We start from the raw sequence: 55353 nt of genomic DNA on the forward strand, positions 1-55353 counted from the left end.
GTATTGGTATTGGTATTGGTATTAATTGTTAGACGTTAATAAGCATACCCGTCAAGTTATTTCACATATGGCTTATATCAAAATCCATAGCTTTGATGCTTTATCAGTGCTGTACCTTATATCAATATGGTTTAAAATATCCCTTGACCAATCAACCGCCTTAACCCACTCTTTGCATAATTATTTAACCCAGCATAGAGACTCAATTAGTGAGCCAAGAATTAATGTACGACAAAAATAGTTTTATAATTATTATCACACTCTTTATTTTGATGTTAATTATTAACCAAATAGCCTACAGCCTAGGGCGACGTAATAAAGATGTAGAAAACACTGAAATGAAAAGCCAATCAACGGCTATTCAAACTGGTATTATTGGTTTGTTGGCCCTATTACTAGGCTTTACCTTTAATATGTCACTTCACCGTTATGATGCTCGAAGCTTTGCAGTTATCGAAGAAGCAGGTGCTATTAACAGAGTAGCGATGCAAGCAAAGTTACTGCCTGTAGAAATACGCGAAGCTGTTTTTAATGAATTAGATACTTATTTAGCACTTCGTATTACCCTTAGCCAAGTTGACTTGTCAAACCCCAAACAGCGAAGTGTCATCAATAAAAAAGTGAGTGATTCACAAGCAAATCTTATCGAATTAGCACAAAAAGAATTGGTTAATCCAAAATCATTATTAATTGCCAATGGCTTTTATCAGGCTTTATCTTCAATGATCCAAATTGAAAATAAACGCACGGCTATGCTGAGGCTGCATGTACCAGAGCCCGTATTGTTTTTGTTATTTGGTGTGTTTGTTACCGTGGGTGGTATGTTGGGTTATAACAGTGGCTTAGGGAAAAAGCGCCCGGCCTTCCCAACCATTTTATTATTCACATTAATTGTATTGGTGGTCTTTATCATCATTGATTTAGACCGGCCTAAACGAGGCATAATTCAAGTAAACCAAGATAGTTTGCATGATGCCATAGTGACGCTTCAGGATTACAAAGCGGGGTAACAGAAGCACAATTAATCAACATATGTGTTTGTCAGATATTTATTAAGCGTTAAACAGTAAAAATCTACACTGGGTGCTTACTGTTTAACTTGTGATAAAGCTAGTGAGAAAACTAGTGCAAAAACTAATGTAAGCCATTAACTCTATGGCTTTGATGCGCAAAATACATTACTCATTAGCTGAAAACATTAACAATTTATATGTACTAGCCTGAATAAACATCAACAAAGAAATATAAGGTAATCACAATACTCGCTGCAATAACAAAGCCTCTAACATGCTTTTGGGGCAATTGTCGGGATACATTGGCTGCCATATACCCCCCGGCTAAAGTGCCAAATAATAAAATAGTCCCTTGGTACCAAACAATCATATCACTATAAATAAACAGTGCGATGGCAATCAAAGATACCGCAGATGAAACCAACAACTTTAAACCATTCATCGCATTAATATTGGTGTAGCCAGCTAAGGCTAAATAACTCAGCACTATAATACCTAACCCTGCGTTAAAAAAACCACCATAAATCGAAACACCCAAGAGAATAATTAACAGTAAAATTCCGCCGATAGTAGATGCGTGTTGGTTATTTGTGGCTGCTTTTTTAAGTGTTTTATTTATCTGAGCACCGAAGATAAACACTACCGTAGCAAATAATAATAACCAGGGAATAGCCGAGCGAAATACTACCTCAGAGGTTTGTAGCAATAACCAAGCCCCCGATATGCCCCCAAGCAAACTGATTAGTATGATTTTGGGCAGATCACTTTTATGTTCAGCTAGCTCTTTTCGAAAGGCATAAGTACCGCTTAAATAACCCGCGCATGACGCAAAAGTATTTGTCGCATTGGCCATAATAGGCGAAATGCCAACAAAGATTAGTGCAGGGAATGTAATAAAACTTCCTCCTCCGGCAATTGAGTTAAGCACACCGCCAAAAAAGCCGGCGAGAAACAAAAATATGAGTTCAAATAACATTGTTAATAATAAGCCCTTACACACGTAAATATCTTAAACGGTAGCACATTTATGCTAAGTCCAATATATAACAATAAAGCTATAAATTACTGGAAATCAAAAGAGATTATAAGTATTGCTAAGTGTAATCATACAGAGCCCTTATATTAGCTAAAGCGATAATCCCTAAATGAAAGCAATCGTATTATTTTTAGCTATAATCAAAATAAAATAGATCTAAGCACTTTTTATAACTTGATTAAGTTTTTTCTTGGTTTTTGGCGTAACATTCATTATTGTTCATTATTGTTCATTATGTAACCGTTTTAAGTGCTATTTATAATTTAAGGAAGAAATAAGTGCGTAAAATTTCATGAAATCAACATACCAGTTTTTATTATCTCGAATAATTCTGCTGCTCAGTCCGGCTATAGTGTTTAGTGCCTATAGTTTATCCGCTGAGAATAGTTTGCGGTTTGTGATTAATGCACCAGGATCGTCACCGTATATTTATTTCGATAATGAAGAATCTCGTTATCGGGGGGTTGTGGTAGATTTTTTTGAAAGTTTCGACAAGAGCAACGCGTTTAATGTGCAATATGTTGATTCCAGCAGAGCCCGTAATGAAAAACTGGTATTTACAAAAGTAGCTGACTTATTTTTTGGAAGCTCAGTTTGGGTGGATAATCCACAACGGTTTATATATTCTGACACTATAATGCCTCATGTAAGCTTCATATATGCTGCGCAAAAATTCGAAAATCCATTTTCACTAGAAACTCACAACCGAGCGCTAATCTGTACTCGACATGACTTTACTTATCCTTATTTGCAACCCTATTTTAACGAACATAAACTGGTGCGTGTTGATTCAAGTAGCCAAACAACAATGGCAAACATGTTGAGCAAAGGTCGATGTGATTTTGCTATTATGAGTAAAGAGAATGCTCGGGCAGTAATGTTTGATAAAGAGTTTTGTGCCAACGAATTTTACCAATCTCCAATGCCCGTTACTATTGATGAACTTTCATTTATTATGGGAAAAAATTTGACAGAGGCAAGAGATAAAATCAATCAGCAAATAGCAGTTTTCATTAGTTCTGGTGACAGAGATAAATCAATTCAAAAACATATCAGGCCACACACATTTCCCAAACGAGTATGTGAAAAAACTGCAGATACCGGCTTGCCAACTGAAGATTAACCAAAGCTCAAAACCCCAAGGTTCAAACTCGCAATATTTAATCGTTTTATATCGCGGATAAGCGAGCTAAACCCAAACTTTAAAATAAAGATACTGCCATTAAACGCTCAGCAATATAGCTTTTTATTGTCGTTTTAATCGCCTTATGATTATCGAATAACACATCATCAAAACATAATTTTAAAGCGATACTATTAAATGAAGTAACGCAGAAAAAATTATACTTATCCTTTGCCATAAGCTTTATTTATTTTATCAATTTTTAAGATTATTACAGCATTAACGACTTAAATAATGTTTGTCATGAGTTGCGTGCCCGCCCAATATATCTACGATTTGTCATTAACTAAAATAAACTCTGCATTTAGTCCGCGATTACCCTATAAAGCTTACCTATAACAGCGTAGGATGAACTTACTTTAGACAAAAATTTAGGTTTGCACTTCAAGTGCACTTATATAAAAAATTATGCAACTAACAGCAAAAGCATCACTTAATAACGCATTACTCATCTCAATTTGCACACCGCAGTTTAAAGGTGATGAAGCCACAGAGTCACTTGCAGAACTGGCACGTTTAGTAACAACTTTAGGTTTTAAAGTCGTTGGCACACAGTCGCAAAAATTGAGTTCAACTAATAAAGTTAACGTGCTTGGTTTAGGTAAGCTGGCTGAAATAGCGCACCTTACCGGTAATAAAGGTGAAGTTGAAGAAAGTGAAGAAGTAGATGACTTATCTAATGACTTACCTAAAGAAGTAGTCGATGAAACACTACTTACCGCTATACCTTCAGATATTCCGTCAGAAAACCTGCCGTTTGCCTGTGCAGATGTAGTGGTATTTGATTGCGATTTAAGCCCATCTCAACTACGTAATGTCGAGAATCAATTAGGCGTAGAGGTATTTGATCGTACGGGTATTATTATTGAAATATTTAGTCGCCATGCTCGTACCAAAACGGCGAAATTACAAGTTGAAATTGCTCGTCTTAATTATGTAGCACCGCGCCTTCGTGAAACATCGTCTGGCGATAGAGATCGTCAAATGGGTAAAGGTGCAGGCGAAACGAACCTAGAGCTAAACCGCCGAGCTGTTCGTGATCAACTTGCAGACCTTAAGCGCGAATTAGTCAGTGTTCAACATGAAATGAAAGGCCGACGCACTCAACGTTCAGAGCTTTTTTGTGTCGCTCTAGTCGGTTATACCAATGCAGGTAAGTCATCAATGATGCGAGCGATTACTGGCAGTGATGTAGAAGGTGAAAACAAACTATTCGCTACACTTGATACTACAGTTCGTGCGTTGTACCCAACGGTTCAACCTAGAATATTAGTGTCAGATACCGTAGGTTTTATCAAAAAATTACCGCACGACTTAGTTGCGTCATTCCATTCAACCCTAGCCGAAGCGCATGATGCTTCATTATTATTGTATGTGGTTGATGCTTCAGATCCTGGTTTTCGTTCGCAGCTTGATGTTGTGCATGAAGTACTTGAAGAAGTAGGTGTTGAAGATAGTAAGAAATTATTGGTACTGAATAAATCTGATCAACTAAGCGCTGAACAAAAACAAGCCTTAATGGCAGAATTTCCTGATGCCATGATGACATCTACTCGTAATCCCGCTGATATTAGTAAGTTACATCAATACATTGTTAATACGGCACAGGAAGAGATGATTGAAGATGAAATCATTATTCCCTACACCGCTAAAGGTATTATAGGTGAAATTAGATCAAGCATGAGTGTTACCAAAGAAGAATATGAATATAGCCATATTAAGCTCACCGTGCGCTCAAACGCGATTGATTTAGAAAGATTGAAAAAGCGCATGTTAAGCTTAGAAGCTGATAAGTAGTTTACAACGACTTTGATGTAATTAACTGCAGCATATATTTACCAGTAAAGGTTCGCGCTGTGTAAAGTGGATCACTAAGCCAGTGTGCCCCTATACCCTACTAATTAGCCTAGCCAAAATAAAACCTTGCTTTATTTTGGCTACTAATCATCTTATTTTAGATTGAACCTATTAAAAATTTAGCCGTAACTATTACGCTGTTTTTTTTCTGCGAATATATAATGTTCTATTCAGTTTAGCGACAACCTCGCCTTGAGCGTCTTTAACGTAAACTGGAATTTCAGGTAGGTATTTCTCACCTTGAGCTGTGTGCGACAAAATATCTTCAATAAACGCATCGGTAATTATAAATTCAGCAGTCACTGTGCCCTTACCAGGTTTAATGTAGTCAATATCGGCTGACTTATCCCAAACCACATAATCTTTACCCAATCGTGACATGACCAATAACATGCAAAATGGATCTGTCATCGCATATAATGAACCACCAAAATGTACACCAACAGCATTTTTATTAAATATACTCAATTTTAAACGCACTTTGGCTTTGCGAAAATCGTCTGCAACATCGACAACACGGATACCGGTAAATAGAAACGGTGGCCAAATATTTAATAATAATTTCATTTGCCAAGCTTTTTTAAACATATCATTTCCTTTTAAAACGACATAAAAATATGAGTACTTATTTAAACCGTATGGTTTATAACATCAAACTCATCAGACCAGTAAAGTATTATGACGTTTTAAGCCAGTAAAACCAACAAAAGAGATAATCATTTACAACTACCCCTTTCAACCAAGCGCATAACCCCCTATAATTTTCCATAAATTGAAAGCCCGATGTAGAGATTAAAATTAATGCCTGAACAAAATGAAGAACTGAAAAGAGCTGGACTAAAAATTACTCTACCACGCATTAAAATTTTGGGCATTTTACAAAATCCAAATAACCAACACATCAGTGCTGAAGACGTATACAAACTTTTGCTTGAGCATAATGAAGAAATTGGTTTAGCCACCGTATACCGGGTATTAAACCAATTTGATGATGCAGGTATTGTAACTCGTCATCATTTTGAAGGTGGTAAGTCAGTATTCGAGCTTAGCCATAAGAAGCATCATGATCATCTAGTTTGCCTAAACTGCGGTAAAGTTATTGAATTTGAAGACGATGTTATTGAACAACGCCAAGAAGATGTAGCGAAATTTCATAAAGTAAAACTGACCAATCACAGTTTATACTTGTACGGTGAATGTGAAGACGAAGTCGCTTGTGAAGAATACCGTAAAGCTCAGTTTTAAAGCGCTGACAAAATACAATATATAAAGCTCTAGTTATACAATTAACTAGGGCTTTTTATTCTTAGGAAGAATAACTTACCAATCAATCAGACTAATCTATTTACCCAGAGCTTAACCCTAAGTTGCGCTAAATAACCCAGACAACGGTCATCTGACTCACCAACGTTCGATACTCCATTGCACTGCCATAATGGCAATTAATAAAGAGCCCACGGGCATAATGCCTTTGCTGTAGAGTTTGGTGTTACGCAGTAAAATTAATAGCGGCAGTAAAATGGCGAGTATCGCTAACTGCCCTATTTCCACCCCAAGGTTAAAGGCTAAAATACTTAAGAGTTGTTGATCAGCCGGTAAACCTAGCTCACCTAATACGCCAGCAAACCCCATACCGTGTAACAAACCAAAGGCAAAGGTTAACCAAGCTAAACGCAAAACCACAGGCCAAATATTATTTAATGCAGCAAACAAAACAGACACTGCAATACCTAGTTCCACCCAGCGACTACTTGGCGTTAACCAACCTATAGCGGTTGCGGTTAACGTCAACGAATGAGCTAAAGTGAATGCGCTGATGATCCAAACCGTATTGGTTAATATGGTTTTAACACTAGTAATGGCTTGCCATTGATTGTTTTTACGCTGTAACACCGCCGGCAACAATAATGCTAGCAAGAACAGGATATGATCTATTCCTATCCAAATATGGATCACCCCTTGATAAACAAATTGCTTGAAGGTGGTCTGCCAACTACCTTCTTTTAGATCTAGGTCTATTTGACGAGTGTTATCGTCTAATACAAAACTGTGCATATTGCTGCCATCGCCAATATTTAGCACCATTTCATGGCTGCTATCTAAGGAAAATATTGCATTGTATTTTACATTTAATGACCCACTAATAGCACATTGCCCTGAAAAGTCAGTCACAGCGAACGCTTCGTTGGCATGGTCCTGTAAACGGTCTACAACTTCAAAGCGCAGGTTACATGATAGGTTGTCACGGCTCAGTAATAAGTTTTCTGCCAAGTAGCTAGCAATCTCAGCTTGGCGACTTTTTACTTCTCCCCAAGTTAACTCGCCGTTTGAATTTAAGTCTAAACCCACGGCTAACTCCAAATCAGTTAAGCTTAATTGCCATTCACCATTAATGCGACCCGTGTCGTCCATTTCGGCAATAATATAACTGGTGCTCAATTGATGAGCGACGACGGTATTAGCCAATAATAAAGACAGTACGACTAAGCCTATTTTTAACCACTGCTGCATATCTGATCTCACTACTCTAATTATTCAATTGATAAAGTGTTTATGGCTTATGCCTTTGTTATACCTTTAGGGGAAGTCTGTGCTGCCATTGCGCGTTCGAGTATACGTTTATCTGGACCTAGCTTAGCTTGTTGCCAATTAATTTTTGCCCAGTGCAGTGCCTTAATGGCATCAGGTGCAATATCTAAATAATAACGGGCAATGTCGGCGGCATGTGCGGTGTCATTGCGTTGTAAGCGAATTTCAATACGCTGTGTTAAACGCTGCTGCCATGCTTTACTTATTGCATTGTTGGCTGAATTGCTAACTAAGGTACTATCAGAATAGCTGACTAAATTGCTAGTTTGCTCTGCCAAAGCTAATCGTAATAATAATGCATCATCAAAGCTATCACTGGCCAATACAATCGGTCCTAACTTATCTAATACTATTTTACCTTGTTGCTGATCTAAATGAATATCGGCCCACAACGCCAAATAACTTACTGGCATCTGTTCCAAAGGATAACCTGACAAATGCTCGATAGCCTGTTCAGCCAATTGTTGGCGCTGCGCAAGATCAGCCAAAATTTGCTTCAGCCAGATATTTTGTTCACGCTCAATATCACCTGCAACGCTAACCACATGTTGCAACTGCTGGTAACTTTGCTCTACTTGCCCTTGTTCAGCATTAACTTCCAGTACGCAGGCTGTGCTGAGAAAAAGGCTACCCTGCCCCAATACTTGTAAACATGCGCGTTTGGCTGCGACTAAATCACCTTGTACCATGTGAATATTCGCTTTCATTAACCAAGCAGCAACATTAGCTGGTTGGTGCTTAAGTATTTGGCTGAGTAGTTGTTGTGCTTGCTCAAATTGATGATAATGTTGCAAAACGGTTGCAGAATAAAACTGTAGATCTAGATCATCAGGTTCTGCTGCTAGTAAGGGCTTGAGTAACGCGCTTGCTCGACCATAATAACGACTGGCTAAGCCCGGTTTACTGGCATCACTGATAAGTTGAGCGATAAAAATTTTCGGTTGTTTTGCGGGTTTAGGTACCGTCCAACTGGCAACGATACTTTGGTCTGATTTAGGGATATAACTTTCTGCATATGCGGGATTTACGATGGAAATAAAAACCAATAATAATGAGCAGTTGGTATAACGTTTCTCGTGACGCTTTATGAAATTTATCATCAAGCTTTTCATGAAATTTTTAACGAAATAAGACATGTAAATTATTATTGGCATATTATCATCCATAAAAGGGCGCCTTCCATGGCGCAGTCAAGCTCGATATTACTGTGGAAGTAAGTCGTCGTATGCTGTTGGGTCTTCAACATCTTGAATAAACGCACGACCATTTGTGGACAGTGGTTTATCAGTTGATTGCTGACTAAAGGCTGCTCGACTATAGCTGGCAAAAGACACTTCCAGCGCTTCAATAGTAATGTTAACCGTCCCCGTAACTGGACCATTTACGCCATCAGTCACCGAAAAAGTAAAGCTGTCACTACCGGTTACTTCGTCATTAGGCTGGTAGGTAAACCCACCTTTGCCAGCAACAGTAACTACACCTAACATTGCCTGTTGACTTAGGCTAAAGCTCAAACCATCGCCATCGGCGTCAGTTGCACTTAACATATCGGTGATTGGCGTTTCTGTTTGAGTAATCAAATCAACCGTTATAGTCGTTGGCGCCACGTTAGGTGCCTCGCTTCTCTCTTTATAACCATCATTACAGCCGGTAAGCACTAGTGTTGCACCCAAACTTAGGGTTAACAACTTAAGTGGACGACGTGCATTGGTTTTCAAAGCAGTATTTAGTTTACTAAAATTCATCATGGTGATCCTTATTCAGAACCTGGTAACGGCATGGCTAAGTAAGGAAAACTAGTTCCTATCATAGATGCATTACTAGGGGCTCCATCAGTAAAAGGTACATTACCAACACTAGCGTCTTCAGGCGCACATAAGCCTAAATCAGTATCCGTGCCGTTAACAGGGATCGGGTAACACAAGCGACCCATAACGACGCGAAGTGCGATATCTACCACATCATCACCAGGACGACGACCATTTGGAAAACCAGCTAAATCATCACCAGCGACACCAAACGAAGATTGCATATCAGCTGAAACCGCGGCAATACCCGTATTTAAGCGCAACATTTCAGAGGCAGTAACTGTCGACATTTGATTAACGCCTGGGAAACCAGTCAAAAATGCCGTAACTAAATCAACTCGTGGGAAGTTAGTCGGTGCTAAAGTTTCTATATTGGCATTAAGCGTCGTATTCACTGCATCTTTAAACAGAATATTTAACAGTTCAGGTAGTGTTGGATGCGTAACATAATCAGCGAACTGCCCATCATTACTTGGGTGTGACGTTGAAAACTTATCTTTATCCGCTAAACCTATTACTAGCTCGTTTACTAAAGGAGAACCTAGACGTGAAACCTGTGTCATTGCGCCACCGTTTACTTCAGTATTATCGAAACTAGCATTTGGATTTAAAATTCTAGCTTGCGGCAAACTTGCACTAGTCCAACTACCAATAACACCATTACCTTCACCTATTAAACAAGCGGTAGGTACTTCGATAGCAATACTGGTTACATTTTTATCAGCTAAATCATCATTCATTGCTGATTGTGTAATACCACCGGGGAAACCACCTGCATCGCCTGCGCCAGGAGCACTATCGCCTTCAACAGGAACAAAGTTAACTAAATCAAATACTTTACCTAAGTTAACAGTAAATGCGTCTTTACGCTGACCAACAAACACTTTTGCTGGTGCATCACAGCCAGGAATAGCCGCTGAGTAAATATGACTGTTCGCGTAAGCCGCGTACTGTGCCGCATTACTGAATGTTTTGTTACCGATATAATCTAACGGCTTAGAAAAACTTGCACCACCAGAGGTAGTATTCGTAACAGCAACACTGGTGCCGGTACTCATAGCGCCAGCAGTCATTTTAACCGTATAGCTTTCAGAAAAGTTAGCAGCCGCTTGATCCGCCATGCTAATACCACCAACATTTTTAAGTGGTACACCTACAGATTTCTGTGCGCCCTCTGGGCCTACCATCAAGGCGATGCCAGCATTATTGTTGCCTAACATTTGGCTGAAGTTGAAACTAAAGGTAATATCTTCAACTGCATCACCATCGCTATCGATATGAATATCATAAGATGCTGCAGGATCCATGGCAAAATAGTTTGGTCCACCATAAGCGTCTTGCAGAGGAATGTAGTTTGCAATGAGTGTGACGTAATCGCCACGACCTTCTTCATAACTATTGAATGCGTAAAAATCTGTGGAATCTACTGTTGGCATACGCGTAAGGTTTGGTGCTTCACGATGGCTTGATGCTGAAACAGCTTGAGACAAAGTGGCACTCATTATTACCGAAGCAATAAGCGTTATTTTAAATTTTTGCATGACGTTTCCTTTTAATTTTATACTGCTTAATGGTTACTTTCTTGAATACTCATATAGTTAAACGCTTGAAATTAAGTATTGGATGCAAAAAAAGTAAATTATTTTCTAATTAATTAATTCCACCTAACGACCTAACACATTAAGCCCCTGTTAATTAAAAGTTTTATATGTGATTTTTTTGATGATTTAATGAAAAAACTTTCATTTTTTCCATGTTTACCTGACCAGATAATTGAAATGCAATAACCTTGGGCACAGACTTACTGTTATGCCTGCTGGTTTAATTAGGTATTTTTTAATGTACACAATCACTCAACAACAGCTAATTTACAGCTTAGGTTATAAGTGCAATAAGCATTGTGTAATTTGGATTAGGGGTACTGAGATGAGGTTTATTTCTAGGTTATAAAAAAAGTAAAAAAAAGCGAAACTTTCGTTTCGCTTGTTTATTCGTTCGTTACTGTTGTGCTTTAAAGTTAAATACTAATTTAGTATTACTAAAGCGTAACTAATTTAGAAGTATACAATACTGTAGTTGGTGAGCCATTAGGCGAGCCACCAAGTGGTTCTAAGCTTACGGCTAAAGCGGCAATCTCAATTTGATCAAACAACTCTGGTTTGCTTAAAGTCAACTTGCCAGTTTTAGGCAGTAAACCTAACGATATTGGCGCTCTGCCATCTGCCGGCACTATCCATAACTCATAATCCGCATTGGCTTGCGCCACTAAACTTTTAGTTGCTTGTATATCAATAGTGTCTGTGCCAATTTCTAACGCCCATAATAATTCGGTTTGTTCGTTATTGACCAAAGCGAGTTGTTGAGCATCAGGTGCTGTTGTCGGTTCAACGTTCACTAACAACACAGCAAGTACCAGTGCAGCAGCCGACGCTAAACCAGCAATACCTTGCCAAACTTTAGGTTTAGCTTTCGTTATTGGCACTACGTTACTTTTTGCTGGCTCGTCAACAAAACCTAGCTGCTGTTCAATACGCTGCCATACCGATTCGTCAGGTGTTACTGGTGAAATTTTTTGTCCTAAAGCGTTTAAGTGCTGCTCCCAAGTAGTAGTTGCCTCACTGATCGGTGGATATTGCATCATCAATTTTTGAAAGCGCTGACGTGCAGGTCCGCGCAATGTGCCTAGCACGTATTCAGCTGCTAGGGCGTTTTTGAGGTTTTCCGATTGATAATTCATGACGTTAAACAACTTTGTAGGCTTGTAAGACCACGTCTTATCCAGCTTTTGATGGTACCCAATGGGTTATTTAGGTGCTTGACCACCTCTTGGTGAGAACAACCATTAAAGTAAGCTAAATATATTGCCTGGCGTTGTTGAAGGTCGAGCTGCTGCAAGCATTTATCTAATAACAGTTGCTCTGAATCACCTATTTGATCAGGGGCATCGAGATCAAAACTTTCTTTCTCGTCTAATTCATCTTCTTTTCTAATTTTGTTATATCGTAAAATATCCAGCGCTCGATAACGTACAATACTTATCATCCATGTCAGCACTGTCCCTTTACCTACGCGATACTCAGACGCGTTATGCCAAATGCGCACATAAGCCTCTTGCAGCGCTTCTTCAGCTAATTCTTTACGGGCTAACATTTTTAAACTCACCGCATAAAGCTGTTTACTGGTGTTTTGGTAAAGTTCTGAAAACGCCTTTTTATCACCTTGGGCTATAGCGCCAAGTAAGGCTAGGTGTTGTTCATGTTCCATTATTTATTGCTCTTTTTATGAAGAAATAATTTACTGAGTTCAAACGATAATATACTAAGTGCTTTGTATTTACCTAGTATTCAATACATCATTAACACAGAAATATCATGCTAATAAGTCTAACAGCACACACGCAACACCTAATTAATAAATAATTGAATACATTCAAATGGAGTGATGTTTTTTCTGTAACTGATGATATAAAGCTTTAGTGCTTACCCAAAGTAAATCTAGAAGAGAGTCATTGAAAATGATAAATTTATAGCAGATAAAATTGCTGTAATACCATAGGATTTTCACTGTGGCACTTACCCATAAAACGTCACAAACTCAACAGTTTAATTGTCACATACAGCAGTGTTAAACTAATAAAAACAAACACTATAACCACAAAAACAAAGATACTTTTTGCTAGTTTTTTTTTCATACGCCCAAACCAACCTTTTACTATTTTTTCAGTACTTGGGGTATTAACAAGCAAGCCTAATATCGCACTTAATAACAAACTCCATGCGGCTAATAATAAACTAGGCAAGGCATAGCTATTTTGCTCTTCAATTGAACTATTAAGAAATAAAACAACAATCGAAACAATGCAGGCAGCAAAAGTAAAATTTAATAACGGCTTAATGATAAATAAACGCTGCGCCAATTTTTTAAGTCTCATGCATTATGTCTCTTTAATGTTGGTAACAAACATGAATAGGATAGTAAGCTTGCCTTTACAGCTTAACGTTTGCCCAATAAATATCAAACAACTAGTTTTACCTTTTAAAATAATCATTTAACAATTGCTCTGGAACTAAAGTAGCATTCTATAAATTTGTTTTATACGCCATGCTGATAGACTGAAACTCCTTTTTATTGCCTTAACTTTTAGCTCAAAATTTTAGCTTCATATTTTAGCTTCATAACTACGGAAAATTATCATGTCTAGATATTTATCGATGTTTATTATTACTATCGCCCTTTTCAGTGCCAAAAGCTTTGCTAAACAATCGGCATTAATTGAGTTTGGTAATAACCCTGGCGAGCTAAGCGCCAGCTACTTTCAAGGGACTAAAAATAATAAAAACCTTATTATTTTACTGCATGGCTGTGTTCAACAAGGAGAAATTCTCGCCGAGCAAAGTGGTTTACTGGCGTTAGCAAACAAAAAGAAGTTTTCACTGCTTATTCCACAGCAAAGCCAAAACAATAACATTAAAGGTTGCTTCAATTGGTTTTCCACACAAGATATTGAAAAAAATCAAGGGGAGAGCTTGTCGATTAAAAACATGATAACCACGGTTAACGCCGAGCATAACTTTAGTAAGATTTATATTATAGGTTTATCTGCGGGTGGCGCTATGGCAAGCTCTATGGTGGTTAATTATCCTGAGCTATTTACCGCTGGCGCCATTATTGCTGGCATTCCCTATCCTTGCGCTGATAATTTAATTACCGCTATTGCCTGCATGCGCAGCGGTCCCTCGCAAGATGCTGAGCAATTAACCACATTAGTTAAGCAGATAAACAACACGCAACCTAATTGGCCGCCATTATCAATATTTACAGGCTCAAAAGACGCTGTGGTTAACCCTAAAAATTCACAACAACTTGCCATACATTGGGCACAATTAACGCAGTCATCAAATCAGCCAATTATTACAAAACATCAGGGCTATCAAGTTAGCCAATGGCAAGGACAAAACAAGCAAATAAATGTTGAGCTCGTTGAAATTGAAAATATGGGTCATGGCATTGCTGTAGCGCCACAAAAAAATGACGGCGGTAGCGCAGCCCCCTTTGTAATTAACACACCTATTAGTACGGTTTTGTACTTGCTCGAGGCTTGGGAAATATAAATTTACAGCTAATTTAGTAAAAAACACGATATAAAAATAAATAAAAACCAATATATAGTGTTTATATACAGCAACTTAACAATAAAAATAGACTACATACTACTATAGTACAAATTATCTTCTGGCAAATTTACTATAGAGTTTTATCCACACTAATAAAAAACAATAAAGTGCTCGAATCAGCGGTTTATTAGATTTAAAACACGGGGAAAAATTATGAAACGTTTTAACGGAAGGCTGAGTGTTCTAGCCATAACAATTTCAGCTGCACTGACTAGCCAAAACATTATGGCTGCCGAAACAGCTGAACAAATAAAGAATGATCCAACATTAGAGCGTATTGAAGTAACAGCGCGAAAAACTGCAGAAAGTTTGCAATCTGTACCTGTGGCTGTGACCTCTATTGGTGCCGAGCAATTAGCGCAAAACGGCATTAGTGTGATGTCAGAAGTTCAACAGTTTTCTCCAAATACTACTTTACAACCTAGTCGTGGCACAAACTCAACATTAACCGCTTTTATTCGTGGTGTGGGTCAAGATGATCCATTATGGGGTTATGAACCTGGTGTCGGCATTTATGTTGATGACGTTTATATTGCTCGCCCACAAGGCGCTGTATTAGATATTCTTGACGTTGAACGCATTGAAGTATTACGTGGTCCTCAAGGCAGTTTATATGGTAAAAATACCATTGGTGGCGCGATTAAATATGTCACTAAAAAAATGGCTGGTGATGTCGAGCTAGATCTTAAAGCGACCTTTGGCAATTATGGCCGCCAAGATTATAAAGTTGCAGGTAAAATTCCAGTCATAGACGACAAACTATATGTCGGCTTTGCATTAGCAAATTTAACCCGCGATGGTTACGGTGAATTTTTACAATCTGATTTACCAAATCAAGACTTAGAAAACTATAATAAAGATGTTTTTGCCGGTCGAATTACCGTCGAATTCCAACCGAATGACGATTTATTTTTCCGTTTTAACTATGACAAAACAACTGACGACTCCAATGCCAAAGGTGGCTATCGTTTACTACCAAGTATAGTCACTGATGCGCCAGTACCTGACAGCGTTTATGATTCGTACACCAGTATGCCTACATGGAATAGTGTTGAGTCTGAAGGTTTTAGCCTAACAGCTGAATACTATATCAATGAAACTTGGTCAGTTAAATCCGTTACGGCAAGTCGTGAGAATTACTCAAAAACAAATATTGATTTTGACAATACCGCAGAGCGTATTTTTGATGTACCAGCGATTTATGATGATGAACAATTCAGCCAAGAATTCCAACTTAACTATGACTCAGATAATTTAACTTTTGTCTCAGGCTTGTACTACTTTGATGGCGAATCTTGTGGTCACTTCGATGCTATATTAGAGAATTTCGGCAAATCTCTCACTTTACCTGGATTAACGCGAGAAGTATCGGGCTGTAACAACAGTGAAAGCTATGCTGTTTATGCACAAGGTTCGTATAACCTGACCGATAAATTATCCATGACCTTAGGTGCGCGTTATACCACAGAAGAAAAAACAGCTAACGTTAATAATGGCTTAGCATTTGAAACCGTTTACCCCGAAAGTGACTGGGTGCCCGGTTATGTAAGAGGTGATGTTACATTCCCTGAAGTACTCAATGATAAAGAAGATTGGTCACGCTTTACACCACGTGTCGGGGCAGAATATCAATACTCAAACGACATGATGTTCTTTGCTAGTTACTCACAAGGTTTTAAATCAGGTACATTTAACCCAAGAGCAAATGGTGCAGAACCCGCGGTAAATCCAGAAGTTGTTGATTCATTCGAGGTTGGTGTAAAAAGTGAGTGGAATAATAATTTAAGAGTTAATGCGACAGCTTTCTATCTTGATCATAAAGACAGACAATTTGTTACTGTATTACCCACAGAAGACAATAGTGCATTAAGCCAACGCTTAGGTAATATTGGTAAATCAACCGCATCGGGCTTAGAACTAGAAATTGAATTTGCCGCCACAGAGAACTTAAATGTCTTTGCAAGTTTAGGTTTAATTGACTCATCATTTTCAGAAGTAATATCATTTGATGCAGACCTTAACAAGATAGATATTAGCGATAACTTCACTATTACCAATACGCCTAAAACTACGGCTAATCTTGGCTTTGCTTATGATATTGAAACATCTGCAGGTGCTTTTGTCGTTAATGGTAACTACTATTATCGTAGTGACTACGACTTAAACGTTACCGACAACCTATTAACTCAAGATGGTTATGGGCTACTTAACTTTGGTGTTAATTGGTATAGCAATAACGGTGACTGGACTGCAGCACTTCATTGGAAAAACATTACCAATGAAGAATACTTAGTCGGTAACTATGCCTTCCTAGGCGCACAAAATGATGATGGCAGTTATGCCCCTGGTTTAGGTGGTGATACCACACTGATTGGCTATTACGGCGACCCTGAAACCATTTCATTAACCATAGGTTATAGTTTCTAAACGCTATTCAATATTTAAAATATAAAGAGCTGGTTTTTACCGGCTCTTTTTTTGATAATAAATATTGTATCATCATGAGTTATTATCATTCTCGCTTTGTAGTTTGAGAGTTTTTAGTTTTAATCATAAAAAGGCTGTTGTAATGAAACAAGCAAAAGTAATCATCGCCGACGATCACCCCTTATTTCGTACCGCATTAAAGCAAGCGATAGTAGAATGTATTGAAGATGATGAAACCCTAGAAGTAGACAATTTTCACGACTTACTTAAAGCCGTTAACGACAACGACAGTTTAGAAATTGTTTTTCTTGATTTACATATGCCGGGCAACGACGGTTTTACAGGTTTAACACAATTGCAAAATCATTTTCCCGATATTGTGGTGATCATGGTCTCATCAGACGACAACTCTGAAACCATGCAAAAAGCGATTAACTTTGGCGCTGCGGCCTTTATTCCTAAATCTGCTGATTTAGCCACTATAGCCAAAGCCATTGATACGGTTTTAGAAGGGGGTATTTGGCTACCAGAAAATATCGAGTTTAATACTGACCAACAAATTGATGTAGCTCACCAAAAACTCGCTAAACAACTAAGCCAACTGACACCGCAACAATACATAGTATTAACGCAAATTGCCGATGGTCAATTAAATAAGCAGATTGCATATTATCTCGACATAAAAGAAACCACGGTTAAAAAGCATGTTTCCGCTATATTATTAAAACTAGAAGTGAACAACCGAACATTAGCTGGGCTTGCTTATCAACAATTAATGCTTAGCCCTTCGCAGCACTTAAATGTATCTTAAAAACAAACGGTAATAGCCATAGTTTCAAAACCAAATGGCTTGATAAAATGTTCAACTTTGCCTATTAAGAGGATTGGAGATAAGCATAGATTAAAAAAGTTGATTTTACCGGCAACCACTGCTCGACTCCCTAATATTCAACTTTCGTTTGTCTGCTTCTAGCAATAAATAAAGCCGAATATAAACGTCTAAACTACCCTTGGGGAGTTTGCATCACGATTGACTGAAAATTTATTTTAAAAAACTTAGCAAACAAATACTAACCTTTAGATACAATACAGTTCCTGCCATTTTCTTTACCGATATAAAGTCTCTTATCAGCAATGAATATTAATTCTTCAGCGGTAACAGCTTCGTCAGATGCTACGGCAATGCCAATAGTAAGTGTTATTTTACGCGCTAAAGCAGGTTTATGTGAATCAGACAATACCGCTAATTTATCTCTAATCCTTTCGGCTAATTGTACGGCCAAATTTAGGTTGGTTTTGGGTAATATCAATGAAAACTCTTCACCACCATACCTGCAAGCCAAATCCATTTTTCTGATTGATGTTTCAATAACCATTGCCAAAAAAACCAGTATTCTATCGCCCTCTTGATGGCCAAAACTGTCATTAATCAGTTTGAAATTATCTATATCAATCATCAGAAAAGCGGTTTTGTCATTGCTTCGCTTTGCTATATCCAGTTCTCGAGATAAATTTGCATTTAAGAACCCTCTTGTATAAAGGCCTGTAAGAGGGTCTCTATAGCTTTCACGGCGAAGAATTTCATATTTTTGTCTGTAGGTGAGAAATGTAAAAATATCTTTTATATCAGTACCTTCATTTTCAACAATCAATCCTTTATCCTCATGATATTTAATATATAGCGTCAATATTAAAGAATAAACAAAAGCTAGAAGTAACTTACCTATTACTGATGATATGAGTAATCTTACATAATCAGATTGTTCTGAAATGATGCCTGAGCCAACAGTAAAAAAGAAAGTATCAAAAATTAATACCACAGCCATAGCACTGTAAATTTTAAAAAACACACTAGTAATATATTTTGAAAAAAACTCATATATGATAATGATTAACAATACATCTGCAGCTAATGTTAGTGTGCCCATAATCAACACCCTAGGCGTAAAGCTCAAAACTTGCTCTGGTATATATGATAATTGCGAGGCTGGTATACCTTCTAAATGAAGTCCAACCATAAAAAGAAATATTGTTAGGGTCACATTGGCGACAACCAACCCGTAGATAAGTTTTCGTGCTTCTCCTGCATCTTCTTTTATATAGATAAGTAGCACGGCAAATAAACTGGCATTAAAGAGCACCGCTGAACCTGGGCTAACGAAAACGTCTGGGAAAATTTCAAAATATAAAAAAGTTGCTAACACGGTTTGTAAATACTGGAATGTACCCAGCGTTATATAAAGTAATGCGATGCCAAATTTGTGCCTAATGCTAAAAAGATAAACAATAACCATTCCAACGAATAGCGCTTCCGTTAGCATGTACACAAGTTGCATGATATGGGAAATCCCCATAAAAAATTTTCCTTTCTCTGAAGCTAAACATTTAAAGTAGCTTAGATACTACTTATAATTACTTAAAAATATCGTTCAAAAATATTATAATGGTAGCTATACACTAAAAGTAAAAGACTGTTGTTTTTATTAATATCGTCTCAATTAAATAAGGATTAATGATTATAAAAATAGTTAATTTGATACTGGTAATATAGCTGAAAAAAGTGAGCTAAAACTTATTTAAATTTGTAAGAGCCAAAAAAGTACAGTGTTATTTTCATTAAAGGTATTAGTGAGTAAAATCAGGAGCCCTAAACCTGATTACAATTCCAAATAATTATCGTATATTTTCTGGAACTCACCACTGGTTTTCAATTTTTTGAGTCCCAGATTAAAGTCATCCCGTATTTTTTTATCTCTAAATACCGGCCGATAATTTTTTGGATCAGCCGTGGTAAACTTGTGTTCTTCAACGTCACTTGACTCTAACACATTCATTAATTTCATTTGTTTAACAAAATACCTAAAAATATAGCGATCGCTTAGCACTACATCATATCGGCCAAATTGCAATAATTTCACTTGTGTTAATTGGTCGCTAATACCATAAAACCTTTTTTCTTCATTGACTTTTTTTAACCATTTCGGGTAACGCTTTTCAGCACCTTGAAACGATACGACAGAAAGCGAATTCAAATCTTCAGGTGTTTTTATGGAAATAGCCCTGCTTTTCAGGGTAATAAAAACGTTGTCATAAATAACCGCAGGGTCCGCATAAAAACCTCCTGCGAGTGTCAGATCTTCGCCCATATCACCCATAGCTGCATCAACTAAACCTTGACTAAATACCAGTGGAATTCGACCCAAAGGAAAATATAAAGGGTTAAGTTTATGGCCTTTATAGGCCAATGCAGCAGAAATAATGTCTATTTCAATACCTTTATTATGCTTCTGAAAAATATACGGCGGAATGTCTTGACTAAATGCCATTAAAACGTCTTTAGCATTTGTTATATATGATATTGAACAGGCCAATAAGGTACTAAAAAATAGCAGGCTGGAATTGAGTGATACAAATTTCATTAGCAAATAATATAAAGTAAGACTAAAACCAGTATACCCAAATAAAAGCCCTTGTTAAGTGTTATTTTTTAGGCATTAATACCCAATAATACTTTTTTATTTGCACTTAAATTTAACGACAACACACATGCTTTATATTATTGAGTAATACGATACTAAGACACATTAATTCATCATAAAAACATGGTTTCTTTAAACTTTAAGACTTTCAATAAGCACAAAGTCAATTCTAGTAATATCGTAAATTATAAAAGCAATTGCCGCATTAAACGTTTGAGCGCTAACGACTTAATAGGTTTGCGCAAAAACAAGAACTCGGCATCATTGGTGTGTTGCCTAACACTTTCAGACGGGTCTGCAGAGCATATTATCGTTGGCAACTGCCATTGTTGTGCTTGCAGCATTGTTAAGACTAATTCAACTCCATTATTGCCATAATCAAGGTGATAATCGGCAATAATAATATCGGGTTTAATCTCGCCATTGGCAAGTTTTTGCTGACATGACGATTGATCATAAGCGGTTAACACACGACAACCCCAGTCAATAAGTTGTGAGGCCATCGCGGTTAGCATTAATTCGTCATTATCGATCAACAGCACTATTATGTTATTAAATGGCTTATCAGGAGAGACCTCAGCAATGGTGTCTAAGCTTTTGTTCAATTTATTACTTGTGTTGGTGTTTACTATTGCGGCTTCACTCGTGCTTACGCGAGGTATTTCAATACTGAAACACGTGCCTTGACCTACTTGAGATTTAACCGAAATTGATAAGCCCAGCAATTTAGCTATACGCTCTGATATTGCCAAGCCTAAACCTAGCCCCGGTATCTCACGGTTTTGCTCTAAGCGTTCAAACTCACGAAATATTGCTGTTTGCTGTGCTAACGCGATACCTGGGCCGTTATCCCAAACTTCAACGCGTATCATCGATTTTGTTCGACGTATGCCGAGTAAAATTCGATTGCTAATACCCGCTTTCTCGCCTTGTTTGTCATTACAATAATGTACGGCATTCGACAAAAAGTTTTGTATTATTCGCCTTAACATACGTTTATCAGAATGCACTACACACTGACTTAGTTGATAAGAAAACTTTATGTTGGCTTGCTCTGTTAAGGCCGCAAATTCATTTTTAAGTGGATTTAGCAAATCATCTAGCGCGAAATGGCTTTTTTCTATTTTTTCAGAGCTACTATCTAAGCGAGAAATTTCGACTAAATCAGACAGCAAGGCTTCTACTACATTCAATGAGTCATCAATGTGTTCAGCAAGCGCCGTTAACTCTTCTCCTTGTACTTTATTTTTTAACATAGAAGTAAATAAAGACAAGGCATTAAATGGCTGCATAAGGTCGTGACTTGCGGCGGCTAAAAATCGACTTTTACTGCTGTAAGCAGCTTCGGCTTCCGCTTTTGCTTTTTGTAATTCTTGAGTGCGACTTTCAACCCTTTTCTCAAGATTTTCGTTAGCTTTTTGTAACGCCTTCTCTGCTTCAATATGCGCCGTAATATCAGAAAAGGTACTAACAAAACCGCCAGCAGGCATCGACTGACCACGAATTTCTAAGACAATACCGTTGGGCATTTTTCGTTGAAAATGATGACTGTCACCTTTTTTCATATGAGCGATACGTTTTGCGATCATCTGATCATTATTAGCACCACCGGCAATAATACCTCTTGAGATATTAAAATTTAGCAAGGTTTGAATAGGTAAACCCGCTTGCACAAAGCCTTCAGGATAATCCAGCAATTGAATATAACGCTGATTCCACGCCACTAATCTCATGTCAGCATCTACAACACTGATACCTTGCTCGATATTTTCAACACCCGATTGTAATAACTCGCGGTTAAAACGAAACATTTCATTCGCTTCATCCACAATACTAACAACATCTTCAAGTGGCATTCTCTCAGAAGTTGAGGCCGCTTTCATTACCATACGCGTTGAGGCTGAGCCTAAAACACCAGAAAGTTGCAAACGGGTATATTCAATCAGGTTGACTGGTTCAACATCAAGGTGGTTTTGATTAGTTTGGTTAGATTTTGCAAGTTGTAAAAAAGCATCTGCAGCATTTTTATCAATAAAGCGCATTAATAAACTATATAGATCTTCTGTGCTTAAATTACGTTCAAATTTTCGCTGACTTTTACTGATAAAAATATCAGCTTGAAGTTTTTCACCCACACTGCGATGGGTCAGTAATGAAACAACAACAAAACAAACGATGTTGCTCACTAAACTATAGAACACGCCATGGCTGGTTAAATCTAAAAAGTCGACGCCAAACAAAGCGGTAGGCTTTAGCCAAGCAAGTCCAAAAATGCCATTTTGTACCCAAGAAAAACTGGGAGCAATAATCGGTAACAGTAAGGTAAAAAACCACATTACGCTGCCGACAATCAACCCCGTTAAAGCGCCTTTACCATTTGCTTTTCGCCAATACAATGCACCGATAATTGCGGGGGCAAATTGCGATAATAAAACGAATGAGAGCAAGCCAATACTGGCTAAATGGCTTTGCTGATTAATGCTACGTTCAAAGGCAAAAGCGAATAACAGTATCGCTGTAATCGCCAGCCGGCGTTGCTTTAACAACAAGCCAGAAAACTGCGGTGCACCTGCCTTGCTGAAATATTTAAACTTTAGTGTTAAAGGCGTTATCACCTCAGTAGAAATCATGGTACTTAGTACAATAGCTGAAACAATTACCATACTGGTTGCTGCCGCTAAACCGCCAATATAAACCACAACACCTAACCAAGCTTGTTGAAAAAACAATGGCAGCGTTAACACGTAAGTGTCGGCATCAACACTACCACCAGGAAAGGTAATTAAGCCTGCGATAGCAATAGGTAAAACAAAGATGTTAATTAAAATAAAATAAAGTGGAAACAACCAACGGGCAGTTTTTAACTCTTGCGGATGATGATTCTCTATCATCATCATATGAAATTGCTGCGGTAAAACAAAAATGGTAATCGCGCCCAATATAGCCTGTGCTAAAGCAAGGTAAATAGAATTATCGTCGGTAAATAACTCATGATTCTGCTGTTGTGCTGCTAAGTCAGCAAAACCATCAAAAACAAAAAATGTCGCGAAAATCCCCACTGCCGTTAACGCTAATAATTTAACTACTGAACTAAAGGCAATCGCCAATACTAAGCCTTGATTTTGTTTACTTGCGGCAATTTGCCGAGTACCAAAAAAAATACTAAAGACAATCAATACAACAGTAACTACAAATGCGGTACTAATGCCTGATTGAAAGGTGCCAGTGAGTAAATCAAAACTGGTGCTAATGGCACGTAATTGCAATGCAATGTAAGGAATGGTGCCAACCAAAGCAATTAACGTAACGGTAATGGCTATTTTAGGCGAACGGTCATAACGAAAGGCAATAAAATCAGCAATTGAGGTAAGGTTTTGTCGTTTGATGATTTTTAACATCTTCATCAGCATCGGCCAGGCAAGAACTAAGCAGAGTATTGTGCCAATATAAATGGGTGCGAGCCAAGCGCCAGTGGTAGCTGCTTGCCCTACTGTGCCGTAAAAAGCCCATGACGTGCAGCTCACGGCTAAAGATAAACTATAAACCCAAGGTTTGCAGCGCCATTGTTCAGGCGACTGATTTTGTCCTTTATAAGCAACTAAAAAGAGCAGGCAAAGGTAGCCAATAGAGAGTACGGTGATCAACCAAGTATCAATAGACAGCCAAGCTAACAAATTTATTCCTTTGTGTTAAAGATGCTATGCATAGCATAAAGCGATTTTTCAACTAGCATATCATCTGGGCCAGTCGATTATAGTGCACTAAGGTAGTACTTATTTCCCTAACATCCTAGGGTAACCTAACCATTCATTATTTATCCGTTTGAAAGTTATCATAGATGAAAATCACTAACAAATATTTAGTAGAAACCATTATTTTCTTTAGTTATGTATTATTCGCCATGGCCTGGGTCGGTGGCACAGCTAGTATGCAAAGCATTATGCTTTCTCTTGATGTGCACAGCTTAGCCTCAGCAAGTTTTATCAGTGGCGCGGTGACCTTAGCTAAAATTGTTGGCACCTTCATTGCGGCGTGGATAGCGATAAAACTCGGCATAAAATATGCGTTTTTTGTTTCCAGTTTGTTAATCACCATTGGCCTTCTCACGCCTTATGCGCCAAATTATGAATTACTGCTGCTAAGCCGTTTTTTAATGGGGCTAGGTGGTGCTTTTATGGTGGTATATTTTAATCCTATCGTTTTACAGTTTTTTAAAGCTGAAGAACGTTCAACTATTAATGGCATTAATGCTGTTGCTTTTAATATTGGTACTGCCATTATTTTGTGGCAAATGGGCAGTATAAATCAACTTACTGGCGGTTGGCAGAACAGTTTAACGCTGTTCTCAGTGCTCAGCTTAATTGTCGCTCTTCTTTGGCTTTTAGTTAAATTTGAAGAGCCTGATACATCAACAAAAAACATCAATGATCTACCGGAAATTTATAGTTACCGTGAGGGCTTAAAAGACCGTTTTAATTGGATTTACGGTTTAGCCTATTCTGGCATTTTAGCGTTTTACATATGTTTGTTCACCTTTTACCCTAAGGCTGGGATTGTGCAAAGTAAATGGGTGATTGGCTTTGGTATTATTGGCACAATATTCGGCATTATATACGCAAAAAAAATACCGCTACGTTTACCTGTTATTCGTTGGTCAGGCTTCGTGGTCATTATCAGCACAGGTGTATTTTCGTTTAGTGACTTATATTGGCTACAAACCTTTGCGGCTATGGTGTTAGGTTTTTTTATCTTCTTGCCAGTAACTGCGCTAGTGTCAATTCCGCATGAATTGCCGAAAATGACCTCCCCGCGTATCACCATTGTATTTAGTATGTTTTACTCAATCAGCTACATAATATCGACACTGATTTTATGGATATTCGGCAGTTTGGTTGATATTCATCAGGGCGATTACACTTGGTCGTTTATTTTGATCACGGCGCTGAGTTCAACCTTATTTATTGGTAGCTACTTTTTACCGGAATCTGGTAATAAAAATATAGCACAACAAGTAGGGAGCTAGCATGCGAGGAACCGTATCGATAAATTTAATCCCTTTACTCAAGCAAGTTAATGCTGGCATTGAGCAAGCCAAAGCAAGTGGCGCAGCCTTTGAGCCAAATGTTATTCGGCAGAACTTGGAAAACTTATCAGCTTATATGATACCTGGACCTGAAGTGGCGCTGATAAAAAATACTTTTATCACGGTCGCTAAAAATAAAGTTGCTGTACGAATTTATCATCCTAACCCAGACAAAGACTTACCGGTTTTACTGCACTTTCATGGCGGCGGCCACATGTGTGGTAGCGTGAAGTTATATGATCCCATTAGCCGTGAACTGGCCAAGGCCACCAATGCGATTGTTATCTGTATTGATTATCGCTTGGCACCTGAGCATCCGTATCCTAGTGGTTTAGACGACTGCCAATATTTATTAGAAAACTATCAAGAGCTGCTCGATGGTTACCGTTTTAGCGAACAACTTTATATCGCTGGCGATAGTGCTGGTGGCGCAATTTGTACGAGTTTAGTCATTAACAATATCGATAATTCTGATATCAAAATTGATAAACAAATATTGATCTACCCGAATGTTGATTACACCATGAGTTGCCCGTCAATCACCGAAAATGGCCAAGGTTTCTTGCTAGAAACAGATAAAATGCGTTGGTACTTTCAACAGTATTTCAATCTCGAAAATATAAATATAGACACAAACAAAGCAACAGCAGCATTAATAACAGCAGCGTCACCGTTATTAAGTAAGTTTGACAGTAGAATACCTAAAACCTTGGTAATAACGGCGGGTTGTGATCCTTTGAGGGATGAAGGAACTTTATATGCTGAAAAAGCGAAGCAAGCTGGAGTGAGTGTTGAGCATTATCAATTTGATGAACTGATACACGCCTATATGTTGCTGTCAAAACTGGTACCTGAGCAATACCACCAAACTTATTTAATCATTAAAAAGTTTATTAACGCCAAATAGAAGTTTTTCTCTACTCGACTAAATATAACAAGGGGTAAAATCAATAATTAACTAACTTCCTATAGGGCTCCTCAGTAAATTGAGGTTGCCCTTTTTTTTATAGTACAAAATTAATATTATCTGAAAAATTATTACTGAGCCGTCCAAGCGCCGTCCATAGGCAAAGCAGAGCCTGTGATACTTCTGGCACTGTCACTACAAAGAAACAAAATAAACTCACCAATTTGCTCTGGTACCATCATTTCTGGCAAGGGTTGTTTAGCGGTAACTAATTGATATTTAGCCGCTTCAAAAGTAATGTCTTGTTTTACTGCAATGGCTGATATTTGTTCGTTAATGAGAGGGGTATCAACCCAACCTGGGCAAATTGCATTTACTGTAATACCTTGCTCGGCACATTCCAACGCTAGCACTTTTGTTAGTCCAACCAAACCATGTTTAGCAGCGCAATACGCCGACTTGTTAACTGAACCAACAAGCCCATGCACTGAAGCAACATTAATAATTCGACCCCAACCATTACTTTTCATATTTGGTAACGCATATTGAATAGCATGAAACGCTGCCGACAAGTTAATAGCAATAATAGCGTTCCATTTTTCTAGCGGAAAATTTTCTGCTGATTCAGTATGTTGTATGCCTGCATTATTAATTAAAATATCGATACTACCCATTTGCTCAATAGCACGCTTTATTAAACGTTCGATACTCTCAACATGCATTAAATCTGCATTATCAAATATGGCTTTAATACCATATTGAAGCGAAAATTCATTCGCTAACTCTTTGCCCTCAATGGTTGACATTAAACCGTGTAAAACGAGGTTTATTCCCTGTGAGGCAAGTACATGCGCCGTTGCTAGGCCAATACCACTTGTTGAGCCCGTAATCAAAGCTACTTTTTGGTTAAGCATAAAGATTCCATATTATAAAAGTTTATGCTCAAGGTTACCGTATTTTATCGCGTTAATATTTGGTCCCTTAGTACCATGCCTAGCAAAGTAAAATATTAACGTTAGCGAATTATCACCTTATAGTTCGAGATCAAACACCACACTGATTGATGCCGAAAAAACAATACTTTCTTGTAAATAGCGGCCTGGCTTTGCCGAACTATCTGCCATACTAGATCGCATTTTATAACCTTCGTTATTAGCACCGTATCTATGGTGACTTTGATTTGAGTTTTCATTAATACTATAGATTGGGCCTAACTCAGCATCAAAAGCATTAGCTAATGACTTACCTTTGCTTTTAGCATTGTTAACTGCCAGTGCATTTACTTCTTGCTGTAATTGCTTTTCGTTCGACGATTTTAATTCGATATTGCGAATAGCATTAATTTTTACTTTTAAAGTAAAATCCATGAAGGCATTGAGCTTGTCGATATCTTTTAACGTAACTTTTAACGTTCTACGTGCGATGTAGCCTTCAATTTTATCTTGCTCACCACGGTTATAAGTTCTGCGTACTTCGGTTGAAATATTCGATGCTGAAACATTTTCTTCATCAACAGCAAAATCAGCTAATCCATCAAGTAAATTATTAACCCTTTCATCAACATCCTTTTTTGCATCCAAACTAGTTTTTTGTTCACTTTCTACATGTAAATGTATCACCGCAATATCTGGCATCGCGAGTATTTGTGCATCGCCGGTCACTGAAATATGACGGTTATTAGGTAAGCTGGTATTCGCAAAATTAAAGGTCGAAAAAGTAAGCAGCACAACACAAGTAAATAATTTCATAAAATGTCCTATTTAAAATCCGTTTGTTTAACACGTTAATTTGCATAATATAACGCAAATTAAACGACTAAGTTTCTAGATTATTAGTAATCAATTGTAACCATACGCTACTTTAATACAGGCTAACTGAATCATAGCTGAACAAGTGTCATGTTGATTTTACGATGACAAGTAATTATCAGAAATTAAAGTAATATTTCACTCGATTTGTATCGCGAAATAAACTACCGTGCACCCTTTTAGCGCCAACGAACGTCGTTATTGTATTAATTTATCGGGCACACCATGATCGAATCTCTTTTAGAAAACAAATCCTTAGTCACCGCAGTATTAGCTTTCGTTATTATTACCATAAAATTAGTTGTAACCCGCTTCATTAAACGACGTGCGAAAAAGAAAAAAATAGATAAACGTTTTACTGTTAATTTCCTGAATAATATTTTCAATTTTGCGCTTATTTTTATGGTGTTTAATATTTGGTCCGTTGAGATTCAAAAGTTTGCTTTTTCAATTGCCGCATTTGTTGTTGCAATAGTATTAGTTACACGGGAATTTATTCAGTGTTTTATTGGCTTTATTTATGTCGTCTCAAACCGTCCATTTCGTATAGGCGATTGGATACAAGTGGGTAATTACTGTGGTGAAGTAAACTCCATTGACTGGATCAATTTAACTATTTTAGAAGTTAATATCAGCAATTATCAATTTACCGGTAAAACACTTTACATGCCTAATAACCAACTGGTGACTTCGGCGATTAAAAACTTAAACTTCCTTAAACGCTATGCTGTACACCATTTTATTATTACCCGAGACGGCAGCGTAAATCCATTTGAGTTTATAGATGCACTAAAAGAGAAAGCCAACACTTATTGTGCCGACTTCAATGATGTCGCCGTAAGATATAACCAAGTTATTGAGAATAGATTAGATATAAAGATTGCAGGGCCTGATCCGCACATCGAAGTAGCCACTTCAGATATTGGAGATACACAAATTATTTTCACTATTTTTTGTCCAACAGAACGCGCCATGGAAATTGAAAACAAACTCACCGCTGATTTAATGAATTTTTGGTTTAGTGCAAAAAGTCATAAATAACCTCTGCGTAATATAAAGCAAATGATCACTTAGCATCAGTCTAGAATATTCGCGTTTAAGTACTATTTAAAGTAAATAACTTAACCATTGCTAACCCCGAGTTAATATTACTTCTTATTTAGAGCTTAACTCGCTAGACTGAAGCGCTTTTTCAAATAGGTTCTCCGCATGTTTTTTCGATTTATCATATTTTTTTTTACTTTATGTTCAACATTCACAGCTAATGCCGCTGACCTAGAACGCTTTAATAAGAAGCTATCAGGTAATATAGCAAGTGAGTTAAAAAAATATAGTATTCCTGGCGCAGCGTATGCCATTGTTAAAAATAATCAAGTTATTGCCATGGAAAATTTTGGTTATATTGATAAGGCAAAAAGTCAAAAAATCGATAATAACACCGTGTTTCGCCTAGCCTCTGTCTCTAAACCTTTTGCTGCCACAGTTACCGCTATGTTGGCACATGAACAACAACTTAACTTATCAGACCCCATCACCAAATATTTGCCTAACTTTACTCTAGCAACCCAAGGCGCTGCAGAAAAAATTCAACTAAAGCATCTCCTCAGCCACTCAAGTGGCTTAATGCCCAATGCCTACGACAATTTACTGCATGAAAATTGGAGTATGGAGAAAATAATTGGTCGCTTTGACCGTGTCACACCCATTTGTCAGCCCGAAAAATGTTACGGTTATCAAAATATTGCCTACGGCTTTTTACAACCCGCCATTGAAGCTGTTACCGCTAAAAGCTATGCAAGCTTACTGCAAGAGCGAATTTTTTCACCGTTAAAAATGGATAATGCTTCAGTGGGAATTGAGGTGTTTTTAAAACAAAAAAATACCGCAAAACCCCATATTTTGAGAAAACGCATTAAAACCGGTAAAAAGAATCGCGCCGGAAATGATGTCAGACGCTTTATTTGGCGCACAGTTAAAGTAGAGCCTGACTATTATAAGGTTGAGCCAGCGGCAGGGGTTAATGCCAGCATTGCTGATTTAGCGAAATGGTTAATTGCCAACTTAGGGCATAATCCAGAGGTACTTTCTCCTGCATTATTGGCCGAACTTACTACACCTCGTATTAAAACAAAAAAAGATTTACGCCGTCGATATTGGCGAGAGCATTTAACTGACGCTCACTACGGTTATGGCTGGCGCATCTATCAATTAGACGGACATCCCATTATTTATCATTCGGGTTGGGTTGCTGGTTTTAGAGCAGATATTGGTTATTCACCTGAGTTAGATATTGGTTTTGCGGTGCTGATTAATGCAGAGTCGAACGTAATTAACAAAATATCAAGTAAGTTTTGGTCACAAGCCCATAAGTTATTAGTGGTAAATGAATAATGCTAATCTTGATGGTATTTAATATAACAGCAACCTAAAATTTGCCGCTAATCCATACAGTTAGATAGCATTATTGGATTATAATTTTTTTGATAAGTCGCCACAATTATTGCTAATTTTGACCACTGTTCAACATAGTGACGCCTAACCAGAAGAACCATACGATTTGACCTAAGCCAAATATTTCTGTCAGTATTTCAGCTGGATACACAGTGAGAATACCTACCAAACCAATAAATAGACCTAAACAGTTTAGGCAGCTCATTAATTTTTAGCGCTGCAACACTTAATAAAAACACCCATAACCCTCCTACAACTTCGTTGCCGCCCCCTAAACCTTCAACAATAGTATTAATAACTATCCAAGCAGTCATAGCTTGCTCTGCATTTTTTTCAGCTAGAACGATGACAGCCCCTAATCCTATATTTGCAATCATTCCACTCGCAATAACGAGACCAACCCAAACAAGACCGAATACAGAAGCAGTTTGTGATAAAGCTAGGGCTTTGGTTTTAAGGCGTTGGTGAAGCGCTAAAACTAACACCGCTAATAAAATCCCGAACATCACATACATAGTTAAATTAACTATAGATAGAATGGTTTGATTATTAGCTAAAAAAATGAATGTTTGTCTATCATCCGCACCTACAGGGAAGTCCCAAAAGGCCCCAAAAAAAACAAAAGCAGATAGGTAAATAACGGCTTCAGAAAGTGCGGCAACTCCACCAATTTTTTGTAAATTATTCACCATTCAATCCTTTAATTAACAAAAGTTAAGTTAACTTAACACGAAGCAATAACCAACAACGACTCAATAGGTAATAAAAACCAATAACTTAATATTGTTGCTAAGCCCTTTGTGGTTGCAGGCCATAACGATAGTCACTTTTCGCTTTTAGAGGCTATTATGATCAAAGATCTTATTGCGTTAACTGACGTTAATGGCCGTAAACAGCTTTATCAAGTTGAACACATTGATATTGTCGACGCATCTGCAGCACAAATTTCCTTACCGGCAGATGAAGCAAACTTAGTCTTGATCACTTGTTATCCCTTTAAAAACATAGGCAGCCAAAGCAACGAAAGGGTTGTCATCACAGCCACACCACTGTAATACCTAAGTATTGCATTAAGTTTCTTCCTACAAGTTGCATAAAGAAAAGTTACATACAAATAAGTGACATAAAGGAAAGCTACCAACGTGGCAAACGCTGGTAGCTAATATGAAAGGTATTGTTTACCGCTATTCTCTAATATTGAATGGATTTAACGTTTGCACGCGAAATTAGAGAGAATAACCGTGAATTTATGCTGCACCTTCAAGTGCAAAAGTTTGTGTTCTTGCGTTTGCTTCACTGATCATAAAACCATGATGGCATTTTGATTTAATAACGCTTTGTAAATATTTTTTCCATAGCCGAACAGAATAAAGGTCACTTTCATTTTGGGTTTGCATACCAGAAATAAAAGCTAACTCTTCTGCATTTTCAGGGACTAATGCACCTGACAATAGTGCTTCAAATGTTGCACCATATTCTTGTAACTCTTCAGATTCACGTTTATTAAAGTAGCCACTACGTGAAATACCATGTGAAAAAATAGTATCACCGAAAAAAGGCTTACTTCCTTTACGAATAGACGTTTCCATTGCAGCACCTCTTGAAATATGTAAGTTATTCACCTGAGTTGGTGTCAACCCACACCAACTGTTGGCAAACTTATACCAAATACTTAATGAAGAAAAACAAAAAAAAATTGTCGTATTGATAAATATCTCATACATTAGCGATACTGAAATTTATTGATGCACATTATGGACATTCGGGTATTTAAAACATTCCTACAAGTGGCAGAAACCAGACACTTCGGCCGTGCCGCTGAAAACCTTTTCATTACACAAGCAGCCGTTAGCGCAAGAATAAAACAGCTAGAAGAATTTTATGATTCTCACCTGTTTATTCGTGACAAAAACAATTTAAAATTAACGCCGGCTGGCGAAATGTTAATTGCACACGCTAATTTGATGATTGAGCAAATGGAGCAATCCAAACAATCTATCGCTTTAGCAAAACAACAAAAAATTAAATTTGATATTGCTGCAACACCTAATGTTTGGGATGCTTTTCTCAGTTCTCGACTCAATAAGTCTATCGAATTTTTTCAGCAAGTATCATTGGGTATGGAGATATCGGCTCGAGAAAGCATTCAACGAAAACTGAGTGAAAAAACCTTAGACCTTGGTTTGCTGGTAGACCCGATTAAAAATACAGATTTTAATAATGAACTTATTGGCTATTTTGAATTAGCTTTAGTCTCTACATCTGAAGATTATCATGAGTTAATTGAACAATATGTTTTTGTTGATTGGGGCTTAACCTTTCAAAAAGAGCATACTTTGCATCATAAGTTTCAACCGGCATTAAGAACATCTACCGCTATGATCGCCCTAGAAGTAATATTGACCCAAGGTGGATTTGCTTATTTACCTATTGAGTTGGTCGCACCAATGGTTGAGTCTGAAGCCTTATTTGTTATAGAGAGTCCATTGCTTATTAAGCGCCCTATTTATTTGGTGACGCGAGCAAATAATAGCAATAATACCTTATTAGCTAACTACAGGAGTTTTCTGCAAACAATGCAATAATACTTTTGCTTATCCTTGTGATTAAAAAGACGTAAACACACTTGAAAATAGCGCTAGTAACCTGTTTTTTTATCAACACATACCGGCAACTGCCCGCTTTGGCGAAACTGAATAATATTTTTCGCTACAATTTTACAGGCGCTATTAAGGTTTGTTGGCGCCGATATATGCGGCAAAATAGTAATATCTGGATGTTGCCAAAGCTCGCTATTTTCTGACAAAGGTTCATGTTCGAAAACATCGAGTACGGCATGGTTAATGTGTTGGCTGTTTAAGGCATTAAGTAAGTCATCAGTGTTAATAATAGCGCCACGGGCAAAGTTAATCACGGCACTACCTTTTGGTAATTTAGCCAATAACTGTTGATTGATAAGCCCTTTAGTTACCGGTGTTAATGGCAGTAAACAAACCAAAATATCACTTTGCGTTAACATTTCAGCTAAACCGTGCTCACCACTGTATGTAGTAATGTTAGCCAGTGATTTTTCGTTGCGACTCCAGCCCATAACATTAAAACCGTTTTGTTTTAACTGCTTGGCACTTTCCTGCCCTAATTCTCCTAAACCAAGTATGCCAATTCGTCGTTCACTTGCTGGCAAATATTGATGTTGCAGCCAGTACTTATTACTTTGCTGCTTGGCGTAACGCGGCATATCGCGATGTAAATATAAACTCCACGCTAATACGGCTTCCGCCATCGTTTGGCTGAGCATAGGGTCAATTAAACGCACAATTTCGATTGGCGACTCCGCCAATGTTGTCATCAAATATTCAACGCCAGCCCAAATACTGTGTAGCCAAATTAAGTTTTCAAATCCAGCTAAATGCTCGGGATTAGGGTTAGCAACAATGGCCAGTTGGCATTGTTTCTTGTCGGCTAGCGTCATATCTGCGCTACCCACAATGGTTTCATCTGGCAAAGCCTGATTAAGCGCCGCTATCCAAATAATTTGTTCACTTTCAGGTAATTGACTTATAAATGGGATCATATAATTTACATTAAAACTATCAAGTTATTATTATATTACCTCATACAGACAATGTTTTAATCTATTGATAAATAAAAAGTTATAATTTTACCCTAGCATCCCACGCCCAACTAAGGTATAACGGCGCTATGAAAGTACCTAAACGCATACAGCCACTTGTAAATGATGGCCTAATAGATGAAGTAATAAGCCAATTAATGAGTGGAAAAGAAGCCACCGTTTATATGGTTCGATGCGGCGATGACGTTCGCTGCGCGAAAGTTTACAAAGAAGCTATTAAGCGAAGCTTTAAAAAAGCAGCGCAATATCAAGAAGGCAGAAAAAGCCGAAATAGCCGCCGTGCTAGAGCAATGGAAAAAGGCTCTAAATACGGTCGTGACCAACAAGAATCCGCTTGGCAAAATGCTGAAGTTGACGCACTGTATCAATTAGCTGAAGCTGGTGTTCGCGTGCCACACCCTTTCGGTTGTTTCGACGGTGTATTATTAATGGAACTTGTGACCACTGATGACGGTGATGTAGCTCCACGCTTAAACGACGTAGTTATGTCAGAAGAACAAGCACAAGAAGATCACACCCTGGTTATGCATTACGTAAAGTTAATGCTTTGTGCCGGTATAATTCACGGTGATTTATCTGAATTTAATGTTTTAGTTGATGATTATGGTCCGGTGATTATAGACCTTCCACAAGCCGTTGATGCATCAGCTAATAATAATGCCAAAGCTATGCTAATGCGCGATGTTATTAATATGACTAACTATTATGGTCAATTTTGCCCTACATTAAAGCAAAGCAAGTATGGTCAAGAAATGTGGGCACTATTCGAAGGTGGTGAATTAACACCAGAAACTAACCTAACAGGTTTATTCGAAGAAGATACCGATGCAGCAGATGTTGACACCGTATTAGAAGAAATTAAAGCCGCATTCGAAGAAGAAGAAGCAAGAATAGAACGCATTAGTGATGCGAATGCTATCGACAGTGAATATTAAATAAGTAAACTGTTGAAGTGATAATTGTGCGTATGAACTTAACCTTTATACGCAACTTTAATCTACTCTCTTCACTCGCTCACTCTCTTAACTAACTTCACTAGGCCATTACAGAAAACCCTATTAATAAAAAATCATGATCCCCGTAATAATTAAGCCTGCTAAAAATAACGTTTCACCGCCCATTAATAATACCGGTCGCCAGCCAACAGATAACACTTGTTTTAATGAGGTTTTAACACCTATGGCTGCAATGGCAATGACTAATAAATTACTCGATAAGCTACGAATAATATCAATTAACCAAATAGGCAACACACCAACATTTTTTAAAAACGCTAGCACGAAAAACATAATCAAAAAGCCCGGAATAAATGCACTAACACCACCTGACATTTTGCTGTCTTTTTCTTTAAAAGCAAAAAACACCATCATCACTATCGGCATTAACAAGGCTACTCTTAGCAATTTAATATAAGTTGCTACATCTCCCGCTTCAGGAGAAATGGTATAACCGGCACCAACCACTTGTGCAACATCGTGAATTGCGCCGCCGATAAAAACCCCTGCTAATTGATCTGAAAAACCTAAGTAACTGGCCAAAATAGGATAAAAGATCATTGATAAGGTGCTAAACGTGGTAATACCTATCACCGTAAAAGCAAAGTATTTCTCTTGGGACTTATCATTTGGTAAAACCGTGGAAATTGCTGCTGCCGCTGATACTCCGCAGACAGCAACGGCGCCACCAGACAAAACTCCAAAAACTTTCGACAAACCTAATATACGGGCAAATAACACGCCAAAAAGAATAGTCAAAGCCATACTCACCATCACAATCAAAGGCGGTGTAATACCGAGCGAGACAATATCTGCAAAAGCAATACGCACACCGAGCAAACCAACACACAAACGTAACAGCTCGCGTGAGCAAAAGTTAACACCGGGTTGAATAGTAGAATTACTGTAAAATGAATGTAGGCTCAAGCCCAATAATAATGCAAAAAGTATAATCGGCGCTTGATACCGCGTAGCTACGATTGTGGCAATAACGGCGACCAATGAACATAAGGCCACACCTAAAAATTTAGCTCTAAAATTTATCAGCATTGTTCATTTAACCGTAAGATTTCATTCGTAAAAGATAATAAATAAAGTGTATCACTAACGATGATTATATTAACTATTTTCATATATTAATAACTAAAAAGCCTGCAAATGCAGGCTTCCAATATTGACATTATATTGCTATCAACGATTTTCAAGGCTAACTAAACCAGTTGTTCTTTTTACCTTTAGCCGCGAAGCGTACTAAAATTAGCGCAATAACTATCACCATAAGAGGCATTATGGTGCCACCTGGCCCATACACTTCATACGAGTTACTCATGATAAATGAATGAAACATTTGTACTAACACCGCGACTAATGAAGCAATAAACAAGGGATAGCAAATGCTTTTTTTCATTAGCAAAGCAATACTACCTAAAGCACCAGCAAAAACAGCGACAGTAAAAGCAATCGTTGCCCATAAAGGCACTGAGTCATAAAGCGCTTGCTCTTTTTGTGATAATTCGGCGATCATTTCTGGTGTAATCATTATGTGGCTAACAAAGGCCATAACACCGAGTAAGTTCCACACAAGTGCTAAAATAGCCGCGACTCTGAACCAGCTTGGTATCACATTAACTTCTGAAGTTTGTATATCTTCTGACATATTAAATCCCTTATTTTAGTGCTTTATTTTTATGTTATTTAGAATCTATTCATTAGAAATATAGCTTATTTATAGCACAAAACTCAGTTTTTAATTATGGCTATTCACCCCAAATATCTTTGGGTTTAAGTTTTAATACTTTTCGCTCGCCTGGCTTGCGCTCAACTTTGGTTTTATTTGGGTTCACATAAATTTTACTGGCATTCGCTTTAGCCGAGTTGTAATTTTTATCTTCTAAAACCTCTTCTAACTTGTCTTTAATCTCTTCAATCACAGGTTTTTTCACTTGCTCTTTAGCACGACGTTGAACATGAAATTTCTTATCTATACCCTGTAATAGATTACGTAAAACCTGATCTTTACATTCACGATAATTTTTATGATCTGGTTTGCGAGAAAAAGCACTTAACTCTGGCTTATTTAAACGAAAGTTAGCTAGTGCCAGCATTTCAATAATGTCTTCTGCTTTTAAATTAAAGGCTATTTTCAATTTAGTCAGGATAATATTATTGTTTAAACGCTTTTCAGCTTTCGCTGGTTCACCCTCTTTTTTACCGCGACGTTCATTAATAAAGCCATTTAAAAAGGCAGCAAAAGTGGTATCAGGGCAATTGACATAAGCAGGATCATCTTCTTGCTTTAACCAGTTACTAATTTGCTCGCGCGTTACGGTTAAATCACCTGCAGCAAAAATAGCAATAACCTTTTGATCGTTAAAATTAAAGGTATATCTCAGGCGGCGTAAAACATCGTTATTAGTCAAAAAATTCTCCAAAGTCCAACGAATGTCGCTGGTTATTGCTACTTTTACACTAATTATATTTATTAGGGCTTTAGCAACATATAGTGATTCAATTGCGCGCTATTATACACGCTTTAAATAACCAGATCTTTACCTGTACGCGCTATTTAATGTAAAAGCTGCACAGCTTTAAATTTAGCGGTTAAAGATCAGCTAAAACTCATGTTAAGATACGTAAAATTTTAGGATTAAGCGCCTCTGCGAAGAGAAAAAATCATTTAAACTAAAATCATCAAGTAATAATATATTTCCGAGTTAATCATTTTAAACGCAATTTAATTACGAGCAGTCATGAGCAAAAACGTTAGTCTTTTCAGTCCTGTATTAGCTAAAAGCCGCGGTAAAAATGCCGATAAAAAGGTTTGGCAAAACCTACCGGGGAGTAGTGCAACGGTTGCTATTTTTCATGGTGCGTTATCAACGCAACAGCCAATTTTACTGCTGACTCATGACACACCATCAGCATTGCGCTTAGAGCAAGAACTCGCCAGTTTAAATCGACAAGCTAAATTACCCATTTGCTTATTTCCCGACTGGGAGACTTTACCGTACGATACTTTTTCGCCGCACCAAGATATTATTTCTCAGCGTTTAGCGACCTTGTACCAATTATCGCGCATGGATAAAGGTATCGTTATTGTGCCTATTTCCACTTTAATACAGCGTTTAGCGCCCAAGCAATATATTGAAGCTAATAGCCTAATCATTAAAAAAGGCGATAAAAAAGATTTACATCAGCTAAGACAAAACTTAGAAGCTAGCGGTTATCGTTGTGTTGACCAGGTTATGGAACACGGTGAGTTTTCTGCCCGTGGTGCCATTCTTGATATATTTCCTATGGGCAGCATCACCCCGTTCAGGTTAGATTTTTTTGATGACGAAATTGACGAAATTCGCTTATTCGATCCAGAAAACCAACGTTCTAGCGATAAAGTTGAGGGGATTAATTTATTACCCGCGCATGAATTTCCAACCGATACTGACGGTACCAATTTATTTCGTAGCCAATACCGCGAACAGTTTACTAGCACCATAGATAAAGAATCTATTTATCACCAAGTCAGTAACGGTATTATGCCAGCGGGTATTGAATATTATTTACCCCTATTTTTCGAGCAAACCAATACCTTATGTGACTACCTCTCTGATAACACTTTAGTGATTATCAGTGGCGATATTGATAAGGCCTTAGCGCATTACTGGACCGATATTGACTACCGCTATGAAGATAGGCGCTACGATCCTACTCGACCACTATTGCCGCCTAGTCACCTATTTCTAAATAGTGAAGAACTCTACAGCGCCTTAAAACCATTTGACCGGATCAACTTAAAACCTGAAGTTAGTGAAGATGAAGTAAAAACATCGCAAATACAGTTTGACGTACATCCACTGCCAGATCTGACCATAGATCATAAATTAAAGCAGCCATTTGAGTTACTCAATACCTTTGTTGCCAGCAAAGAAACGCCAAATAAACTGCTATTTGTTGCTGAAAGCCAAGGCCGACGTGAAAGTGTTTTAGAGCTTTTAGAGCGCAATAAAATAAAGCCGAATGTCTTTAATACTATTGAAGACTTTGTTAACAGTGACGCGCCACTCGGTATCACCGTTAACGCCTTAAGTGCCGGTTTTATTTTTCAAGCTAAAGGCAGCGCGAAAAAAAATGCCATCGCCTTAATTACAGAAGCTGAATTACTTGGCGATAGGGTTCGTCAAACCCGACGTCGCAATAAACAACAAGAAATTCAAAACGACGCGATATTTAAAAATTTAGCCGAGCTAAGTATCGGCCAACCTGTGGTTCATATTGATCACGGCATTGGTCGCTACATGGGTTTACAAACTATAGAAAACAGTGGCATTACTACTGAATTTTTAGTGCTAAGTTACGCTAAAGAAGCCAAGTTATATGTGCCAGTTGCCTCACTGCATTTAATTAGTCGCTACTCAGGCGCAGACGCTGAACACGCGCCTTTGCATAAATTGGGTAACGACACCTGGAGCAAAGCCAAACAAAAAGCGGCTGAAAAAGTACGTGATGTAGCCGCTGAACTGTTAGATATTTATGCTAAACGTGCCAGCAACCATGGTTATAGTTTCAAGCGTGATAAAGATGAGTATCGTGCCTTTGCTGATAGTTTTGGTTTTGAAGAAACCTTTGATCAAGCACAAGCAATAAATGCTGTGATCAGCGATATGCTTTCACCAAAAGCGATGGATAGATTAGTTTGTGGTGACGTTGGTTTTGGTAAAACCGAAGTCGCTATGCGCGCAGCCTTTGTCGCGGTAAATGACGGCAAACAAGTAGCGATATTAGTACCAACTACCCTGCTTGCTCAGCAGCATTACGAAAGCTTCCGTGACCGTTTCGCCAATTGGCCCGTTACCATTGAAGTTTTATCACGCTTTAAAACCGCGAAAGAACAAAATGCTATTATCAAAGAAGTTGAATCTGGCCAAATAGACATTTTAATTGGTACCCATAAGCTTTTACAAAACAGCATAAAATATAAAGATTTAGGGCTGCTAGTGGTTGATGAAGAACATAGATTTGGTGTTAAGCAAAAAGAAAAAATAAAACAGCTACGCGCTAACGTCGATATTTTAACCCTGACCGCAACGCCTATTCCACGAACCTTAAATATGGCAATGGGTGGCATGCGTGATTTATCAATCATAGCAACGCCGCCAGCAAAACGATTAGCGGTAAAAACCTTTGTTAGAGAGCGTGATGACGCCTTAATTCGTGAGTCAATCCTTCGCGAAGTATTGCGTGGTGGCCAGGTCTATTTCTTACATAACAATGTTGACACCATAGATAAAACCGCCGCCGATATTCAAGTGCTATTGCCCGAAGCAAAAATTATTACCGCTCATGGTCAAATGCGTGAGCGTGAACTTGAACGTGTTATGGGCGACTTTTATCATCAACGTTATAACGTATTAGTCTGTACTACCATCATTGAAACTGGCATTGATGTACCAACAGCTAACACTATTATTATGGATCGAGCTGACCATTTAGGTTTAGCGCAACTGCATCAATTACGTGGTCGTGTTGGTCGCTCACATCACCAAGCCTACGCCTATTTATTAACACCACATGAAAAACGTATGACTAAAGATGCGAAAAAGCGTCTTGAAGCTATCGCATCGCTTGAGGATTTAGGTGCCGGCTTTACCTTAGCCACTCACGATTTAGAAATTCGTGGCGCCGGTGAGTTATTAGGCGAGGATCAAAGTGGTTCAATGAGCCAAGTTGGTTTTACTCTTTATATGGAAATGCTTGATGCCGCGGTTGCTGCACTAAAAGACGGTAAAGAATTATCGCTCGACCAAGTAACCAAAACGCAAACTGAAGTCGATTTACGTGTAGCGGCCCTGCTGCCAGATGACTATATATTCGATGTTAGCTTACGACTTAGTTTGTATAAACGTATTGCCAGTTGCAAAAACAAGCAAGCGCTAGACGATGTGCAAGTTGAGTTGATTGACCGTTTTGGCTTATTGCCACAAGCGGCGAAAAATTTAGTCCATATAGCCAAGCTAAAACTTAAGGCTGAAAAAATGGGTATTACCCGCATTGATGCAGGACCTGCTGGTGGTTCATTTGAATTTAGTGTTGATACTAAAGTTGATCATATGTTCATCTTTGGTTTAATTCAGCAACAACCGAAAATATATAAAATGGACGGTGCCAATAAACTCAAATTTAAACAAGCAACCGAAGATGCTAAATCTCGCTTTATTTTGGTCACCACCATGCTAAACGAATTGGCGAAACATTTACGGCCTTAAGCAATAAAATGCTTAACCATTTTAATGCTCTTTTATATCTAATAGATAACTGATTGATAATTTAAGTATTGAGCAACTTTTGCTATTATCACTTGGTAAAATAACCATTAACTGGATACTGAATGAAATTAACCCAACTATTTTTATGTTCTGCAGCCTTAGCATTACCGCTAACGTTAAATGCAGCGACGCAAAAAAGTGATGACCGATGGTTTGATGTCGAAATTATTATTTTTAGCCAATTGGGTGATAAAAGTCAGTTAAAAGAGAACTTTCCAGATACCAGTGTATTACCTAAACATCAACGCGTAGAAGATTTACTCCGTAGATATTTGAATCCAGATATTCGTGGCTTAAAGCAGCTTCTGCCCAGTTGTGACTCACCACAATACGGTGAACATTTAATTAAAAAAACAGCTAAATTACCTGCGCTTTTTAATGAAAAATCTTTAGTCGAGCTAGCATTTACAGCAACTGAAGAATCAGAGCTTGACCTTGTAAACAGATCAGCAGAGCAAAATAACAGCCAATTTAGTGACTCAACTAACTATACGGCTTCAGCTATTGCTGACTCAACTATTTCAGGTTCAAAAAATAGGGCAACATTACCTACAGCAACAATAGAAAGTAGCAGCACCCCAGTTTTTCCTGATAATGCCAATACTGCAAAGGTAAATAAAACACTAAATAACGATACGCTTAATAATGCGACACAAAGTAACTCACTTGATAATACTTTGTCGCCTGAGCCTGAATTAACCGCTGAAGAGCGGGCAAAAAACCAAAGCTTAGTATTAGCTGCCGAAGCTGAGTTTCAAACGCTTAAATTTCAATATAGTCCAAGAGCTGAAGCCAAATTATTATGCCGTATTGAACAGACATATTTTGCTGATTATCAAGTAAATACCCCTGAGTTTGACTACTACGGTTTTGCTGTTGATAAAGTGCCTTTATTGATCGATGGCAAAGAAGAAATAGGAAATAACAAAACTCATTTACTGAGCAAAGAATCACTGCAACTTGATGATGTTATTCAAGACTTAAGATACAGCAAAGATTTTCGTCCTCTGTTACATATGGGCTGGCGTCAAGTTGCTCGTCCTGAAAAAGAATCTATTCCGGTGAAAGTATATGCCGGTGAAAATTTCGCAGCAGATCATCAAAAGAAACTGGCCCGCTACAATGAGCAAAAAAATCAACAAATAGCCCAAACGCTTGAAAGTATTAGCGAGCAAAGCCCTGTTGGTATTTTAACGGTACAAAACCAGGCAAAGAGTAGTCAAGAAGAACAAGTACAAGCGGCGCAACAAGCAAGAATTAAAGCAATTATCGCGCAACTCTCAAAAGTCAATGAAGATACTGAAGCACTTATAGCATCAATTGAAGCGCAAAATTTATCGTTAAAACTTAGCAACGATAATCCTTTGTTATCATCGCCTCCATTAGCACCCGTTCAACCTTGGTTTCTCGATGGTTTTTTCAATATTCATTTAAAGCACTATTTATTTATTACTGCTGATTTTAATATTTTAGATAAAAGCTTAGCTGAGCTTGCCACGGCACAATTAGCTGAAAACGCTCCTGATATGGGCAATGCTGAGGTAAAAGTTGCAAAGCCAATACAAGCGAAAGCCATTCGATTTAAACAAGATCGACGCGTTATCAGTGGCGAAGTACATTATTTCGACCACCCGTATTTCGGCATGATAGTGCAAATTAGACCCTACACAATGCCAGAGCCTGAAGATGAAAAAAATCTTTAGGGCTTTATTTTCAGCAATTACATTTTAGAGGATACTATGGATAAAGAAATTGAAATTCAAGCGGCAGTATTTCGTCGTTTACTCGCACATTTAGATAATCGTAAAGACGTACAGAATATCGAATTAATGAATCTTGCCGGCTTTTGTCGTAACTGTTTTTCTAAATGGACGGTTGCTGAAGCTGAAAAACTAGGTGTTGATGTTGATATCGATAGCGCTCGCGAACAAGTTTATGGTATGCCATATAGTGAATGGAAAGATAAACATCAACTACCGGCAACAGACGAACAGCTAGCAAAATTTAACCAGTTAAACCCGAAAAAGTAAGCTTGTATCAATTAGAGCAATTAATTATTCTAATTGCTCTAATTAAGATAATAAAAGCTAGCGAAGTATTCAACTTATGACGTATTGCCTTAGCATGAATATGTTCGCCTTGTTGCTGCTACCGAGTGCAACTATTGCTGAAGAGCAAAGTCTACGCGCAGCACAGTTTCGATAAGTAGAATAGAGGCGATTAAACCTTAACAAATACCGTTAAAGCGTTAGCTCTTCGATCCTTACTAATGCGAGATTCCAACCATCGTCCTCTATTTATTTCTTGTTCCCTACGATCTTCTCCAGCCCTGCGTTCAGTATCAACTAACGTTTGAGCGTTAGCTTTAACTTCAACCGGATCAAGTGAAGAATTAGACGATTTGTTATGCTGCTCTTGTCGCTTTTGATCACTGTCTTTTGACGAAGGTTCTGCCTTAGCTGTATAGCTTGGTGGCAATAAATCTACCAATACATCCATTATAATTCTCTATTATCCTTCAAAATTTAAGTAATGCCTCACTTTGTTATGGTTATTTAATCGGCAGTTGAGCCTAAAAGTTTAATACTTTTATTTCAGCTAACCCTAAAGTTTCAAGGTTAAGTCCAATTCTGATAAAGGCTCACAAAACAGCTCACCATCAAACAATTAAGCGTTATTAATCGACCTTGTTGATAGGTTATCTGAAAAATGAGATCAGGTTAGTTAATGTGGGTTGGCATTTATGCCGTCAATAGACACTTAAGTTAATGGGCTAAAGCCCAAGCTATAAGTTAATTAATTAGGGGGGCTAAATTTTTCTGCAAAGCCAACTACTTGTAGTTACAAAAATTACTTATTAAAGAAAAGCACTCACTTCTTCAGGCGTTAAATATCGCCACTCACCTAAAGGTAAATCAGCCAGCTTTACTGGCCCTATTTGCTCGCGATGCAAACCGACAACTTTATTACCAACCGCTGCAAACATCCGCTTAACTTGGTGATATTTACCTTCGGTAATCGTGAGTAATACTTCTTTTTCTGTAACTTGCTCTAACTTCGCAGGTCGGGTTAAATCGTCTTCACCTTGCAGTTGCACGCCCTGAGTAAACTTATTTGCCGTATCGAGCTTTAACGGGCTACGCAACCACACCCGATACACCTTCTCGCACTGCTTTTTAGGTGAAATAATATTGTGCGACCAACGGCCATCATCAGTTATCAAGACTAAACCTGTGGTGTCGGCATCTAAGCGACCCGCAATATGCATATCAAATGCTCTATCAACATCAATTAAATGTAATAACGACGGATAAATTTCATCAACATTCGAGCAAATAGTATCAAGCGGTTTATGGAGAATGATATAACGAGAACTACGCGCAGTTAGTGCTTGGCCTTCAATACAGATGTCATTATTTTCATGCACTTGTGTTGCGGGGTCTTTAATCGCAATGTCATTCACGGTTACTTTACCCATTTTGAGCAATTTTTTAGCTTCGGTGCGAGTAAGCTCAGTGCTTTTGCAAATAAATTTGTCGAGGCGCATAGTCAGTAATATCGTAAAAGTGTTGTGGGATAAAAGGCGAGGCTATTATCGCTATTTATATATTTTTAGCAAGGCTCGGCGAATAAAACTGACTCAGCTTTACCTGTCGATATTTACAAGTCTATTAACCAAGTCAAAAACAGTTAATCACTGACCATATACAGACAATTTTTCAAGCTTATTTCTTCAGGATAAGATTCAAAAGTAAAGCCAAGTTTTTGATAGCTTTTAATCGCACTGTCATTATGTTCCAAAACAAATAATGAATATGCATTAGTCCTTAAATCTACTTTACCTTTGCTACACAATTGCTGAATTAAATGTGCAGCAATACCTTGGCCACGAAAACGGGGACTAACAACCAGCCTGCCAAGATGGCATTTACCAAGTCTCAGATAATATTGCCCAAACCCGAGTAGTTCTGCTTGTTTAGAAAGTAACGAAAATGACGCTAAAGTCTCTAACTTTCAATCACACTTAAAAGAATTCAAATCAAATGGAAATCTAAAGTCGGGCCCTGACCAAAGGTTTAGTTCATTTTCTGTCGTAAACCACGACATAAGTTCAACTAAATGTTCATCGCTTAATTGAGATAAATACATAGTCACCTTTAGTGTTATTTTTAGGAAAGTAAAATAGACATGCCAGTAAAGAACATTACAAAAACTATTCCTCTAGCCTGAACCTGAAATATAAATAAGTTAAGCTAGCTGATTTAGTTATTAATAAACTTGCCTGATAACGCTAAACCATTGCGGTTATGCAAAATACTATGACATTGAGCTAAAATAGACAAAGCTATTGACTCAGGTAGTTCGCCACCAATATCTAGCCCTACAGGGCCATTAACATGACGTGTTAGCCACGTTATGTCAGTAATTTCAGCAAGGCTTTCAACATTATGTCGTCGTTCCATTGGTCCTAATAAACCAATATATTTTTCGACCTTATGCTGATGTAATAAACGCAACCAGGCAGCGTCTAAATTTAAATTGTGAGTCATCAATACTGCGGCATCAAGTTGTTGAAATTGCGCTAATTGAGAAAAATCATCGGGATGAACTCTATAAATGTCGGTAGCATGTTTAAAGCTGCTGCTGCGCGCATAACTCGAACGATGATCAACAACCGTTACACGCCAGCCCATTTGTGCCGCCATTGTTACTAGCGGAATAGCATCAGAGCCGCCACCAAAAACCCATAAGTTAGTCGGTGCAGATACTTTAGTAAACGAGAGTTCAGATTGGCCTATAACTAAATTACTGTGGGCTTTATCTTGCTTGACCATCTCTATAAGGGCATCATTTTCAATGCTTTCTTGTGCCTGATTTGTAGATATTAATAATTGACCGGTATTATCAAATAAATCTATCGTATTTAACGATTGTTGCGCGGGCTCTGCCGTTAAAAATGTTTGTTGTAAATAGCTTGTTTTACCCGCTTGCATGCGCTTAAAAAGCATCGCTAACAAACCTTGATGTGCAGCAGTGACATATTGCAACAATACGCCTATTTTACCTTTACAGCCTACCCCTAGCTCGGCGGCATAACCATCTTCTTCAAGCATATCGTATTCAACATAATGGGCTTGTTCGTTATCGAAGACTTTTTTAGCATGTAAAACAATATTAGCTTCTAAACAGCCACCACTAACTAAACCATGTGATTGCCCTAAGTTATTAACCAACATAATAGCGCCGGGCGAACGATAGCTTGAACCTGCTTTGTTCACTATGGTGGCAAGTACCCAGTTAAGTTTATCACTATGATTAAGGTAATATTCAAGCAGGGAATAATGGGAATGGTTGTTAAGCAATGACAGTCCTTATAAATTTGGATGAATAGTTTATCAAAACAGAGAAAAGTTACTGAGTGATTAACACTCGAGAATTGATGATAACTAGCCAATATTTATATTTTTATTTTCTTATATCGACTAGACAATGAGTAAATAAATATTTAACTCAGCAACGCTTCAATATCAACGTCATCAAGCTGTTTAGGGTCAGCAAAAGTTATGATGTATTGCTCATAAACTTTAGTGCGAACAAATATAGCAAATAGATCGCCATCAAGATGATTGTTTTTCACCATGTTGCTCATTATTTTTAAACATTCACTAACCGGTTTTGCACTTTTGTAGGGTCTATCGGCTGCAGAAAGAGCTTCGAAAATATCAGCCAATGCCATTAACCTTGCAGGCACAGACATTTGCTCTTTCGTTAAACCGCGAGGATAGCCTTTGCCATCCATAGTTTCATGATGACCTAAAGCATATTCTGCGACATTAGCAAGGTGTTTTGGAAAAGGTAATGCTTCAAGTATATCTAGCGTGACATCCATGTGTTTTTGAATGATTTTTCTTTCTTCATTGTTCAAAGTTCCGCGTTTAATGCTTAAATTAATTATTTCATCGTCAGATAACAGAGGTTGTTGTACTTTATCAATGGTTATTTCGTATCTAGCAGAAATCGCATGTATGTTTTGCTCTTGTTCATCGGTTAAAAACTCACCGCCAACATTCACTTTTTGTAGAAATGCGGTATCTAATTTCAGCTGTTTTTGAGCTAAGTCTCTTTCTCGCTCTAATTGCTCAACTCGAATTTCTTTACCCGCTTTTAATGCGGTGATCATTTTTTCTTGGAATTTAAGATTGATATCACGACCGGCAATTTCTAGTTTCGCGGTAACATAGTGAATGCGGTCAAATATGGTTTCTAATTTTTTTGATTTTTCCATCACATGATCTGGCGTTGCAATTTTGCCACAGTCATGTAGCCAGCCAGCAATACTGAGTTGATGTCTTTCTTGTTCTGAGAGTTTAAAAGGCGCTAAAGGCCCTTCATTATATTCACTAACAGCGTCAGCAATCATCAAGGTTAGCTCAGGTACGCGTTTACAATGTCCGCCGGTATGAGACGACTTAGCATCAATCGCTGCGGCTATGGTTTTAGCGAATGACTCAAACAACTGCTGCATGTTTGATATAAGCGCTTTATTGGTTAAGGCTATGGCGCCTAAAGAGGCAAAAGATAATATTTGTTGTTGAACTTCAGTTGAAAAGCTAATAATTTCTGAATCGTCCATGGCATTAATCAATTGGATAACACCAATAATATCGCCGGTATGATCTTGCAGGGGAAAGGTCAGCATTGATTTAGTGCGATAGCCAGTAGTACTGTCCATTTTTCTCGCGGCGCTAAAGTCGAATGGCAACGCATCGTATACATCTTCGATATTGATCACTTCACCAGTATTCGCAGCGTGTGCGACTATGGCTGAACGGTTTGGTTGGTTGTCAATAAATAACGGAATCCCAGGGAAGTTAATAGCTGAAGATGAACTACCACCAAGGTGTAGCTTCATGCTTTTGTTGTATATAGTTTGAAATTCTAACTCTTGTAAACCATTAACCAAATAAATAGAACCCGCATCTGCGTTTGAAACTTCAACAGCGGCTAATAGTATTTTTTCCATTAGCAGATCAGTATTTTCTTCTTTACTTATTTGAATACTAATATTTAGTAAATGCTCGAAAGCAGCTTGTTGTGATGATTTATTTGTCATAATGAATTACTTACTTTCATGGGTATATACCCCATCCCAGTCCTTTGCATCGTCGTTTTCGACAAGGTTTGCTATTCGTTCTAGTAATATACTATAAAATGTTATTGGTAAATTAGCACTTTGTTTTAATAACAATAACTGTTCATGTGCTGCTTGCCAATCCCCAGCAAGGTAAGCTTCAATAGCCTTTTCATGTAATAAGACATCAGCTTTGACATCATCACTTAATTCAGTTGCAAATCCGAGTGGTTGATATATTTCAACCACGTTTAATTTACCTTTAACCTTTATTCTATCAATTTTAATGCAGATAACACCATGTTTAACGATTTCATGATAAGTTTTACTAGAAATTAAAATATCGACACCATAGTATTTTGTTAACGATTCAATTCTTGAACCTAAATTAACCGCATCGCCAAGTACAGTGTAGGCCTTCCTGTAAGTCGACCCCATATCACCAACCACCATTTCACCAGTACTAATACCAATACCAAGTTTAATTTTTGGCCAGTCTTTCTCGACAAAGCGTTTACTAAGTTGGTGTGTTAGGCTAATTAAATTTAAGGCACTTATTACAGCATTTACCGCATGATTTTCATCTTCTAACGGTGCATTCCAAATAGCCATGACCATGTCACCAACATATTTATCAATCGTGCCTTTATTATCAAAAATAATACTGGTTGCTTCGGTTAAATATTCTTTCAAAAACTCACTTAACTCTTCTGGGGTAAATTGCTCTGATAAAGTAGTGAAATCTCGAATATCAGCAAATAATACTGACATTTCTCTGCGTTCGGTTTTTAGCTCCACGCCTTTGGCTGAATGGATTAGTTTTTCGATGTATGCCGGTGGCACGTATTGATCAAACATACTTTTTATTTTTTTACGATTAACGTTTGCCGACATAAAACCGACCGAGCCGTAATAAGCCGTTAATAGCGCAATAAGTAAGAGTATTTGAAATAAAGGTAAACTTATTTTCAGCACCCACCAGCAATACCAATTAATACTAACATGCAGCAAAAAGCTTACAAGACTAATCAGCAAAATTCTACCTGGCCCTTGGTTCACCATTAAAATTGCCAGTAAAAACCCGGTTAACAATAACAAACTGAACACAATAGCTAAGGTTACATCTAATTCTACAGGTAATATTTCAGGGTGAATAAGGCCTTCAAAAACATTAGCATGCACTTCCACACCCGGATATTGCACACCTACAGAGGTGGTTCTCAAATCAGCCAAACCAACCGCTGATGTGCCAATAAATGCCACTGCACCATTTAATAGTGCAGGGTCTGCACGCTCATTTAACACATCGGTGGCTGAAATATATGGAAAACTGCGTTCTCTGCCTTTATATGGAATAAATATTTGGCCTTTTTCATTCGTTGGAATGAAATGGCTACCAAAACTCAAACCTTGTAACCAGCTTCTGTTTCCAGAGACTTTACTTTGCGCTTGAATACTGTCCGCCAAGGTATAAACCCTTGCCGCTTCCAAGGCTAATGACGGATATAATTGGCCCTGATAATTCAGCACCAAAGACGCTTTTCTGATAAAGCCATCGCTTTCTGGTACTGAATTAATAAAGCCTGCCCCAGTTGCCGCCGATTGCAAAGTAGCAATATTGCCAAGAACATGCTGAAAGGTACCTATTTCTGATAACTGTTCGGTGCTGTTTTTCCAATCAATAACACTTTTGGGTAGTTGTCCTGCTGTTTGGGCGCTGTCATCAAATAAAAAGCCTAATACCACTTCAGAATTACTTAAGGTATCAGCAAATTCTTTATCAAAATCAACCGAATCAGCCAAGCGTTGTATTTGCTTACGTGATTGAACAGGCAGATGTTTATTTTTAGCTAATACCACTTCAACAGGGTTTCTTTCTGGCTCGGCGAAAAATATATCGAAAGCAACGACAACAACACCTGCATCCATTAACTTAGTCACCAACTCGCTAACTTTACTTCGACTCCACGGGTGGCGTCCTTGTTCGCGCATACTTTTTTCATCGATATCGATAATAATGACTTGTTCGTCAAATTGGCGTTTTTTACCAGAGAGGGTCGCTAATAAACGGGTATCATATAAAATACCTTCCACACGTTGTAGCAGCTTTTGCACATTGTCTACGCGGATATAATTTAGCCCAATCACGAATATCGTAATAGCTAAACCAACGAGAAAACTTTTAGAGGTTAACTTAGTTAGCATTTATTTCATGGGTCGCCAGTTCTATAACTGTACCTTCACGAGCGCAAAAGACATTAAGTTTATTTTTGTATTTTAGTTGTAACTTTTGCTCTTGGTGCAAGAGCTCATCGTCAGTTCTAGAGGGGTCGTGGCTAACGATATATAAGCTTTTTACTTTTGCTTCAAAAGCTAATTTTGCTACTTCTGAAAATTTACTATGCCCCCAACCTAATTTCAGTGGCAAATCTTCTTCCAGATACTGAGCATCATGAATAAGTATGTCTGCATCAGCAATAAAGTCGAGCCACTGCTGCCAAGTCGTGTTCATTTTATTGGGAGAACTTAATTCATTATCGGTAACAAAAGCTATTTTTTTACCTTCTGCTGTTAAACAATAAGCACTACCACCATCAGGATGATTTAAACGTTGGGTGTGGACGCTGAAACCTGCAATTTCAAAGCTATGCTTTAATGCTTCATCTTTTAAAATACTAATATCAGCGGGCAGTTGTTGATATTTAACTGGATGAGTGGAGCCTGACATTTGCTTTAAAATAGCGTCTTTATCATTATGTTCGATCGCACCTGGCACGATGGTTATTTTTCGTTCAGCTTGATAAATAGGTTTAAAAAATGGAAATCCTTGGATATGGTCCCAATGATTATGCGTTAATAATATATTGATATCACTTGTGTTTTTTACTAAGCGATCGCCCAACGCAATAATACCGGTGCCTGAATCTAAAATGACATCATCGCCATTTTCTAAACAGATATAAACACATGAGGTATTACCTCCAAATAACACGGTATTTCTACCCGGTGTCGGGCTAGAGCCTCGGACACCGAAAAATTCAACTTTCATATAGTCACTTATTATTATATAAAATTAATTTAATTGATAATGACTTAAGTCAATATTATTACCAAACGTACCATCGATATAACATTGTCCGGCAACAATAAACGAACTGTTATTCAGTAATATCAGCGACTCTAACTGTGCGGTATTACTACAGGTATTGACTCTTGAATAGCCATTAAAATCAAATGAGTTATCAATAGTACCTGTTGATGTTATACGACCAATCATGTGTCTACTACTCCCCAAAGCATCACTAAAACCGACGACAACAATATTGTCATTAGTATCGATTGCTGCACTGGTCATTCCTGAATCCGCAGTTATCGGCGCCATACTAAAACTCGCTTTACCGTTGCTTGAGAAGCTATTATCTAAAGCACCTGTGCTAGATATTTTAACAACGGCAACTCTATCGTCAGATAAAGTTACTAGATCATTACCGACCAAGTACAAGTTATTACTGCTGTCAAAACCGATAAACTCAACGTTATTGTCACCACCTGCTACATCGACAACTAGTTCACCTACATTGCTATTAAATGTACTATCCACTGCGCCATCAGTAGCAATATACTTAATCAACAGCATATCTTGACCACCACTGATGCGATTACCACCAGCATAAATGTTATTACTGGCATCTATCTCTACAGCAAAGTAATCATCGGTATTAGCACCTACAACATAACCTTGAGTGTTAAAAATCGTATCGAGAACACCGGCAGAGGTTAAACGTAATACAAAAGCACTCTTACTCCCAATGTCATAATTTCCCACTGCCACAAGATTACCTGCACTGTCTTCTTTCGCTTGATTAAAGTGAATATTAGTCGCGCCAAGTGCTGAAGTGGTATAAATACCGTCTGTGGCAAAAGCGCTGTCTAGTACACCATTTTGATCAATACGAGCTATAAAGCCATTATCTGCTGCTTCAGTGACATTGCCATAAACAATATATTTACCATCGGCTAGTTCAAATAGTCCTTTAACCTCGGCACTGGTGCCAATTTTTAATTGCTTATGACCATCAGTATCAAAACTTGTATCTAACAACCCTGCGCTAGTAAACCTAGTTAATATAATAGATTTATTGCTGACATTATCCGCCGTTGAAGCGACTAAAAATTTACCCTGTTGAGCAAGATCTTGAATCTGGATCACTTGTGCAACAATATCATCCGACGCAGTGCTTGAATGGGTAAAAGTCTGTTGACCGTTTACAAATTGAATATCATTGGATACACCGATATTATCAACCGAGCTAATCGTCATGATTTTATCAGTGCCTGATTCAGCATAACCAGGTATCCACATCGTTTGAACACTGTCTAAGCTCATCCCCAGTGCATAAGCATTACCGCTGGCATAGTTGAATGTTTTGTAGCCATTGATACCATAATTGGTGGAGTCGACAGTACCGTCAGCGGCGAAAACACGGGTAGTAAAGGGTTTGGACTTACCATCAAATAAGTTACCGGTTAAATACAAGTTACCGCTGCTATAATCATATTCGTAGCCAGTAAATTCACTACTGCCAGTACTCGCGACGCCATCAACATCAAATATAGCGATTCCACTTGAGCCAAAGGCCGCCACTGGCGCAGCGTAACTATCCACTTCAAAAATAAAAGCGTCTTGTTCGCCACTAGCTAATACCGTTGAACCTGCGATATGCGCGGTGTGCTCACCCGCCCCAGTATTTTCACCATCAATACCGCCCACTTTATCATCAGCACCGATTCCCCCTATATCATAGGTCACTGGCGTACTGCTATTAAATTTCACATAATTGCCATCGGCATTTTTCGGGTTAAATATCCATGCGAAAATATCGTAATCGCCATCAGCCGTTAAGACATTACCGGCAATCATAGCCTCATTATTATGCGGGTTGTATACGGCGATACCTTCATCATCTAAACCTAAACCGGTAATATCGAGCATAATATGAGGCGAATAAACAACCTCCACATTGTTAACAAAAGTGGTGGATGCTTGAAAATTGCCACCTTTATCTACTCTAATCACCAATAGGTCATCATCAGTAACGCCTTGCACTTTACCTACGGCAAAAATGGTTGCAATTTCAGTGGCTGCATTTCCCTGTACGGCAGGTACTACAATATCAACCGCATCATTTATGGTGAGAATTTTTTGCTCGGTAGTACAACGCAAACCATTATCAGCAAAAGCAGTAACTACATTACCTGTACTATCAACTTTCAAAAAGCAAATTTCAGTATAAGTACCGTCATCACGGTCAATAACAAGGTATAAATTCCCTTCAATTTCGACGATAGCTTTACCATATTCTTCAGCACCCAAATCAAAAGTTTGTTTACCATTGGTGCCAAAAGTTGCATCTAAGGTACTATCGTCGTTATAGGCCACGACATAAACATCTTTATCGACATTATCGATACTGCCAATAAAATAAACTTTACTACCAACAGTTACTGACTTGTTTAGCTGAGGCTGGGTTTTAATGCTAGTTAGCTCCAATGACCCCAATGCCGCACGACCAAAGCCTGCAGTTTCACCTAAAACTGCATCTCCAGGAATGTCAGTAACATCAATGGTAATAACAACATCTTTGGACTCTGCAATTGGGGCTCCATCATCATCAATAGTCACAGTGACCGTATGTTGGATATTGGTTTCGTAATCTAGTGGATAACTGCCTTTGACGGTTATTTCACCGCTCGCAGCGTCGATTTGAAATAGTCCGGTATCACCAGCGGTTAATGAAAAAGCCAGCGTGTCGCCTTCAATATCACTGACAACGACAGTACCTACGACATCACCATCATTACCATTTTCAAAAACACTGAAAGTTTGTGGAGAAGCTTGAGGTGCGTCATTTACCGCTTGAATCGTTAAATTAACGGTCGCTGTATCTGTGCCGCCATTACCATCGTCTACTTGATAAACGAAGCTGTCTGCACCGTTAAAATTAGCATCAGGAACATAGCTGAACGAGCCATCAGAGCCCAAGGTTAAAGTACCGTTAATGGCATCAGTATCTAGTGTAATTGTTAAGGTGTCGTTTTCTTCATCAGTGTCATTGCCCAACAAATTATCGCCATCACTGACCAGTTTAGCTAAGGTTACATCTTCATCAAAAGTATAACTATCGACACCCGCTACAGGGGCATCATTTACTGCATTAATGGTTAAATTAACCGTGCCATCGACTAACGTGCCACTGCCATCGTCAATTTTATAAGTAAAGGTGTCTGTACCATTTACGTTAGCTGTAGGCGTATAGATAAATGATGCGCCACTAAGGGTTAAAACCCCTTTAGTCGCCGTTGGTATTGCGCTGGTATCAAGCGTTAAGGTATCCCCATCAATATCATTATCATTGGCTAACAAGCTGGCAAAAGTGATGGTTAGTGGCTCATCTTC

At 38.0% G+C, this 55353-nt stretch carries 44 protein-coding genes and 1 pseudogene; 17 read left to right on the forward strand and 28 right to left on the reverse strand.

Annotation, left to right across the window (positions count from 1 at the left end; genetic code table 11):
- Positions 1-209: 209 nt before the first annotated feature.
- The gene (locus tag H4J38_RS15085; protein WP_182133006.1) at positions 210-1010 is read left to right on the forward strand and encodes a hypothetical protein; all 801 of its coding nucleotides are present in this window, start codon (positions 210-212) and stop codon (positions 1008-1010) included.
- Positions 1011-1215: 205 nt separating this feature from the next.
- Here H4J38_RS15085 and H4J38_RS15090 read toward each other — a convergent pair whose 3' ends face one another.
- Complete coding sequence (locus H4J38_RS15090; protein WP_182133008.1) at positions 1216-1989, reverse strand: sulfite exporter TauE/SafE family protein; 774 nt, start codon at positions 1987-1989, stop codon at positions 1216-1218.
- Between the two features lie 352 nt (positions 1990-2341).
- Between H4J38_RS15090 and H4J38_RS15095 the strand changes: the two genes are divergently transcribed.
- Positions 2342-3172, forward strand: a complete 831-nt coding sequence (locus H4J38_RS15095) for an ABC transporter substrate-binding protein (protein ID WP_182133010.1) — start codon at positions 2342-2344, stop codon at positions 3170-3172.
- 468 nt (positions 3173-3640) lie between these two features.
- Entirely contained in the window at positions 3641-5029 is a 1389-nt protein-coding gene (gene hflX, locus H4J38_RS15100; RefSeq protein ID WP_182133012.1) for a GTPase HflX, read from the forward strand.
- Between the two features lie 192 nt (positions 5030-5221).
- On the opposite strand, the gene H4J38_RS15105 is transcribed toward hflX, so the two are convergent.
- On the reverse strand, positions 5222-5677 hold the full coding sequence (locus H4J38_RS15105) for a DUF4442 domain-containing protein (protein WP_182133014.1): 456 nt from the start codon (positions 5675-5677) through the stop codon (positions 5222-5224).
- Positions 5678-5890: 213 nt separating this feature from the next.
- Between H4J38_RS15105 and fur the strand changes: the two genes are divergently transcribed.
- On the forward strand, positions 5891-6334 hold the full coding sequence (gene fur, locus H4J38_RS15110) for a ferric iron uptake transcriptional regulator (protein ID WP_182133016.1): 444 nt from the start codon (positions 5891-5893) through the stop codon (positions 6332-6334).
- Between the two features lie 156 nt (positions 6335-6490).
- Here fur and H4J38_RS15115 read toward each other — a convergent pair whose 3' ends face one another.
- The 7 genes from H4J38_RS15115 to H4J38_RS15145 all read right to left on the reverse strand — a co-directional run bounded on the left by H4J38_RS15115 (position 6491) and on the right by H4J38_RS15145 (position 13417).
- Positions 6491-7600, reverse strand: a complete 1110-nt coding sequence (locus H4J38_RS15115; protein WP_182133018.1) for a HupE/UreJ family protein — start codon at positions 7598-7600, stop codon at positions 6491-6493.
- A gap of 47 nt (positions 7601-7647) precedes the next feature.
- The gene (locus tag H4J38_RS15120; RefSeq protein WP_182133020.1) at positions 7648-8778 is read right to left on the reverse strand and encodes a lipopolysaccharide assembly protein LapB; all 1131 of its coding nucleotides are present in this window, start codon (positions 8776-8778) and stop codon (positions 7648-7650) included.
- Positions 8779-8880: 102 nt separating this feature from the next.
- On the reverse strand, positions 8881-9426 hold the full coding sequence (locus H4J38_RS15125; protein WP_404842625.1) for an Ig-like domain-containing protein: 546 nt from the start codon (positions 9424-9426) through the stop codon (positions 8881-8883).
- Positions 9427-9434: 8 nt separating this feature from the next.
- Positions 9435-11027, reverse strand: coding sequence for a DUF4331 domain-containing protein (locus tag H4J38_RS15130; RefSeq protein WP_182133022.1), 1593 nt, complete (start codon positions 11025-11027; stop codon positions 9435-9437).
- Positions 11028-11524: 497 nt separating this feature from the next.
- The gene (locus H4J38_RS15135) at positions 11525-12223 is read right to left on the reverse strand and encodes an anti-sigma factor domain-containing protein (RefSeq protein WP_182133024.1); all 699 of its coding nucleotides are present in this window, start codon (positions 12221-12223) and stop codon (positions 11525-11527) included.
- Positions 12220-12750, reverse strand: coding sequence for a sigma-70 family RNA polymerase sigma factor (locus tag H4J38_RS15140; RefSeq protein ID WP_182133026.1), 531 nt, complete (start codon positions 12748-12750; stop codon positions 12220-12222). The genes H4J38_RS15135 and H4J38_RS15140 overlap by 4 nt, the downstream gene beginning before the upstream one ends.
- A gap of 322 nt (positions 12751-13072) precedes the next feature.
- Positions 13073-13417, reverse strand: coding sequence for a hypothetical protein (locus H4J38_RS15145; protein WP_182133027.1), 345 nt, complete (start codon positions 13415-13417; stop codon positions 13073-13075).
- Positions 13418-13679: 262 nt separating this feature from the next.
- Between H4J38_RS15145 and H4J38_RS15150 the strand changes: the two genes are divergently transcribed.
- The 3 genes from H4J38_RS15150 (at position 13680) to H4J38_RS15160 (ending at position 17898) form a co-directional block, all read left to right on the forward strand.
- The gene (locus H4J38_RS15150) at positions 13680-14597 is read left to right on the forward strand and encodes a PHB depolymerase family esterase (protein WP_182133028.1); all 918 of its coding nucleotides are present in this window, start codon (positions 13680-13682) and stop codon (positions 14595-14597) included.
- A gap of 216 nt (positions 14598-14813) precedes the next feature.
- Positions 14814-17087: a TonB-dependent receptor gene (locus tag H4J38_RS15155; RefSeq protein ID WP_182133030.1), complete on the forward strand. Its 2274-nt coding sequence runs from the start codon at positions 14814-14816 to the stop codon at positions 17085-17087.
- 142 nt (positions 17088-17229) lie between these two features.
- On the forward strand, positions 17230-17898 hold the full coding sequence (locus H4J38_RS15160) for a response regulator transcription factor (RefSeq protein WP_182133032.1): 669 nt from the start codon (positions 17230-17232) through the stop codon (positions 17896-17898).
- Positions 17899-18157: 259 nt separating this feature from the next.
- Here H4J38_RS15160 and H4J38_RS17375 read toward each other — a convergent pair whose 3' ends face one another.
- The 3 genes from H4J38_RS17375 to H4J38_RS15175 all read right to left on the reverse strand — a co-directional run bounded on the left by H4J38_RS17375 (position 18158) and on the right by H4J38_RS15175 (position 24240).
- Positions 18158-19441: a diguanylate cyclase gene (locus H4J38_RS17375; protein ID WP_182133034.1), complete on the reverse strand. Its 1284-nt coding sequence runs from the start codon at positions 19439-19441 to the stop codon at positions 18158-18160.
- 303 nt (positions 19442-19744) lie between these two features.
- A complete protein-coding gene (locus H4J38_RS15170) occupies positions 19745-20413 on the reverse strand; it encodes an ABC transporter substrate-binding protein (protein WP_182133036.1) in 669 nt (222 codons plus the stop codon).
- A 338-nt stretch (positions 20414-20751) separates the two neighbouring features.
- Complete coding sequence (locus H4J38_RS15175) at positions 20752-24240, reverse strand: PAS domain-containing hybrid sensor histidine kinase/response regulator (RefSeq protein ID WP_182133038.1); 3489 nt, start codon at positions 24238-24240, stop codon at positions 20752-20754.
- Between the two features lie 164 nt (positions 24241-24404).
- Between H4J38_RS15175 and H4J38_RS15180 the strand changes: the two genes are divergently transcribed.
- A complete protein-coding gene (locus tag H4J38_RS15180) occupies positions 24405-25589 on the forward strand; it encodes an MFS transporter (RefSeq protein ID WP_182133040.1) in 1185 nt (394 codons plus the stop codon).
- 1 nt (position 25590) lies between these two features.
- Entirely contained in the window at positions 25591-26556 is a 966-nt protein-coding gene (locus H4J38_RS15185) for an alpha/beta hydrolase (RefSeq protein ID WP_182133042.1), read from the forward strand.
- A 131-nt stretch (positions 26557-26687) separates the two neighbouring features.
- On the opposite strand, the gene H4J38_RS15190 is transcribed toward H4J38_RS15185, so the two are convergent.
- On the reverse strand, positions 26688-27470 hold the full coding sequence (locus H4J38_RS15190; RefSeq protein ID WP_182133044.1) for a 3-hydroxybutyrate dehydrogenase: 783 nt from the start codon (positions 27468-27470) through the stop codon (positions 26688-26690).
- A gap of 117 nt (positions 27471-27587) precedes the next feature.
- Positions 27588-28304 (reverse strand): SIMPL domain-containing protein, encoded by a 717-nt coding sequence (locus H4J38_RS15195; protein WP_182133046.1) that lies wholly within the window; start codon positions 28302-28304, stop codon positions 27588-27590.
- A 285-nt stretch (positions 28305-28589) separates the two neighbouring features.
- On the opposite strand from H4J38_RS15195, the gene H4J38_RS15200 reads away from it, so the two are divergent.
- Both H4J38_RS15200 and H4J38_RS15205 read left to right on the forward strand, forming a co-directional pair.
- Positions 28590-29405, forward strand: coding sequence for a mechanosensitive ion channel family protein (locus H4J38_RS15200; protein ID WP_182133048.1), 816 nt, complete (start codon positions 28590-28592; stop codon positions 29403-29405).
- Between the two features lie 168 nt (positions 29406-29573).
- Positions 29574-30755 (forward strand): serine hydrolase, encoded by a 1182-nt coding sequence (locus H4J38_RS15205; RefSeq protein ID WP_182133050.1) that lies wholly within the window; start codon positions 29574-29576, stop codon positions 30753-30755.
- A gap of 197 nt (positions 30756-30952) precedes the next feature.
- Here H4J38_RS15205 and H4J38_RS15210 read toward each other — a convergent pair whose 3' ends face one another.
- Positions 30953-31504, reverse strand: coding sequence for a hypothetical protein (locus tag H4J38_RS15210; protein ID WP_310733486.1), 552 nt, complete (start codon positions 31502-31504; stop codon positions 30953-30955).
- Between the two features lie 111 nt (positions 31505-31615).
- Here H4J38_RS15210 and H4J38_RS15215 point away from each other — a divergent pair, with 111 nt between their 5' ends.
- Positions 31616-31870, forward strand: coding sequence for a sortase domain-bontaining protein (locus tag H4J38_RS15215; RefSeq protein WP_182133052.1), 255 nt, complete (start codon positions 31616-31618; stop codon positions 31868-31870).
- A gap of 192 nt (positions 31871-32062) precedes the next feature.
- Here the strand turns inward: H4J38_RS15215 and maoP are convergent, their stop codons facing one another.
- On the reverse strand, positions 32063-32404 hold the full coding sequence (gene maoP, locus H4J38_RS15220) for a DUF413 domain-containing protein (protein WP_182133054.1): 342 nt from the start codon (positions 32402-32404) through the stop codon (positions 32063-32065).
- 165 nt (positions 32405-32569) lie between these two features.
- Between maoP and H4J38_RS15225 the strand changes: the two genes are divergently transcribed.
- Entirely contained in the window at positions 32570-33400 is an 831-nt protein-coding gene (locus H4J38_RS15225) for a LysR family transcriptional regulator (protein WP_182133056.1), read from the forward strand.
- Positions 33401-33453: 53 nt separating this feature from the next.
- Here the strand turns inward: H4J38_RS15225 and H4J38_RS15230 are convergent, their stop codons facing one another.
- Entirely contained in the window at positions 33454-34389 is a 936-nt protein-coding gene (locus H4J38_RS15230) for a glyoxylate/hydroxypyruvate reductase A (RefSeq protein ID WP_182133058.1), read from the reverse strand.
- A 128-nt stretch (positions 34390-34517) separates the two neighbouring features.
- On the opposite strand from H4J38_RS15230, the gene H4J38_RS15235 reads away from it, so the two are divergent.
- Complete coding sequence (locus H4J38_RS15235) at positions 34518-35384, forward strand: PA4780 family RIO1-like protein kinase (protein ID WP_182133060.1); 867 nt, start codon at positions 34518-34520, stop codon at positions 35382-35384.
- A 123-nt stretch (positions 35385-35507) separates the two neighbouring features.
- Here the strand turns inward: H4J38_RS15235 and H4J38_RS15240 are convergent, their stop codons facing one another.
- The 3 genes from H4J38_RS15240 to H4J38_RS15250 form a co-directional block, all read right to left on the reverse strand.
- The gene (locus tag H4J38_RS15240; protein WP_182133062.1) at positions 35508-36494 is read right to left on the reverse strand and encodes a YeiH family protein; all 987 of its coding nucleotides are present in this window, start codon (positions 36492-36494) and stop codon (positions 35508-35510) included.
- Between the two features lie 157 nt (positions 36495-36651).
- Entirely contained in the window at positions 36652-37101 is a 450-nt protein-coding gene (locus H4J38_RS15245) for a hypothetical protein (protein WP_259365531.1), read from the reverse strand.
- A 100-nt stretch (positions 37102-37201) separates the two neighbouring features.
- Positions 37202-37864, reverse strand: a complete 663-nt coding sequence (locus H4J38_RS15250; RefSeq protein ID WP_182133064.1) for a DUF1456 family protein — start codon at positions 37862-37864, stop codon at positions 37202-37204.
- Between the two features lie 330 nt (positions 37865-38194).
- On the opposite strand from H4J38_RS15250, the gene mfd reads away from it, so the two are divergent.
- The 3 genes from mfd to H4J38_RS15265 all read left to right on the forward strand — a co-directional run bounded on the left by mfd (position 38195) and on the right by H4J38_RS15265 (position 43794).
- Positions 38195-41704, forward strand: coding sequence for a transcription-repair coupling factor (mfd, locus tag H4J38_RS15255; protein ID WP_182133066.1), 3510 nt, complete (start codon positions 38195-38197; stop codon positions 41702-41704).
- A 122-nt stretch (positions 41705-41826) separates the two neighbouring features.
- Positions 41827-43467 carry a CsiV family protein gene (locus H4J38_RS15260; protein WP_182133068.1) on the forward strand — a complete coding sequence of 547 codons (1641 nt, stop codon included), beginning with the start codon at positions 41827-41829 and terminating at the stop codon, positions 43465-43467.
- 36 nt (positions 43468-43503) lie between these two features.
- Positions 43504-43794 (forward strand): DUF1244 domain-containing protein, encoded by a 291-nt coding sequence (locus tag H4J38_RS15265; RefSeq protein WP_182133070.1) that lies wholly within the window; start codon positions 43504-43506, stop codon positions 43792-43794.
- A gap of 190 nt (positions 43795-43984) precedes the next feature.
- On the opposite strand, the gene H4J38_RS15270 is transcribed toward H4J38_RS15265, so the two are convergent.
- The 8 genes and pseudogenes from H4J38_RS15270 to H4J38_RS15305 all read right to left on the reverse strand — a co-directional run.
- Positions 43985-44263: a hypothetical protein gene (locus H4J38_RS15270; RefSeq protein ID WP_182133072.1), complete on the reverse strand. Its 279-nt coding sequence runs from the start codon at positions 44261-44263 to the stop codon at positions 43985-43987.
- A 358-nt stretch (positions 44264-44621) separates the two neighbouring features.
- Positions 44622-45311, reverse strand: coding sequence for a pseudouridine synthase (locus H4J38_RS15275; RefSeq protein ID WP_182133074.1), 690 nt, complete (start codon positions 45309-45311; stop codon positions 44622-44624).
- A gap of 143 nt (positions 45312-45454) precedes the next feature.
- Positions 45455-45739: pseudogene (locus H4J38_RS17380) on the reverse strand (GNAT family N-acetyltransferase); the annotation flags it as partial.
- Between the two features lie 287 nt (positions 45740-46026).
- Complete coding sequence (locus H4J38_RS15285) at positions 46027-47127, reverse strand: XdhC family protein (protein WP_182133076.1); 1101 nt, start codon at positions 47125-47127, stop codon at positions 46027-46029.
- A gap of 143 nt (positions 47128-47270) precedes the next feature.
- A complete protein-coding gene (locus tag H4J38_RS15290) occupies positions 47271-48878 on the reverse strand; it encodes an HD domain-containing phosphohydrolase (RefSeq protein ID WP_182133078.1) in 1608 nt (535 codons plus the stop codon).
- Between the two features lie 6 nt (positions 48879-48884).
- Positions 48885-51101 carry a CHASE2 domain-containing protein gene (locus tag H4J38_RS15295; protein WP_182133080.1) on the reverse strand — a complete coding sequence of 739 codons (2217 nt, stop codon included), beginning with the start codon at positions 51099-51101 and terminating at the stop codon, positions 48885-48887.
- A complete protein-coding gene (locus tag H4J38_RS15300) occupies positions 51091-51945 on the reverse strand; it encodes an MBL fold metallo-hydrolase (RefSeq protein ID WP_182133082.1) in 855 nt (284 codons plus the stop codon). The genes H4J38_RS15295 and H4J38_RS15300 overlap by 11 nt, the downstream gene beginning before the upstream one ends.
- 24 nt (positions 51946-51969) lie before the next feature.
- On the reverse strand, positions 51970-55353 hold a 3384-nt coding region (locus H4J38_RS15305), incomplete at its 5' end, for a tandem-95 repeat protein (RefSeq protein ID WP_182133084.1).

Source organism: Colwellia sp. BRX10-3, assembly GCF_014077505.1.
In the GTDB taxonomy this organism is placed as follows: domain Bacteria; phylum Pseudomonadota; class Gammaproteobacteria; order Enterobacterales; family Alteromonadaceae; genus Cognaticolwellia.

Bases quoted from the DNA above. Each gene is read 5' to 3' on its own strand.
- H4J38_RS17375 (WP_182133034.1), bottom strand. From the start codon at position 19,441: ATGGGGATTTCCCATATCATGCAACTTGTGTACATGCTAACGGAAGCG.
- H4J38_RS15135 (WP_182133024.1), bottom strand. From the start codon at position 12,223: ATGAATTATCAATCGGAAAACCTCAAAAACGCCCTAGCAGCTGAATAC.
- H4J38_RS15120 (WP_182133020.1), bottom strand. From the start codon at position 8,778: ATGATAAATTTCATAAAGCGTCACGAGAAACGTTATACCAACTGCTCA.
- H4J38_RS15105 (WP_182133014.1), bottom strand. From the start codon at position 5,677: ATGTTTAAAAAAGCTTGGCAAATGAAATTATTATTAAATATTTGGCCA.
- H4J38_RS15140 (WP_182133026.1), bottom strand. From the start codon at position 12,750: ATGGAACATGAACAACACCTAGCCTTACTTGGCGCTATAGCCCAAGGT.
- H4J38_RS15260 (WP_182133068.1), top strand. From the start codon at position 41,827: ATGAAATTAACCCAACTATTTTTATGTTCTGCAGCCTTAGCATTACCG.
- H4J38_RS15275 (WP_182133074.1), bottom strand. From the start codon at position 45,311: ATGCGCCTCGACAAATTTATTTGCAAAAGCACTGAGCTTACTCGCACC.
- H4J38_RS15130 (WP_182133022.1), bottom strand. From the start codon at position 11,027: ATGCAAAAATTTAAAATAACGCTTATTGCTTCGGTAATAATGAGTGCC.
- H4J38_RS15225 (WP_182133056.1), top strand. From the start codon at position 32,570: ATGGACATTCGGGTATTTAAAACATTCCTACAAGTGGCAGAAACCAGA.
- H4J38_RS15270 (WP_182133072.1), bottom strand. From the start codon at position 44,263: ATGGATGTATTGGTAGATTTATTGCCACCAAGCTATACAGCTAAGGCA.
- H4J38_RS15230 (WP_182133058.1), bottom strand. From the start codon at position 34,389: ATGATCCCATTTATAAGTCAATTACCTGAAAGTGAACAAATTATTTGG.
- H4J38_RS15190 (WP_182133044.1), bottom strand. From the start codon at position 27,470: ATGCTTAACCAAAAAGTAGCTTTGATTACGGGCTCAACAAGTGGTATT.
- H4J38_RS15185 (WP_182133042.1), top strand. From the start codon at position 25,591: ATGCGAGGAACCGTATCGATAAATTTAATCCCTTTACTCAAGCAAGTT.
- H4J38_RS15245 (WP_259365531.1), bottom strand. From the start codon at position 37,101: ATGTCAGAAGATATACAAACTTCAGAAGTTAATGTGATACCAAGCTGG.
- H4J38_RS15125 (WP_404842625.1), bottom strand. From the start codon at position 9,426: ATGATGAATTTTAGTAAACTAAATACTGCTTTGAAAACCAATGCACGT.
- H4J38_RS15090 (WP_182133008.1), bottom strand. From the start codon at position 1,989: ATGTTATTTGAACTCATATTTTTGTTTCTCGCCGGCTTTTTTGGCGGT.
- mfd (WP_182133066.1), top strand. From the start codon at position 38,195: ATGAGCAAAAACGTTAGTCTTTTCAGTCCTGTATTAGCTAAAAGCCGC.
- fur (WP_182133016.1), top strand. From the start codon at position 5,891: ATGCCTGAACAAAATGAAGAACTGAAAAGAGCTGGACTAAAAATTACT.
- H4J38_RS15235 (WP_182133060.1), top strand. From the start codon at position 34,518: ATGAAAGTACCTAAACGCATACAGCCACTTGTAAATGATGGCCTAATA.
- H4J38_RS15240 (WP_182133062.1), bottom strand. From the start codon at position 36,494: ATGCTGATAAATTTTAGAGCTAAATTTTTAGGTGTGGCCTTATGTTCA.
- hflX (WP_182133012.1), top strand. From the start codon at position 3,641: ATGCAACTAACAGCAAAAGCATCACTTAATAACGCATTACTCATCTCA.
- H4J38_RS15265 (WP_182133070.1), top strand. From the start codon at position 43,504: ATGGATAAAGAAATTGAAATTCAAGCGGCAGTATTTCGTCGTTTACTC.
- H4J38_RS15170 (WP_182133036.1), bottom strand. From the start codon at position 20,413: ATGGCATTTAGTCAAGACATTCCGCCGTATATTTTTCAGAAGCATAAT.
- H4J38_RS15155 (WP_182133030.1), top strand. From the start codon at position 14,814: ATGAAACGTTTTAACGGAAGGCTGAGTGTTCTAGCCATAACAATTTCA.
- H4J38_RS15205 (WP_182133050.1), top strand. From the start codon at position 29,574: ATGTTTTTTCGATTTATCATATTTTTTTTTACTTTATGTTCAACATTC.
- H4J38_RS15115 (WP_182133018.1), bottom strand. From the start codon at position 7,600: ATGCAGCAGTGGTTAAAAATAGGCTTAGTCGTACTGTCTTTATTATTG.
- H4J38_RS15290 (WP_182133078.1), bottom strand. From the start codon at position 48,878: ATGACAAATAAATCATCACAACAAGCTGCTTTCGAGCATTTACTAAAT.
- H4J38_RS15095 (WP_182133010.1), top strand. From the start codon at position 2,342: ATGAAATCAACATACCAGTTTTTATTATCTCGAATAATTCTGCTGCTC.
- H4J38_RS15200 (WP_182133048.1), top strand. From the start codon at position 28,590: ATGATCGAATCTCTTTTAGAAAACAAATCCTTAGTCACCGCAGTATTA.
- H4J38_RS15180 (WP_182133040.1), top strand. From the start codon at position 24,405: ATGAAAATCACTAACAAATATTTAGTAGAAACCATTATTTTCTTTAGT.
- H4J38_RS15300 (WP_182133082.1), bottom strand. From the start codon at position 51,945: ATGAAAGTTGAATTTTTCGGTGTCCGAGGCTCTAGCCCGACACCGGGT.
- H4J38_RS15150 (WP_182133028.1), top strand. From the start codon at position 13,680: ATGTCTAGATATTTATCGATGTTTATTATTACTATCGCCCTTTTCAGT.
- H4J38_RS15160 (WP_182133032.1), top strand. From the start codon at position 17,230: ATGAAACAAGCAAAAGTAATCATCGCCGACGATCACCCCTTATTTCGT.
- maoP (WP_182133054.1), bottom strand. From the start codon at position 32,404: ATGGAAACGTCTATTCGTAAAGGAAGTAAGCCTTTTTTCGGTGATACT.
- H4J38_RS15145 (WP_182133027.1), bottom strand. From the start codon at position 13,417: ATGAGACTTAAAAAATTGGCGCAGCGTTTATTTATCATTAAGCCGTTA.
- H4J38_RS15195 (WP_182133046.1), bottom strand. From the start codon at position 28,304: ATGAAATTATTTACTTGTGTTGTGCTGCTTACTTTTTCGACCTTTAAT.
- H4J38_RS15295 (WP_182133080.1), bottom strand. From the start codon at position 51,101: ATGCTAACTAAGTTAACCTCTAAAAGTTTTCTCGTTGGTTTAGCTATT.